The following is a 57,671-nucleotide window of genomic DNA, read 5'->3' on the forward strand; positions in this document are numbered from 1 at the left end:
TGAGATGGTGATGCCTGGCGATAACATCTCTATGGATGTTGAACTAATTACCCCAATCGCAATGGATAAAGAGCTTCGTTTCGCTATCCGCGAAGGTGGTCGTACGGTCGGCGCTGGCGTCGTAACTGACATTACTAAGTAAAACCTAAAAGATGTGCAGCGGCGGTAGACTTGTGCTACCGCCGCTTTGCCGTCACTGGAGATTAAGAAATGCGTGATTTATTGGCTTTGGCGTGTGAAGAGTGTAAACGCAAGAACTACACCACCGACAAGAACAAGCGTACCACGACAGATAAGCTGGTGCTGAACAAGTACTGCAATTCATGTCGTAAGCATACGCCACACAAGGAAACAAAGATTAAGTAACACCTAGGCGAGTAGCTCAATTGGTAGAGTACCGGTCTCCAAAACCGGGTGCTGTGGGTTCGAGTCCCTCCTCGCCTGCCAGTGTGATTTGTGTGGATAGTATAATAGGAGCTTAAGTATGAGTCGTGTCGTAGAGATGCAGAAATTCATGAATGAAGTGAAGGTCGAAGCCAAAAAGGTAACGTGGCCGGATCGTAAAGAGACAATGCAGTCTACGCTGCTGGTGTTTGTTATGGTCATCTTTATTGCTCTGTTTCTGTGGCTGGTCGACTGGGGCTTGAGCTCACTCGTTAAGCAGGTGATCTAATGGCGATGCGTTGGTATGTGGTTCAGGTCTACTCCAATTATGAAGATAAAGTGGAGGGGATGCTGAGGGAAAATGCGGAGCGAGCGGGCCTTTCCGAGAAGTTCGGTCAGATTCTTGTTCCCCGTGAGGAAGTGGTTGAGCTGAAAGAGGGTCAGAAGGTGACATCTCAGCGCAAATTCTTCCCGGGTTATATCCTCGTTGAGATGGAGTTGAACGACGATACCTGGCATGTGGTAAAAGATACCCGTCAGGTGAGTGGTTTCCTTGGTTCTGCAAACAAGCCGATGCCTATGCCACAGCGCGAAGTTGATGCACTGATTCAGCAGATTGAAGAGGGCATTGAACGTCCTAAGCCTAAGGTTATGTTTGATATTGGTGATGCGGTTCGCGTTATTGATGGTCCGTTTGCCTCCTTTAACGGTGTTGTTGAAGAGGTGATGGAGGATAAGGCGAAGCTGAAAGTGAGCGTCTCTATCTTCGGTCGTCCGACTCCGGTTGAGTTGGAGTACATTCAGGTTGAGAAAGGATAGGGCCGAAGGCTCTAATCTTTTTGTAACAAGCCCTTTCACAGGATGTGAGAGTTTACCGCAAAGCAGCGGGAGCATAAGTCACGGATAGTGACATGCGAATAAAGGCGGAAGGCAAGAGGCCCGAAACCGGTTGGAGATATAAATGGCAAAGAAACTTGATAAAATTGTGAAGCTGCAGGTTCCTGCAGGTTCCGCAAACCCATCCCCACCAGTTGGTCCGGCTCTCGGTCAGGCTGGTGTGAACATCATGGAGTTCTGTAAAGCGTTTAACGCCAGAACCCAGGAGATGGAGAAGGGCTTGACCCTTCCTGTTGTGATCAGCGTTTACGCGGATCGCTCATTCGATTTCGTTATCAAAACCCCACCTGCATCTGTACTGCTTCTCAAAGCAGCCAAGATTGCTAAAGGCAGTGGTGAGCCTAACAAGAAAAAAGTCGGCACTGTGACCAGCGCTCAGCTTCGTGAGATCGCTGAAGTCAAAATGCCAGACCTTAACTGCTACGATGTTGAAGCTGGCGCGAAGATCATAGAGGGCACTGCTGTCTCTATGGGTCTGGAAGTTAAGGGTTAAGGGGGCGTAAGATGGCAAAAGTAACCAAACGTATGAAAGCAAGCCTTGCGGCCGTTCCGGCACAGGCTGTTAATGTAAAAGATGCACTTGACGCAATCAAAGCGCAGCCAGCTACCAAGTTCGATGAGTCTGTTGATGTGGCGATCAAACTGGGTGTTGACCCGCGTCATGCCGACCAGATGGTTCGTGGTTCAATCGCACTGCCAAACGGTACCGGTAAAACTGTTCGTGTTGCCGTATTTGCTAAAGGGCCTAAGGCTGATGAAGCAACTGCAGCCGGTGCTGATATTGTTGGCGCTGATGATCTGGTTGAGAAGGTTCTCGGTGGTTTTATGGAGTTCGACCGCGTTGTCGCCACACCGGACATGATGGCACAGGTTGGTAAGCTGGGTCGTGTGCTCGGTCCCCGTGGCCTGATGCCCAATCCTAAGCTGGGCACCGTAACTATGGATGTCACCAAAGCTGTTGGCGCAATCAAATCCGGTCAGATTGAAGTGCGTGTCGATAAGGGTGGTGTGATTCATGCACCTGTTGGTCGTCGCTCTTTTGATGCAGCCAAACTCAATGAAAATGTTCAAGCGCTGCTGGCTGAGCTGAATCGCCTGCGTCCTTCATCTTCAAAAGGCCGCTACATGCTGAAGATGAGTATCTCTTCAACCATGGGCGCTGCAGTACGCGTGGATGAAACCACACTTTAAGAATTAAGCGCGCCGGCACATGGAGTGCCGGTGCATTAAGTTTGCCGACTCAGGTTGGCGTGCCGCAAGGCAGAAGAATCGACTCAACTGATGCAGATGTTTGCTGAGGTGACGTCGAAAATAACGATCCGTCCTAGACTGCTGGAGCCAGACTCAAGATGAGCGCGGCTTAATTGGGGAGACCCTTCCAACAATAGATGGGGTGCAAGCTCACTTGCGCGGGTCGAAAAGCAAGGGGGTAAATGTGATTAAACAAGACAAACAACGCATTGTCGAAGAACTTCACGCTGCCTGGTCCGAATCTACAGCTGGTGTAGTGACTCACTACCGCGGCCTGACTGTTTCCCAAATGGGAGATCTTCGCCGTGATCTGCATAATGCAGATGTGTCTCTACAGGTTGTAAAAAACACTCTGGCGCGTCGCGCGGCAGAGGGTACGGGCTTTAAAGCAGCTGAAGAATTGTTCACAGGCCCAGTAGCAATCGCTTTTGGTAAAGATCCGGTAGCCATGGCAAAAGCCATCTCCGACTTCGCCAAAAAGAACGATAAGCTTCTGGTTCAAGGTGGCGTACTCGACGGCAAGTTGATGGATGCTGCAGGTGTTAAAGCACTGGCAAGCCTTCCATCTCGCGAAGTTCTGCTCTCCAAAATGCTCGGCAGCATGCAGGCGCCAATCAGCGGATTCGTCCGTACATTGGCTGAAGTACCTGCATCGTTCGTACGCACTTTGGCAGCCATTCGCGATCAGAAAGAAGCAGCATAAACATTTATCACTTAATTTTTTTAACTATAGCACAAGGAGCTAACTAAAATGGCAATCACAAAAGATGAACTAATCTCAGCAATCGAAACTATGACCGTTCTGGAACTGTCTGAGCTGGTAACAGCACTGGAAGACAAATTCGGCGTATCTGCAGCTGCACCTGTTGCAGTAGCAGCTGGCCCGGCCGCTGGTGGCGAAGCCGCAGCAGCTGAAGAGCAGACCGAGTTCAACGTTGTACTGCAGTCTGCAGGCGAGAAGAAAATCCAGGTAATCAAGGCAGTTCGCGAAGCAACTGGTCTGGGCCTGAAAGAAGCTAAAGCACTGGTAGACAGCGCACCTGGCAACGTTAAAGAAGGCGTTTCTAAGGACGAAGCTACAGAGTTGAAAGCTAAGCTGGAAGAAGCGGGCGCAACTGTAGATCTTAAGTAAGCTACTGTTGTTTCACGTTTCAACGTAAACGTATCAGGTTAATCCCCGGTGGCGGAAGCTACCGGGGCTTGGCCTTTTTCGCATTTAAGAGTTTTGGAAAATCTGTACGTCGTTCGAGGTAACCATGGCTAAGCAAGCATCATTGAAACGCATTCGTAAAAATTTCGGTAGTATCAAGTCTCCTATCAGCATGCCAAACATGTTGAATCTGCAGACCGAGTCCTATCATGAATTTGTCGGTTATGGCGAAGCTGTGAATGACTCCAGACTGGCGACAGTTTTCCAGTCTGTATTCCCGGTTCGTGATTATGCCGGTAATGCTGAGCTGGGTTTTGAAGGGCTCGAGTATAGCCCTCCCCGCTACGATCTTGACGAGTGTCGTCGTCGTGATTTGACCTATGCCCTGCCGGTTAAGGTCAAGCTGCGCCTGAAGATCTTTGACAATGAGGGTGAGAAGCGCGGTAAGCGCAAGGTTCGCGAAGTACGCGACCAGTCCGTATACATGGGTGAAATCCCCCGCATGACCGAGCATGGCTCGTTCATCATCAATGGTACCGAGCGTGCCATCGTTTCCCAGATGCACCGTTCTCCGGGTGTATTCTTTGATCATGATCGCGGTAAAACACATGCTTCAGGTAAATTCCTGTTTAAAGCACGTGTGATTCCTTACCGTGGCTCATGGCTCGATTTTGAATTTGATGCAAAAGATAAGGTGAATTTCCGTATCGATCTGCGTCGCAAAATGCCTGTTGGCATCCTGCTTAAGGCGATCGGCCTCTCCACACAGGATATCCTGGATCGTTTTTATCAGCGTCGCACCTACCGCTTCAGTAAAGATGGTGTGCAGGTTAAATTTGTACCTGAACTGTTTGAAGGCACACGTGCGGTTACCGCCATCAAGGTTGGTAATAAGCGCATTGTTGCTGAAGGCAAGAAGTTCACCAAGGTGGCTATTAAGCGCCTGACCGAAGCTGAAATCGACTGGATTGATGTGCCGCTTGAGAGTGTGGTCGGTGAGGCTGCAGCTGAACCTATCCTGATCGCCGGTGGCGAGATTCTGATTGATCACAATCAGGAGCTGACTGAAGACTCTATCTCTGAGCTGCAGGCAGCAGGCATCAAAGAGTTCGACTGTCTGCTGATTGACACCTCGGTTCGTGGCCCCTGGTTGGCTGATACCCTGCGTCTGGATATGGTTCAGTCGCGTGAAGAGGCGCGTGTTGAGATCTACCGCATGATGCGCCCTGGTGAGCCGCCAACAGTTGAAACTGCAAAAGCGCTGTTTGAATCACTGTTTTATGATCCATCCCGTTATGACCTCTCCCGTGTTGGCCGTATGAAACTCAACAGCCGTCTGGGTATTGATAACGATGCTGTTCCTCTGGATCAGGGCACACTGCGTGATGAAGATATCCTGCTAGCCCTTGATACACTGCTCTCACTGCGTGATGGCATCGGTGAAGTGGATGATATCGATCATCTCGGTAACCGTCGTCTGCGCTCTGTAGGCGAGCTGCTGGAGAACCAGATTCGTGTTGGACTGGTACGCATGGAGCGTGCTGTTCGTGAGCGTCTGAGCTCTGGCGATCTGACTGAGATGATGCCTTCTGATGTTGTTAATGCCAAACCGTTGATCGCATCGGTGAAAGAGTTCTTCGGTTCATCCCAGCTTTCACAGTTTATGGATCAGACCAACCCTCTTTCAGAAGTGACGCATAAACGTCGCCTCTCGGCCCTCGGCCCTGGTGGTCTTTCTCGTGAACGTGCCGGATTTGAAGTTCGAGATGTACATCCAACCCATTACGGTCGTCTCTGTCCTATTGAGACGCCTGAAGGTCCAAACATCGGTCTGATCAACTCACTGGCTACCTATGCCAAGGTAAACGATTTCGGTTTCCTTGAATCGCCATACCGTAGGGTTGTTGATGGACAGGTAACCGACGTAGTTGATTACCTCTCTGCAATTGATGAGGCCACCCCGGTTATTGCCCAGGCCAATGCAAAAGTGGATGAGAATGGTCGCTTTGTGAATGATCTGATCCAGTGTCGTCAGGGTGGTGAGTTCATCATGGCTGACTCGGCTGGCATCAACTATATGGATGTCTCACCATCACAGGTGGTTTCTGTTTGTGCAGGCCTGATTCCATTCCTTGAGCACGATGATGCGAACCGCGCATTGATGGGTTCAAACATGCAGCGTCAGGCTGTGCCTCTGCTGCGTAGCGAGAAGCCGCTGGTAGGTACCGGCATGGAAGCGCCACTGGCACGTGACTCGGGTGTATCTCAGGTTGCCCGTCGTGGTGGTGTTGTTGAGCGCGTTGATGGCGAACGAATTGTAGTGAAGGTGTATGACGACGAGCAGGTTGAAGGTGAACCCGGCGTAGATATCTATCGCCTGTTCAAGTATCGCCGCTCCAATCAGAACACCTGCTTTAACCAGCGTCCGCTGGTTAAGAGTGGCGAACTTGTTGCCAAGGGCGACATCATCGCAGATGGTCCATCCACGGATCTGGGCGAGTTGGCACTGGGCCGCAATGCACTGGTAGCACTGATGCCATGGCGTGGATACAACTTCGAGGATGCGATTGTGATCTCCGAGAAGCTGGTAAAAGAGGATGTTTATACCTCGATCCACATTGAAGAGTTTGAAGCGGTTGCCCGTGATACCAAACTCGGTGCTGAAGAGATCACCCGCGATATTCCGAATGTCGGTGAAGAGGCACTGCGTCATCTTGATGATTGCGGTATCGCTTATATCGGCGCGGAAGTAAAACAGGGCGATATCCTTGTTGGTAAGATCACACCGAAGGGTGAAACCCAGCTCTCTCCTGAAGAGAAATTGCTGCGTGCGATCTTCGGTGAGAAAGCATCCGATGTTCGTGATACCTCCATGCGCGTTAAACCCGGTGATGAGGGCGTTGTTGTTGACGTTCAGGTCTTCACCCGTCGTGGCGACGAGAAAGATGATCGTGCCAAGGTAATTGAAGAGAGCTCTATTGAGCAGCTCTATGCTGATAAGGAAGATGAGCGCCGTATTCTTGAGGGCAATGCAGTAAGTCGTCTTGGCGACCTTCTGATTGGCCAGAGTGCTGCCAAGTTCAAGGGACTTAAAGCAGGCACAGAGATCAAGGCTGAACATATTGAAGCGCTGAATCTACGTGATCTCACCGGTGTCTCTGTTGCTGATGACACTGTCAATGAACGTGTTGCCGAGATTCTTGAGTCGATGGACAAAGAGCGCGGCAGACTTGAGTCACGCTTTGAAGAGAAAGTGGCCAAGGTTCGTGAAGGCTCTGAGCTGAAACCTGGTGTGATTAAGGTTGTGAAAGTGTTTGTGGCTGTGAAGCGCAAGCTGCAGCCGGGTGACAAGATGGCGGGTCGTCATGGTAACAAGGGTGTTATTTCGGTCATCGTTCCGGAAGAGGATATGCCATATACCGAAGATGGCACACCTGTTGATATCTGTCTGAACCCGCTGGGCGTACCTTCACGAATGAATATCGGTCAGATTTTCGAGATTCATATGGGCTGGGCTGGCAGTGAGCTTGGTAAGAAGATTGACGGCATGCTCAAAGACAAAATGCCAACTGAAGAGCTGCGCGCATTCCTGCTGGAGTGCTACCTCGAAGATGAGCAGGCATGCAGCGATATCAAGGGCATGGATGAAGAGTCACTGCTTGAGTTGGCACATAATCTGCGTGGCGGCATTCCTATCGCTACTCCGGTGTTCGATGGTGCGAAAGAGCATCATGTTCAGCGTATGCTGAAACTTGCCGACAAGCCTGAATCGGGTCAGACCATGCTCTATGATGGTCGTACCGGCGAGCCGTTTGATCGTCCGATTACTATCGGCATGATGTATATCCTTAAGCTGCATCATCTGGTGGATGAGAAGATTCATGCTCGTTCAACCGGTCCATACTCGCTTGTTACGCAGCAGCCGCTGGGTGGTAAGGCGCAGTTCGGTGGCCAGCGTTTCGGTGAGATGGAAGTTTGGGCACTGGAAGCATACGGCGCGGCTTACACGCTGCAGGAGATGCTGACTGTGAAGTCGGATGATGTGCAGGGCCGTACGAAGATGTACGAGTCGATTGTACGCGGTGATATGTCGTTTGACGCAGGTATTCCTGAGTCCTTTAACGTTATGACCAAAGAATTGAATGCTCTGGGTATTGACCTTGCCATGGTCAAACGTCCAGCCGTGAACGAAGGAGAATAAGTTATGCAAGAACTTCTCAAGATGTTCCAGAAACCTTCAAGCATCGAGGAATTCGATGGCCTGAAGGTTGGTCTGGCCAGTCCCGAAAAAATTCGTTCATGGTCTTATGGCGAAGTGAAGAAGCCGGAGACAATCAACTATCGTACCTTTAAACCTGAGCGCGATGGTCTTTTCTGTGCCAAAATTTTTGGCCCGATCAAGGATTACGAGTGCCTGTGCGGCAAATACAAGCGCCTCAAGCATCGTGGTGTTGTTTGTGAAAAGTGTTCGGTAGAAGTGATTCAGTCCAAGGTTCGTCGTGAGCGTATGGGTCATATTGATCTGGCTGCGCCTGTGGCACATATCTGGTTCCTCAAGAGCCTGCCATCACGTATCGGTCTGCTGCTGGATAAAACACTCAAAGAGCTGGAGCGCGTACTCTATTTCGAGTCTTATATCGTTCTCGATCCGGGTCTGACCTCTCTGGAGCAGTTCCAGATTCTCACCGAAGAGGAGTATATCGAAGCCTTTGAAGAGTACGGCGAAGAGTTCCGTGCTGCCATGGGTGCAGAAGCGTTGCGCGAGATGCTTAAGAACATCGATCTGGATGAGGAGCGCCAGTCCCTGCGTGCTCAGATTCTGGCAACCAAGGCTGTCACCAAGCTGACCAAGCTGACCAAGCGTCTCTCTACTGTTGAAGCGATGCTCGGTTCCGGTAACCGTCCTGAGTGGATGGTTCTGGAAGTGATCCCGGTTCTGCCACCTGAAATTCGTCCGCTGGTACCACTGGATGGTGGTCGTTTTGCGACCTCCGATCTGAATGATCTCTACCGTCGTGTGATCAACCGTAACAACCGTCTCAAACGTCTGCTGGAGCTCAATGCGCCTGAAATCATTACCCGTAATGAGAAGCGTATGCTGCAGGAGTCTGTTGATGCACTGTTTGATAATGATCGTCGCTCCAAGCCGATTACCGGTAACAACCGTCGTCCGCTTAAATCACTCTCTGATGTGATTAAGGGTAAGCAGGGTCGTTTCCGTCAGAACCTGCTCGGTAAACGTGTGGATTACTCCGGTCGTTCGGTGATCGTGGTGGGTCCTGAACTTAAACTGCATCAGTGTGGTCTACCTAAGAAGATGGCGCTTGAGCTGTTCAAGCCGTTTATCTACAACAAGCTTGAGCTGCGCGGTCTGGCCAATACCATTAAAGCTGCCAAGAAGCTGGTTGAGCAGGGCATCCCGGAAGTGTGGGATATTCTGGCTGAAGTCATTCATCAGCATCCGGTTATGCTTAACCGTGCACCAACCCTGCACCGTCTTGGCATCCAGGCATTTGAGCCGATTCTGATTGAAGGTAAAGCGATTCAGCTGCACCCGCTGGTTTGTACCGCATTCAACGCCGACTTCGATGGCGATCAGATGGCTGTACATGTGCCGCTCTCTATTGAGGCGCAGACAGAGTGTCGTGCTCTGATGATGTCGACCAACAATATCCTCTCACCAGCTACCGGTAGCCCGGTTGTTGTACCTACACAGGATATGGTTCTGGGCATCTACTACCTGACGCGTGAGCGTCCATTCGGTAAAGGCGAAGATATGGTCTTCTCCTCTTCCGATGAGGTAGAACGTGCAATGGATGCTGGTGCTGTTGATCTGCACAGCCGTATTGTCTGCCGTGTTCGCGGAAAACGTGAGCACACCACCGTGGGTCGTGCCATCCTCTCTACAATCCTGCCTGATGAGCTGCCATTCTCTGCAGTGAATCGTGAGCTGACCAAGAAAGATGTGGGCACCCTGATTGAGCAGTGCTACCGCTTCGCCGGTAACAAGGCGACCGTACTTCTGGCCGATCGCCTGAAGGTTCTCGGTTATGCTTACGCAACCAAGTCCGGTGCCTCCTTTGCCCTGTGTGATGTGGTGGTTCCTGAGAGTAAATATGTGACCGTGGCTGCAGCTGAAGCTGAAGTGGCCAAGGTGCAGAAGCAGTATGCTGATGGTCTGATTACCGCTGGTGAGCGCTACAATAAGGTGGTCGATCTCTGGACACATACCACTGAAAAAGTTGCCCGCGCCATGATGGACAACCTCTCTACTGATCTTCTGACCAGTGCTGATGGTACCAAGCAGGAAGAGGCGAAGAGCTTTAACCCTGTCTATATGATGGCCGACTCCGGCGCGCGTGGTTCTGCTCAGCAGATTCGTCAGCTGGCCGGTATGCGTGGTCTGATGGCCAAACCGGATGGTTCGATTATCGAAACACCGATTACTGCAAACTTCCGTGAAGGCCTGACCATTCTGCAGTACTTCATCTCTACCCATGGTGCACGTAAGGGTCTGGCCGATACCGCACTTAAAACTGCGAACTCCGGTTACCTTACCCGTCGTCTGGTTGATGTGGCCCAGGATGCGGTTGTTCGCATTCAGGACTGTGGCACCGATGGTGGCGTATCCCTGACCGCGCTTGTTGAGGGTGGTGAAGTAATTGAGCCGCTGTATGAGCGTATTCTCGGGCGTGTGCTGCTTGAGTCTGCACTTGATCCGATCTCCGGCGTTGAGATTGCACCTGCCGGTGCGATGGTCAATGAGGAGCTGGCTGACAAGATTGATGATGCCGGTGTTGAGAATGTTCGTATCCGTTCGGTACTGACCTGTGAAGCTGAAGATGGCGTATGTGCCAACTGTTACGGCCGCGATCTGGCCCACGGTACGCCGGTCTCAATCGGTGAAGCTGTTGGTGTGATTGCTGCACAGTCGATCGGTGAGCCGGGTACCCAGCTGACCATGCGTACCTTCCATGTTGGTGGTACTGCATCACGTTCTGCTGAGCAGGCGCACGTTGAAGCGAAATTCGGCGGCACTGTGAAACTTGAAGCTGCGATTACCGTAACCGATAGCGTGGGCTCCGAGATTGTTATTAACCGTCATACTGAAACTGTGATTGTTGATGGTAAGGGTAAAGAGATGGAGCGTCATCGTATCCCATACGGTGCACATCTGCTGATTAAAGATGGCGATGCAACCAAGGCTGGCGTTAAGCTGGCTGAGTGGGACCCATACACCATGCCTCTGATTGCCGAGACCGACGGTAAGATTCGTTTCGTCGATCTGGAAGAGGGTATCACCATGCGTGAGCAGTCTGATGAGGTAACAGGGCTCTCAAGCCGTGTTGTAACTCAGCAGGCTGATACCCGTAAAGATGCACTGCGTCCGCAGATTCATCTGGTGGATCCAAAAGATCCGGAAGGCGATCCGATTGTGCTGGAGCGTACCAATACACCGGCCCGTTACTTCCTCTCACCTGGCGCAATCCTCAACGTTGAAAACGAGACGGAGCTGAAAGCAGGTGAAGTTCTTGCACGTATTCCTCGTGAAGCAGGCAAGACCAAGGATATTACCGGTGGTCTGCCACGCGTTGTCGAGCTGTTCGAAGCACGTAAACCGAAGAACCTGGCATTCATTGCCGGCGCTGACGGTGTGATCTCCTTTGGTAAGGATATCCGCGGTAAACGTCGTGTGTATGTTGAGCCGACTGATGGTTCTGATCATCTGGAATACCAGATTCCTAAGGGTTCTCAGATCCTTGTTCAGGAAGGCGACCGCGTACGTCGTGGTGAACGTCTGATGGAAGGTTCTCCTGCACCACAGGACATCCTTAAGGTTCTCGGTGTTGAAGCACTCTCCGGTTACCTGACTGATGAGATTCAGGAGGTTTACCGTCTGCAGGGCGTGAAGATCAACGATAAGCATATCGAAGTGATTGCTCGTCAGATGATGCGTAAGGTTCAGATCAATGATCCGGGTCAGTCAACTTATGTGGCAGGCGAGCAGCCTGTACGTAAACATGTTCTGCAGACCAACCGTAAACTGGTTGCTGCGGGCAAGGCTCCGGCTACTTTTGAACCGATCCTGCTGGGTATCACCAAGTCCTCCCTGAATACCGATTCGTTTATCTCTGCGGCATCGTTCCAGGAGACCACGCGTGTGATCACTGAGGCTGCGCTTGCAGGTAAAGTGGATTGGCTGCTGGGTCTGAAAGAGAACGTGATTCTCGGTCGTCTGCTACCAGCGGGTACAGGTCTTGCAACACGCAATGCACCAAAACCTGCAGTGGATGAGATTGAGGTGGCTGAAGAGATCGTTGAGAAGGCTCCGGCAGCGGATATTCTCGAAGAGCTCGGTCAGGTTATTGATGATCGTCCTGCTGATGCAGCAGAGGGTGAGGCGGCATAAGCCTGTTACTCAGAAAATCGGAAAAGGGCGCCTCTGGCGCCCTTTTTTTTGCCATAATTCAAAACTATCAGACAGAACTAAACATATCGTTCAGGGCTAAAAAGGTTAACGCGGTGGGGCAGAGAGCGCTCTTAGCGATCACTAAATAAAGTGCAGGGCTGATTTAGCGATAGTTTCAAGTATGAACAACTGGAATAGAGATGAGAATCAAAGACAGTTCTGTTGAGTTATACAGCAGACATAAGTCGTCGCGCAGGATGGGAAGAGAGCAATCCTGGCCGTTAGCTGTGGATGAGCCCCATGAAGGTGACCATGATCAGCTCGATATCTCTGTAGAGGCACGACAGGTTCAGCATGAGACAGCAGAGCAACTGCCACTGTTTGCCAATGAGAGTGCTTTTCTGGCACTGGATCGCGGTAGCAATGGCCGTGTCAGCGGTCGAACTGCGCAGTGCAGCTCCACTGTCTATCTGAACAGTTCAGACCCGCACGGTTTAATTGAACAGATCGATCTGCTCAGCTGATCGGTATTGATTGCAGTCTTACCATTAAAAGAGCAACTGCTCTGTATCACCCGGATGCCACAGAGCGTGGCGAGTCATCACAGAACTGAACAGGTCACTATCCAACCAGTGCTTTAACCAGGCCTGCAGATGAGGATAGGGACGAGAGACAAACCGTTCTGGTTCTACGGAAGCAAACTGGCGGATGAAGGGGAATATAGCGATATCAGCCATCGAGGCCTGTTCGGCGCAGAGATTGCTCTGTCCCGCCAGAGACTGCTCCAACTCAGCGAGGAACAGTTTGGCCTGCTCTCTGTGAAAAGCAGCATCTGTTTGCGGTTGAAAGCGTTGCGGATATTTATAACGATCAAGATGGAATTTGAAGTAGCTGTCGTTGCGATCTATCAGCCTTTCAGCAGATTCATTATCCAACCGGTCATGATGCTGTGCATTGGCCCAGCGCATAATATCCAGGCTTTCATCGAGCACCTCGCCATCCGGCAACAATAGAACCGGCACAGTGCCCTTGGGCGAAATCTCGAGCATCTCGGCCGGTTTCTCTTTGAGCAGGATCTCTCTGACAACACACTGGATACCGGCATGGGTCAGTGCCATACGGGCGCGCATGGCGTAGGGGCAACGACGGAAGCTGTAGAGGATCGGTAGCCGTTCAGGCCTCAATTCAGGCTGCCGGGCACGGCCAGTGAAAAGAGCGCAACCGGAGCATCAAACTGTTCACCATTTTCACACTGCATCAGGTAGCTGCCCTGCATGCAGCCAACCGGTGTCTCCAGAATACAGAAGCTGTTATAGAAATGTTCACGGCCTGGTTCAATCACCGGCTGTTCACCGATAACCCCTTCGCCGCGCACCTCTTCGATCTGGCCGCTGGCATCCATGATTTTCCAGTAGCGGGAGATCAGCTGTACCGGTTCATCCCCATTGTTAACAATACTGATGTAATAGATAAAGACGTAGCGATCCTGGGCAGGGTCGGAATGCTCGGCCGCATACTCAGTGCGAACTTCTACTTTAATGGGATGGTCAGTTATATTCACAGGCAGACCATAGCAGGGCAGCAGTCAATTTTCACACCTGTGCGCGTAAGGGTTTTATCCGACAAACTGGCTATAAAACATCAGCCCGAAAAAAATCAGTGTGCCCGTACCCATGGAGTAGAGCACCATAGGTCGCAGTTTGGGCAGACTGATGCCGATGATCACGCCGCTGAACAGGGTCAGCATCATGGCAATCGCCATAGCGACCACGAAATAGTTGAATGAGTCTTTACCATTGCCTTTGTGCAGGCTCATAAAGCGGCTATAGATGCCGGGGTCGTAGAGTTTCAACACTGCCACATTGGCATTGCTGGAGGAGGGGCGAATCTTCAGCCAGTGGTTCTCACCGTCCCAGAAGAGATAATCGGATTGTAGATCGGAGTCCCATTTCAATTTGTATCTGCCCAGTGGTTCGGAGATGTTTCGTCTGGCCAGCTCTTTAGCCGCAACCGCCTTGAGCAGTTTGGCATCAGCCGGAAATGGCTGATCAAGCTCAATACGGAACTCTTCGCTGGCGACGTCGGGTTTAATCTCCAGGATATAGAGCGCTCCGGTGATGAAGAACATGACCGTGATCGGAAAAACCACCGAAGCAAAGATCATATGCAGCTTCATCAATGTATAACGTTTGATCATCTCTCCACTCCACTTATGGGCAGAGCGCTTAGAATATAACGGCGCTCACCCGCTGATTCTAAATGCAGAACCGGAATCTGCCACCCTTGCCTGCAGGTCAAAGTTTCTACAGCAAATTAGCATTGTGCTATCGGGAACTAAGAGCAGGCAGTTGTTTAAGCAATTGTCTCAGTGCCTGGGTTCGGCGAAGAGGAGATATTCAGAGCACTTCATAAACCAGTGTTGGCCCTCTGCTGATTCAAAACAAAGAGTGGGCGAGTATTTCTACACCTGATGTGATGGGGCGTAGCTATACAAGCCGTAAGCGCTGGTGGCTTGCCTGACTTAGGGGCCCTAGATGTGGAATTGGCAACGCACCTGATCTTTACCAATCAGCTTGGTGAATTTGCGATAGTTGCCCGATTCCTTGCGCTGTCGACCTGCCACAATGGCAGGTGCAATGTGGAGATTCCGAGCAAGATCGAAAATATCAGTCTCGACCAAAATCAATGCTCTTGTCCATTCCTCTGCCGGAATGAGTGCTTCGGAAGCCAAGGCATCTGCCTCGCTTTCAACCGAGTCCACTTCGTTGTTGCTATCCAGATCATCAATGAACACTTTCGTACCATCCAGATGCAGTGCCACATGTGCCAGTTCATGCATCAGGGTAAACCAGAAGTTATCAACCCGATCATGACGAAGCGTAAGCGCGATGATAGGACGTCCGCTCGCATCAAGCATCACTGCACCATCAAGATAAGTTTTCGGCAAGTGGGGCTCCACAATCAGATGAATGCCATGATGGTTGAGTAGTTCGCGGGCACGAATTGGGCCACTTTCAGCCCATGATTCACCCGCCAGACGGCGCATAAAATCAAGATTGATCACACCGGGCTGATAAGGATTGGCTAACGATTCGGCTGCCGCCTTTTGCTGCACACGGGTTTGCCATGCCCATAAGGCCAGCTCATCGACTTGCTTGTTGTTGCTTCTCTGATGTGCCGTTGTACGCAGCAGGACGGGTTCGGTTTGAGGGATCCCCGGAACTAAATCCGCGAAGCGTTTGGTCCATTCTACGGCGTATTCTTTCAACTCACTCAGTTGGCCACCAAACCCATCGAAATAATTGCGTTCCAGCATAGCTTTGAGAACGGTCTGATCCCATTTGTCCGTGGCAACAGGCAGTTCGGCACCCGCCTCGTGCAGCAGTACTTCCGCCGGGATGCCAAGCTTCTTGTTCAGTTGACGCATCATGTTCACGCTGAGCTGACGCTTGCCGTTCAATACTTCCGATACACGGGCGGCAGAGCCGAAATAGGGCACCATATCTTTCTGGGTTAGTCCCTGCTGCTCCATGCGATAGCGAATGGCCTCGATGGGGCCAGGCAGATCAACAGGAAAGTTTTTTTCCTCGTAACGCTCAATCAGCAGAGAGAGCACATCCAGTTGATCGGCCTCATCGCTATTCTCTGCAGGGTTGCCATCCATCAGGGTCAGCAAAGCCTCAAGGGCCTGCTGGTGCTCAGCTTCATTCTTAATAATTTTAAGATGCATCACCAACCTCCTCTAGAACTTCATCTTGTCATATTCCGCATGAGTTCCCACCCATTCGACAGCTACGATGCCGTTCTGGTAGCGCACTTTGACGACCAATCGGTAGTGATTCCCCTTGATGTTGAAGATCACCCGATTGTCAGCCAGAAAATCTGCGCTGCGATACCTTTTTTTAATGTCCTGTGTTGTTTTCCAATTGCTGATTTCCGCTTCGTGAAACCATGCATCCAAAGCCTTTTTGGCATCAGCATGCTTCTTCCCGCACTTCAGCAACATCTCCCTGCCGACTATCCTCATCGCCCTGTTTCTCCCTCACAGAACACCGGAAGCATAGTTACCAAAACGGTAACAGTCAAATATTTTACCTTATTGGGATGATTTGTCGTTTGAAATAAACTCAACTTTTAGATTGCTCCTGAAGTTCTGGGACACAATACATAATTAATCAGGAATAGAGTGATTCGAGGATTTCACCATACTGGTCATAGACTTTGCGGCGTTTGATTTTCATGGTGGGGGTCATCAGGCCGGATTCGATGGTGAAGGGTTTGTGCAGCAGATGAATGCGGCGAACCTGTTCGAAGGGGTTCAAAGGTTTGAGCATAGTGCTGATCTTGGTCTGCAGATGTTTTTTGAAAATATCTGAATCGCAGAGATGGGCCCAGTCGGTCTCCGGCAAGCCCTGTTGCACGGCCCAGGCTTTGCAGGCTTCGGGGTTGGGGATGACCAGCGCCACGAGATAGGGCTTCTGGTCGCCATAAACCACTACCTGCTCAATTTCCGCATCCCCAATAAGTAAACCTTCGATGCGTTGCGGGGCGATGTTCTCACCACCGGAGTTCACAATGATATCCTTTTTTCGGTCGGTGATTTTGAGATAACCATCGGCGTCAAACTCACCGATATCGCCGGTATGCAGCCAGCCATCGATAAGTGACTCTTTGGTCGCTTTTTTGTTTTTCCAGTAGCCGGGCATGATGTTGCCACCACGGGCAATGATCTCACCATCCTCGGCAATCTTGATCTCTACCCCTTTGCCCGGCAGGCCAACCGAGCCGATACGTCGGTCAGCCATCGGGTTGGCGGTAAGCAGGGGGGCAGATTCGGTAAGGCCGTAACCTTCAAGAATTGGCAGTTTGAGCGTTTCAAAAAATTCAAACACCTCGGGACTAAGCGGGGCACCACCTGAGACCATAACGCGCATCCGGCCGCCAAAGCGGGCACGGATTTTTTCTCCCACCAGCTTATCGAGCAACTTCAACACTAACCCTTCAACAGGGCCGGTAGTCGCTTTGCGGGCCAGATTGAAATAGCTGTTAAACAGCTTCTGTTTAAAGGCCGATTGCTTGGCCACCTGTGCCAGAACCCGGCTGCGTACAACCTCCAGCATTCTCGGTACAGAGACCATGATGGTTGGCCTGGCTTCAGTCATGTTTTTGGCCACCGTGTCCGGGCGCTCAGCAAAGGCGACTGAGATGCCGTAGGAGTAGGCGAGGAAATGGCTGGCGGTACGTTCCAGCGTATGGGCCAGCGGCAGAAATGAGAGCATGCGCTCCTCGCGCAATAGGGCGATAACGTTGGGTACGGTTTCAAGATTGGTGAGGATATTGCCGTGAGTGAGCATCACCCCTTTCGGGTTGGCCGTGGTGCCGGAGGTGTAGACAATCGTGGCCAACTGATCGCGCTCGATTTTGGCCAGTCGCCGCTGCAACCGCGCGTCATCGGGTTCGCCACCCTCAAGCTCGGCGAGATTACGAATAAGATCGCCATCGTCGGCATCATCTGTGGCATAGATATGTTTGACTGATTTGCACTCAGTCGCCGCTTTTTTCAGATCGCGCAGCAGATTGCCGCCGGAGGTGAAAACAAGAGAAGCACCGGAATCTTTCAGCACATAAGCAATATCCTGAGGCCTGTAGGAGCAATAGAGCGGTACGGTCACCGCACCAACAGAGAGAATGGCATAATCGATCACAGCCCATTCGGGGCGGTTCTCCATCAGCAGGCCGATACGGTCGCCCGGTTTTACGCCTGCACGCATGAGGCCGGAGGCAACATGGCGGATGCGCAGAGCCAACTGGGCGTAGGTGATGGGAAGGTATTCGCCGTTTTTCCGGTACCACTGGGCAGGGCGGGCTGCACAAGTTTTGCTGATGTTGAACATCGCTTCAGGAAGGTTGCGAACACTGTCGATATCGGGCATCTCGAGGATCATAAAAACCTTAAATTCCCTTTGCTGGTTTAGAAAAATGATATATCAAGAATACGTTACCTCCCTTCCCCTATTTCACAGCATAGACGAAAAATATTTATGTGAAAAGGGTTGCGATGCCAGTATGCGCATTGACCTTGCCGGTGTCTGGATCATACTTACCCTGCAAAACAGATCTTTGGGAGGTAGCATGGGACAGCGTCTTTGTATTATTGGCGGTAGCGGCTTTGTTGGTCGCGCTATTGCGCAGCAGGCAGTTCAGGCCGGGCATAGGGTGACGGTGGCCTGCCGGCATCCGGTCAGAGCACGTGGTCAGCTGGTGGATGGCGTCTCTCTTGTGCGTGCTGATGTTACTGATGGTTATGGAGTTGATGCTGCGGTTGCAGGCATGGATGTGGTGATCAACCTGGTCGGCCTGCTGTTTGAAAAGGGGTCTCAGAATTTTCAGGCTGCCCATGTCAAAGGTACAGCGCGTGTGATTGCCTCCTGCAAGGCGGCCGGCGTAAAACAGCTGTTGCATATGAGTGCGCTCGGAGCCGGTCAGATTGAGGGCAGCAGCTATGCCCGTACCAAAGGCGAGGCAGAACAGCTGGTCTCGGCTTCCGGTCTGAATTTCACCATCTTCCGCCCCTCTATTATCTACGGAGCGGGTGACTCCTTCTTTAATAAGTTCAAGGCCATGAGCCAGAGCATGCCGGTATTACCTGTGATCTCGGGCGAAACCCGCTTCCAGCCGGTATGGGTGCAGGATGTGGCACGCGCTTTTATCGACTCAATAGGCAACCGCCATGTGAATGGTGCCACCTTCGAACTGGGTGGCCCGAAAAGCTACAGTTTTAGAGAACTGCTGGAGCTGCTGCTTAAAGAGTTGGATATCAAGCGCACACTGATTCCGGTGCCGGGGCTGGCGGCCTCTCTGATGGCGGCTTTTACCCAGGTGCTGCCAACACCGCCGATCACCCGTGATCAACTGATTCTTCTTGGCCGTGACTCTGTGATTGAAGGGGAGCCGTTCCCTGCACTGTTCGGGCAGCCCGCTGCGCTTGAAGATGTGTTGCCAACCTATATCTGCGGCAACTGCGCAGATACCAAGCAGCAGGAGTGGGATCAGATGCGCTCGCGCTATCGTAAAGGTGGCGTTTGAGCATCTATTTTGTATTAACTGTTATTGGGGCCTATCTGATTGGCGCTATCCCGTTTGGATTGCTGCTGAGCAGAGCCATCACCCGGCGGGATCCGCGTGATCACGGTAGTGGCAATATCGGTGCCACCAATGCCATGCGTACCGGTGGAAAGCTGGTCGGCATTTTGACGCTGGTTGCAGATATCGCCAAAAGCATGATTCCCGTGGCAGTAGCAGTTGCCATGGAGCTCTCTGAGATATGGATTGGCGCTATTGCCGCCGCCAGCTTTATCGGCCATATCTTCCCGATCTACCTGAAGTTCAAGGGTGGCAAGGGTGTGGCCACCATGCTGGGGGCGATGCTACCGTGGCAACCGTTGGCAGCACTGCTTGGATTGCTGATCTGGGCCGTGCTTATGTGGGCCACGCGTTATGTCTCTCTGGCCTCGATTGCCGGTGCTCTGGTCCTGCCGCTGCTGGTCTGGATGACGGGCGGTTCAGTGCCGGCATTGCTGGTTAGCATGCTTTTTGCTTCACTGGTGACAGCCAAGCACGCCAGCAACATTCGCAGGCTGCTTGATGGCACCGAACTGGCGATGGGCAAAACGCGTAAAACCAGTTCAGATGCGTGAGATATGTTTAAAGGATTTGTGTCGTGCGTGCAGATCATTTTGTATCGGGCATTATCCCGATTAACAGGTTACACAGGCCGTGGAGGCAGGTATGAAAGGTAGTCCGATTGTTCTGATTTTGGCGATGCTCGCTCTGTTTGCGACAGCCCCGGCTGTAGTGGCTGACGAGCTTGATATGCAAGGGGTGATCGCGTCCGATGAGTTGAAAGCCGATGTGAATCAACCCTATATCGTCAAGAAGGGTGATACCCTCTGGGATATTGCCGATCACTTTTTCAAGGACCCCTGGAAGTGGGTGAAGATCTGGGAGCGTAATCTCTATATTACCAATCCGGATCTGATCTATCCCGGCAACAAGGTCTGGTTTGATGGCTCGCGTCCCGGTGGCCTGAGCAGTGTTAGTCCACAGCCCAAGGTGGTGATTAAACCGGTTGAGCGGCTGGAGGGAGAAATTGATTCATCGATTATAATGACTGCCCTGATGCGGCAGGACTTTATCAATCCTGCTGAGGTGCAGGGCGTGGGTCATCTGCTCGCCTCAGGTGATGATAGACTCAATTTTGCTGTGCATGATCGTGTCTATATGAAATTGAATCAGCCGGCCAAAGCCGGAGAACTTTTTGATGTCTTCCGTACCACCGATGCCGTGGTTGACCCTGCCACTGGTGCTGCCGTGGGTGTGCTGGTGATTCATCTTGGTCAGGTTCGTATTATTTCGCAGGAGGATGGCACCTACCGCGGTATGGTTGAGAAGTCGTTTGAGGAGATGTCTCGCGGCGACCGTCTGAAACCTGCTCGCGATCCTGATCTCAAAATCCGGCCACAGGCTGCAGAAAGGGCACTTAGCGGTTCGGTGATGTATATCCGTGATGACGGGCGCGAAGCAGGCCAGCATCAGGTGCTTGGCATCAGCCTCGGTATCAACGATGGCATCAAGGCGGGTACGGTTCTGTCGATCTACCAGAGTGGTCGCAGCGTCGAAGATGCAGTAGGTGGCGAGGCTGTAGTGCTGCCCAAAGAGAAGGTGGGTGATCTGATTGTGCTGGTGCCACAGGAGAGGGCTTCGCTTGCCCTGATTACCAACTCCACTGCACCGACTCACATTGGCGACGCCGTCCTGAGCAGCGGCCAGCAATAACACCTCTTCAACAGTGTATGTAACTCCCACTGAACAGGCAGAGCTATGGCTGCGCCTGTCGCTGGTGCGTGGTGCTGGCCCTATGTTGGGGCACCGGCTTGTCGAATCAGTCGGAGGTGTTGAGGCGCTGTGGCGCGGCGGGATTGAAAGCTGGTCAGAGATTGATGGTGTTGGCCCTGCGCTGCTAAAGAGCTTACAGGCCAGTTCTGCTGATTCAATAACCCCTGTTATGAACCAGTGTGAAGCTGATCAGATCAGAGTGATCTGCCCGGATGATGAGTTCTGGCCCAAAGCCTTGATCGGTATTGATGATGCACCGCTGATCCTGTTTGTGAAAGGCGACGTGAAGAGTCTCAATAGTGAAAAGATGCTGGCGGTGGTTGGCGCGCGCAGGGCAAGTCGTGAAGGCAGCCTGATTGCGCGGCGCTGGAGCAGTAACTTCTCTGATCATGGCATCACCACCATCAGTGGCATGGCTTATGGCATCGATGCTGCAGTGCATGGCGGCAGCCTTGATGGGCTCTCTCCTACGATTGCCGTACTGGGTTGCGGACTCTCCGCCGTGAATGAGACGCAGCAGGCTCAGGTGGAGGCGATCTGTAGAGAGGGCTGTGTCATCTCTGAATATCTGCCGGATCAGTCGGCAAGACCGGAACAGTTTCCGCGCCGCAATCGTATTATCGCCGCGCTTGCGCAGGCTACGCTGGTGATCGAGGCGGATCTGCGTTCGGGTTCGCTGATCACAGCCAGGTGCGCAGCCAACTATGGGCGTGAGGTATTGGCGGTGCCGGGGTCGGTGTTATCAAGCAGTCATGCAGGCTGCCATCAACTGATACAGGATGGGGCAGGGCTGGCCCATGATCCGCTATCGGTGATGCAGCAGCTGGGCTGGCAGGGTGGCCGATCCAAGGCGAACTCGAAGCTAAAACAGTTTCAGCCGGGCAGTGAAAATGAGGCGAAAATAGTGGAAATATTAAGGCGTGAAAGCCTGCATCTGGATGAACTCACAGAAACTTGCGGGTTGACCCTGCCCGAGCTTTCCCCCATCTTGCTCGGCCTTGAGCTGCAGGGCGTCATTGAACGCCTGCCTGGCAGCCGTTATCAGTTAAGCGCGGAGTAACAATAAACATGAGTGCAGTTGTCGTGGTGGAGTCTCCCGCCAAAGCGAAAACGATCGAAAAATATCTCGGTAAGGGATATAAAGTTCTGGCCTCCTATGGTCATGTTCGTGCGTTTCCGAAGAAAGATGGTTCTGTTGATCCCGATAACGATTTCGCTATCACGTATCAGATTATTGATGATAAAAAGAAGCGTTTGGATGATATTGGCAAAGCTCTGAAGAGAGCCGACACACTTATTCTCGCAAGCGATTTGGATAGAGAGGGTGAGGCTATTGCATGGCATGTGGCCGAGGTGATGCGTGATCGTGGCCTGCTCAAGGATAAAACCGTTCAACGGATTACCTTTAACGAGATTACCAAGAAAGCCATTACTGAAGCCGTCGAAAATCCGTCTGAAGTGGACATGAAAATGGTGGATGCGCAGCAGGCGCGTAGTGCACTGGATTATCTGGTGGGTTTCACCCTCTCCCCTTTACTGTGGCGCAAAATTCGCAGTGGGCTCTCGGCAGGACGCGTGCAGTCTGTAGCGCTGCGACTGATCTGTGAACGCGAACAGCTGATCAGAGATTTCAAACCCAAAGAGTTCTGGACGATTGATAATGAGTGCAGCATTGGCAACGATCCATTTCAGGCGCAACTGCATGCGGTCGATGGCAAGACGCTGAGTAAATTCGCCATTACCGATGGAGTTAACGCCAAAGTCATGGCACGGCGTGTGGCGAAAGCTTCATTTAAGGTCAGCGATGTACAGAAGAAACAGGCCAGACAACAGCCGTCGCCTCCATTTATTACAACCACGTTGCAGATGGATGCCTCTCGCAAGCTGGGATTTACAGCCAGAAAGACCATGCAGGTAGCCCAGAAGCTGTATGAAGGTATTGAAGTTGATGGTGAACCGGTCGGTCTGATCACCTATATGCGTACCGATTCGGTAACACTCTCTGAAGATGCCATTGCCGAAATGCGTTCCCATATCAGTAGCGATTACGGTTCCGAATATCTGCCTGAAAAAGCGCGCCGTTTTAAAACCAAGAGCAAAAATGCACAGGAAGCGCATGAGGCGATTCGTCCCTCTTCAATTTTACGAACGCCTGCAGCAATGAAAACAGTGCTTGATGCTGATGCACTGAAATTATACAGCCTGATCTGGAAACGTGCTCTGGCCTCCCAGATGGCTCCTGCCCTGCTGGATCAGGTGCGCGCTGATATTGATTCAGGGGATCTGTTGCTCAGAGCTACCGGTTCTACTCTGGCTTTCCCGGGTTTCCGTAAACTCTATATTGAAGGTACTGATGAGCCGGGCAAGGATGATAATGATCGTTTGCTGCCAGTGTTAGCAGTGGGCGATGCCATTGCCATCAAAGATGCCAATGCCAAGCAGCACTTCACCGAGCCTAAACCTCGTTTTTCCGAAGCGACACTGGTCAAAGAGCTGGAAGCCAACGGTATTGGTCGCCCCTCTACCTATGCCTCTATTTTGAATGTGCTGCGTGCACGAGAATACGTGGATATGGAGAAAAAGCGGTTTGTGCCAACCGATACCGGCGACTGGGTTAATAAATTCCTCGTCGCTTCATTTGGTGCAATTGTTGATCCGAAATTTACAGCTTCAGTTGAAGATAAGCTTGATGCTGTAGCGCGTGGTGAGACAGGCTGGAAGCCTGTATTGCGTGAGTTCTGGGGGCCGTTCAAGGAGGCTGTCGATCTGGCGGCTACTGCTGAGCGCCCATCAGAAGAGTCCGATGAAGTGTGCCCTGAATGCGGCAAGCCGATGGCCATTAAATTGGGTAAATATGGTAAATTCCTGGCCTGCACCGGTTATCCGGAGTGCAAAGTGGCCAAGCCGCTGAATGGTACAGCAGAACAGGCCGAACCTGAACTGTCCGACCAGAAATGTGACAAGTGCGGTGAGTTGATGGCGATCAAGGCAGGCCGCTACGGGAAATTCCTCGGCTGTTCAGCTTATCCTGCCTGTAAAAACATTCAGCCATTGGAGAAACCTGTTGATACGGGTATCCCATGCCCGACTTGTGGCAAGGGTACTTTCCTGGAAAAGAAATCCAGGCGCGGGAAAATATTCTACTCCTGCTCGTGCTACCCGAAATGTACAAATGCGTTGTGGAACGAGCCGATTGATAAGCCTTGCCCGCAATGCAATGCGCCCTATGTGACGGTAAAGAAAACCAAACGTCGCGGCACCGAACATGTCTGTGTGAGTGAAGGTTGTGGCTGGAAAGAGCAGGTGGATCTGCCTGAAGCTGCCTGATCGATTCTCGATTCGTAGCGGCGGCATGGAAGATCTTGCTGCCGTCTACAATCTTAACCGGCAGGCTTTTGACTCCTGCTGGTCGCTGCAATCGCTCTACTCAGCCCTTGAATCGGGTTATGAGCTGATCATCTGCGAAGCTGATGGTGAGCTGGCCGGTTATCTGCTGAGTATGACTATCCTCGATGAGACACAGATCATGCAGATTGCCGTAGCCAAATCGTTTCTTCGTCAGGGAGTGGCTGAAGCGATCTCCCGATTCCTCATCGACTCCAGTTCAGGCGTTGCTGTTGTCCTGCTGGAGGTGCGGCGCTCCAACCTCGCGGCGATAGCCCTCTATGCCAAGCTGGGCTTTCAAGAGCGTGGTTGCAGAAAAAATTATTATGCGGCTGATGCCAGCGGTTTCTCAGAGGATGCGCTGCTGATGGATCTGAAACTTCATTAGTTTTGTTCAATGCTGTGACTTCAGCCCTGTTGTTCTAAAAGCCTCCAATTCCCCTGTTTTTAACAAGGTTTATCCATTGTGATTCCTTGACCCTCAGGCAAGGCAGGTGCAGTTTTCCGGTTTCTATTTTTTCCTACTAAGAGCGGTGAAATAACCATGAAACTGAGCGGTGCTGAAATCTTTGTTGAATGCCTCAAACGTGAGGGTGTGGATACCATCTTTGGCTATCCCGGCGGTTCGGTGCTGCAGATTTATGATGCGATCTTCCAGCAGAGCCATTTCAAACACTATCTTGTGCGTCATGAGCAGGGTGCCCTGCATGCGGCCAACGGTTATGCGCGCGTATCGGGCAAATGTGGTGTGGCACTGGTGACCAGTGGCCCGGGCGCAACCAACGCGGTTACCGGCCTTGCTGACTCCCTTGCCGATTCCATTCCAACTGTCTGCTTCTCAGGACAGGTGCCCTCCGCACTGATCGGTAATGATGCCTTTCAGGAGGCCGATGTTGTCGGTATTACCCGCTCGGCCACCAAACATAATTTCCTGGTTAAACGTGTTGAGGATCTGGCGCTGATTATTCGTCAGGCTTTCCACATTGCCACAACCGGTCGTCCCGGCCCTGTACTGGTCGATATTCCTAAGGATATCAGTATTGATGTTTGCGAATTCGTATGGCCTGAAGAGGTCAATATGCGCTCCTACCAGCCGGTCACCACCGGCCATCCGGGTCAGATCAAAAAAGCGGTCAGATCGATGCTGACTGCCAAACGTCCTGTACTCTATAGCGGTGGCGGCATTATGAATTCGATCGGTAGCGCATCACTGCTGCGTGAACTTTCGCACGCTTTGAATGCACCGGTTACCAATACCCTGATGGGTTTGGGTGGCGTTCCGCACGATGACAAACATTTTGTCGGCATGCTGGGCATGCACGGTACCTATGAAGCGAACATGGCGGTTTCACATTGTGACCTGCTGGTTGCCATTGGCGCCCGCTTTGATGATCGCGTAACCGGACGTCTGGATGCCTTTGCACCGGATGCCAAGGTGATTCATATTGATGTCGACCCATCCTCAATCTCGAAGAATATTCATGCTCACCTGCCGATTGTGGGTGACGTGGGCGTAGTTCTTAAGCAGCTGCTGGAAGAGATCGCCCGCAAAGATGGCAAGCCTGACAGTGAAGCGCTGGATCTCTGGTGGCAGCAGATTGATGAGTGGCGGGCTAAGGATTCACTCGGTTTTGATCAGCCTGACGAGGGCGCGATCAAACCACAGACCGTGATTCGCCGGGTACATGAGAAGACTGATGGCAGTGCTATCGTAGCAACGGATGTGGGACAGCATCAGATGTGGGCTGCCCAGCACTACGGCTTTAATCGTCCGCACCGCTGGCTCACCTCCGGTGGTCTGGGCACGATGGGATATGGACTGCCCGCGGCCATTGGTGCGCAGGTCGCCATGCCGGATGAGAAGGTGGTGCTCTTTACCGGCGACTCATCGATTCAGATGTGTAGTCAGGAGTTCTCCATGGCTTTCCAGTACAACCTGCCGGTTGTCGTGATTATTCTCAATAACGGCTATATGGGCATGGTGCGTCAGTGGCAGGAGATGTTCTACGAGTCCCGCTACTCACAATCCTACTTCGATTCGCTGCCCAACTTTGTCAAACTGGCAGAGGCTTATGGCGGTACGGGTATTCGCGTCGACAGGATCGAAGAGCTTGATGCGGCACTGGACAGAGCATTGGCTGAGAATGATCAATTTGTCATTGTCGATGTTGCGGTATCCAAAGAGGAGAATGTATTCCCGATGGTTCCGGCCGGAGCAGCCTTGAACGAGATGGTGCTATCATGAGACATACAATTACGGTTCTGGTTGAAAACGAATTTGGTGTTCTGACCCGTGTGGCAGGGCTATTCTCGGCGCGCGGTTACAATATCGAGACGCTGAATGTGGCGCCGTTGAAAGATAGAACGGTCAGCCGCATGACACTGGTAACCATTGGTGATGAGCGTGTTATTGAACAGATTAAGAAACAGCTGAACAAGCTGGTTCCTGTAATCAAGGTTGAAGATATCTCACACGCGGTGCATCTGGAGCGTGGTATGCTGATGGTGAAGGTGAAGGTCGGGCCGGACACTTGCGATGCCGTACTGGAATTTGCTGAGAAATATGATGCCAAGGTGGTCGATGATCACATTGACAGTCATATGATTCTTGAGTTCACCAATACAGTTGATCTGCTGGACAAAATTCTCATGGAGTTGGAGCTCTTCGGTATTATTGAAACGACCCGTACCGGCCCATTGGGTATGCGCCGTGGCTCAAAAGGCTTTACTGTCGATTAAATTTTCCGAACTCAGGCGGGCTTGAAGGTTGCCACCAGTTCGATGATGCGTTCGGGATTGAACGGCTTCTGCATGAAATGAAGGCCACCGATCTCGCTGTCGATCGGACGTCCTGAAATCACAATCGTATGAACATCTGGTGCATGCGCAATGGTCAGCTGGTGCAGCTCATAACCGTTCATGCCGGGCATATTATAATCAGTAATCAGTATATGCGGTTTGAGCTCTTGCTCTCGCATATGTGAGAGAGCGTGTTCGGGGTGTTCGAAGGCGTGTACCTGATAGCCGATATCAGTGAGCAGAAAAGCGAGCAGTTCGTTGATGTGTGGGTTGTCATCCACGATGAATATATTCATGCCACCTCTCCCCAGCCGAGTATAATATCAGAAGCGGAGCCTTTGTAATAGATGAGAGGTAAGCAGGCCTCAATGCAGCAGGTTTTAGCCTCGGTGCAGATTGCGAAGAATCTCGGCAACGGTAATGAATGAGCCTAGCACCAGAAAGGTTCCCTGTGGATGGAGAGCCAGCTGCTCCTGCAGGGCCGATGTGGCATCTACGCGTTCTGATCGACTTACCACGGTGCTGGCAAAGGGAGCCAATAGCGGCAGGCAATCATCGAGTGAACGATCCTCGCGGGTGAAAACGAGAATGGCATCCAGAGGATCGGCAAGCTGTGGCAGTGATGGCAGGAGCGCTTCAATGGCATGGCGGTTGTGTGCCGCATCGAGCCAGATGCTGGCGCTGCCAATCTTCACCTTCTGCAATCTTCCCGGAATCAGACAGCGGTTGATCGCCTCTCTGGCAGCTGTCAGGTCACACGTTATCCGTTTCTCTTTAGTCAGTGTTGTGATGGCGTTGTAGGCCAGCGATGCATTGATTCTTTGATGCGCTCCCGGCGCAGCAAGCTGTGGCCAGTCGCAGGGCTCAATAAACTTAAGCACAGGGTTAAATGCTGTGAGCCCGCTTCTCACCTCGGCCAGTTGCGGTGCGGAGAGCGAGAAGTCGCAGCCAAGCATGGCATAGGCCTTCTCGCCGCTGATCTGTGGCAGCGTATCACCTAACCAGTTCTGATGATCCAGTCCGATCGGGGTGATCAGTGCCATATCAGCAGGCACGGCTGTCGTGGCATCCAGCCGTGCTCCAACACCGGCCTCAAGGATTTCAACATCGACAGCCGCCTGGGAGAAGAGATCGAGCGCCACAGCTGTAGCCGTTTCAAAGTAGGAGGTGCCGATGCTAAGCGCATGTGGCATCAGGTGGTTCAGGCTCTTCTCAATGAGGCTGTTGGCGACAGGCTTGCCGTTGATGCGGATGCGCTCGTTGAATTCAAGAATATGTGGCGAGCTGTAGAGACCAACCTTCAGCCCACACGTTTGCAGAGCTGCGGCCAGCATGCATGAGGTGGAGCCTTTACCGTTGGTGCCGGCAACGCGAATACGCAGCTTCGGACGATGCAGTTGCAGCTGTGAGAGCAGAGAGAGTAGTCGTTCATGGCCCGGTTTGTAGTCGCGATCCGCAGAGGGAGCGCCCAACTCCGCCAGCCACTGCTCAATGCTCTGTGGCTTAACGCTCACGCAAATAGATCAGGCGCTTTGGCGGAAGGAGCGGTCGGTCAAATGGTTGAAGGCAGTGCTCAGGTAGTCGCGCAGATCAGCTCTGTCGACAACCGCATCGATCAGGCCGTGCTCAAGCAGGAACTCTGAACGCTGGAACCCTTCAGGCAGCTTCTGACCTACAGTCTCCTGAATCACGCGTGGACCGGCAAAACCGATCAGTGCACCCGGTTCAGCAATAATGATATCACCCAGCCAGGCGTGGGATGCTGATACACCACCCATGGTCGGATCGGTGAGCAGGCAGACAAATGGCAGTTTGGCTTCGTTCAGTCGATTAACGGTGGATGAGGTTTTGGCCATCTGCATGAGTGAGAGCACCCCCTCCTGCATACGTGCGCCACCGGATGCGGCGATCAGAATATAGGGGCAGCCACGCTCCAGCGCATGTTCCATGCCGCGCACAATCTTCTCACCGGCCACCGAGCCCATGCTGCCGCCCATATAGGAGAATTCGAAAATGGAGGCGGAAACAGTACGTCCCTGAATATCACCGATATAGTTGCGAATCGCATCTTCCGGGCCAGCCTTTTTGTTGGCATCGCGGGTGCGGTCTTTGTACTTCTTTTTATCCTTGAAGTTGAGCGGATCCTCAGAGCGCAGCTCGGTGTCCAACTGCTCAACGGTATCGGCATCAAAGAGAAGATCAGCGCGCTGCTGGGCAGACATGCGCAGATGATGGTTGCATTTGGAGCAGACCATGCCGTTGCGCGCCAGCTCTTTATTATAGATCGCCTCAGAACAGCTCGGGCATTTTACCCACAGCCCTTCGGGCGAACCCGCGTCACTGGCGCTCGACTTGAGAATGTTTTTTGGTGTTTCAATCAGGCGTGTAAACCAACTCATAGTGGTGACCTCAACCTTCCTTAGAAGAGAAATTCATCAACTTGCGTCAACATGCGCAGATGGGGGATGTTTAACTCCTCCACCTCTGCAGCGATCACATTCAGCGTTTCCGGCTTCATATGATACAGATAGATCGGAACCCTACCAACTGCATCGAACTTTTGCAGTTCAAGTTTAATGCCCTGGGGTGTCTGGTGACCACTGATATCTGCAAGTTTCTGGTAAGCATTGGGAAATGAACAGTCCAAAATCACAGCTTTGAGGTTTGGCTGGGCATTAGCAATCTCCCAGATGCGGTCAGTGCTACCGGTGTCGGCACTATAGATCAGCTGTTTTCCCTCAAAATCGATCAGAAAGCCGGTGCAGGGTACAGGATGATTCACTGCGATGGGGGTGATACGAACACCATCAATTTCAAAGGGGACTTCAGGCTCGATGTTGTGGAGTTTGATGATTGCATCCTCTCTGGATGGAATCGCGGTGAAATCGGGCCAGATATGATCGTTTAAAAAATCAGAGCATAGCGTTTCGTGATTCGGGGCAAGACTGTGCACATTGATCGTGCGGTTTGCCTTATTGCCACCAAGGCGCTTGAGCGAACGGTTGTCGGCGAGAAAGGCGATATCCTTGATATGATCAAGATGCGTATGAGAGAGGCAGATATGGCGAATACCATGCTGCTCTTCCAGCGACAGTGTTTCGGTTGGCGAGCCTGCATCCAGCAGAATCGAATCGTTTACCAGAAACGATGTCAGACGGAAGCCAACCAGCTGGCCACCGTAACAGCCAAGAATCTTAATTCTCAATATGTCACCTTATCCTTTACAAATAGCCTTTTGCATGGCCAAAGCGGACTTGTCCAGCGCATTAACGATAGCGTCGGGATTAGAATGGGATGTGATTTGGGATACGAAATGGCTGCCAACCACCACGCCATCGGCAAATGCGCCAACCTGCGCCACCTGCTCAGGCGTTTTAACACCGAAACCTACGCATACCGGTTTATCGGTCATCGATTGAATATGCCGGGTCTTTTCACGGATACCATCCATCGCACCCATCTCTGCACCTGTAATACCAGTCAGTGAAACGTAATAGATAAAACCTCTGCCTTTGTCGTTGGCAAGCCGGATGCGTTCATCGGTTGAGGTGGGTGAGAGTAGCAGTATGCGATCCAGCCCGTGGCTGGCGAAGATCGTATCGCAGATCTCCCCCTCTTCAGGTGGAATGTCGACAAGCAGGACACCGTCGGCACCCGCATTTTTTGCTCGCTCGGCAAATATTTCAAAACCCATGGCGTAGGCGATATTGGCATAACCCATCAGCACAATACCCAGCTCGGGGTTGGCACGGCGCAACTCAGCCGTGATGGCGAAAACATCGGCAATTTTTGTGCCGGACTCCAGGGCGCGCTCACTGGCCGCCTGAATCACCGGTCCGTCGGCCATCGGGTCGGAGAAGGGCATACCGACCTCAATAATGTCAACGTGGCTGGCCAGTGTGGCTAAAAGTTTGTGGCTGGTTTCCACATCCGGGTCACCGGCGGTCAGATAGCCGATAAGGGCAGCGCGGCCCTCAGTTTTGCAGCGCTTGAAAACCTCGCTTAGTCGGGAGCCGCTCATTTCCATCCCCCTTCAATCTCATCACCAAGCAGCTCAAAGACGGTGCCCATATCCTTATCGCCGCGACCGGAGAGGTTGATCAATACAGTCTGATCAGGATTCATCTCAGCTGCAATACGCATGCCCGATGCCAGCGCATGGCTGGACTCCAGGGCAGGGATAATGCCTTCGCAGCGGGTCAGCAATTTGAAGGCATCCAGTGCCTGTGTGTCGGTAGCTGTATCAAGATCGAGACGACCCGCCTCCAGCATGTTGGCAAGTTCAGGGCCAACACCGGGATAATCAAGCCCTGCAGAGATGCTGTGGGTGCCTTTGACCTGTCCCTCCTCATCTTCAAGCAGATAACTGAGGCTGCCGTGGATAATGCCCGGTTTGCCTGCAGCCAGTGAGGCCGCATGCTCATCACCATCCAGACCGTGGCCACCTGCTTCAACAGCAACCAGCTTTACATCTGCATCATCGTAAAAGGGGTGCAGGAGACCAATAGCATTGGAGCCGCCGCCAACACAGGCCACGGCAACATCGGGCAGACGTCCGGTCTGATCGATGCACTGGGCACGCGCCTCCTGACCAATCACAACATGGAACTGGCGCACCATCAGCGGGAAGGGGTGCGGGCCAGCGGCTGTGCCGAAGATGTAATAGGTATCTTCACAGCTGGCGACCCATACGCGTAGCGCCTCATTCACAGCATCTTTGAGTGTGGCTGTACCGGAATCAACCGGCACCACATTGGCACCGAGCAGCTTCATGCGGAATACGTTGGGGGCCTGACGACGGATATCTTCACGGCCCATGTAGATGTGGCACTCCATATTGAACATCGCCGCTACTGTGGCGGTTGCCACACCGTGCTGACCGGCACCTGTTTCAGCAATCACCTTCTTTTTGCCCATGCGGCGAGCCAGTAGTGCCTGTCCGATGGTGTTGTTCACTTTATGAGCACCGGTGTGGTTGAGATCTTCACGTTTAAGGTAGATCTGGGCGCCGCCGACCTCTTTGGAGAGGTGTTTGGCGTGATACAGCGGTGTGCTGCGACCCACATAGTTTTTCAGCAGATCAAGGCGCTCTTCATGAAAAGCGGGATCGGCCCACGCCTCAAAAAAGGCATCTTCAATCTCCTGCAGCGGCTGCATCAGGGTTTCAGCGGCAAAACGACCACCAAAACGGCCAAAGTGGCCGCCGGCATCGGGTGCATGTTTGATTTCCAGATTATAGATCGAGGTTAGATCCGGTTTCTGATCTGACAGGCTCACAGGCTCTCCTTGGCTTAGTGGTTGTTAATGGCTGCGACGAAGGCGCGCATTTTTTCGGCATCTTTCATGCCGGGCGAGATCTCGACGCCGGAGGATACATCCAGTGCAAACCATTGGCGAACAGCAAGTGCATCAGCGACATTGTCCACATTCAGGCCGCCGGCAAGGGTTAACGGGAACGGGTGCTCAAAACCATCCAGCAGTGACCAGTCAAACGATTGGCCGGTACCGCCGTAGACACCGGCAGGGGCTTTGGCATCAAGCAGCAGCGGGCAGTTGTAAGCCGCCGCACGTTTCAGATCCTCAGGGCAGGAGACAGGGAGTGCTTTGAGAACCCTTCTCCGCTGGGCCTGGCAGAACTCTGGCGTCTCATCACCGTGTAGCTGAATCACACCAAGTGGCACACTCTGCAGCACCTCGGCAATGAACTCCTGCGTCGGATTGACGAACAGGCCAACAGCAGAAACAAAAGGCGGCAGCTGGCGGATAATGGCGGCGGCTTTGGCCGGTTCAATATAACGGGGTGATTTCTGATAAAAGACAAACCCGATCGCATCAACGCCGAGGGCTGATGCAGCCAGTGCATCCTCAAGGCGGGTGATGCCGCATACTTTGATACGGGTGCGAGGTGATGGGTTGCTGCTGTTCATGGCGCCATCCTAACCGGAAAGCAGGTTGATTCCATCATTGCCGTGTGGAAGGACTTGAAGAAAAAGCCTGAAAGAGCCGTTGTTATGTGCTTTTTTGACAGAAAAAGATGCGAATAGAGTGCTTCTGCCCTAAACTGCTGCCCATGAATGCACTGATGAACACCTATGCCCGTTTTCCACTGACTCTGGTTCGTGGCCAGGGCTCACGCGTCTGGGACGATGCTGACAACTGTTATCTCGATTTTATCTCCGGTATTGCTGTGGATACGCTGGGCCATGCCCATCCGAAAATGACGCAGGCGCTGAGCACGCAGGCAGCAACGCTGCTGCACTGCTCCAATCTGTTTAACATTCCCAAACAGCAGCAGTTGGCAGAAAAGTTGTGCGCTGATTCAGGATTGGATGCAGCCTTTTTCTGTAACTCCGGTGCTGAGGCGAATGAGGCGGCGATCAAGCTGGCCCGTAAATATTTCTATGATCAGGGTTCTGCCCGGCGCACGGTGATTACTGCAACCCAATCATTTCACGGGCGGCTGCTCTCCACCCTGACGGCAACGGGTCAGGATAAGGTGAAGGTCGGATTTGATCCGCTGCCACCGGGTTTTATTCATGTGCCGTTGAATGACCTGGATGCACTCAAAGCCGTGATCAGTCGGCAGAGTGCGGCGATTCTGCTCGAACCGCTGCAGGGCGAGGGTGGTGTGAACATTGCCAACGCCGCTTATCTGCAGGGTGTACGTAAACTGTGTGATGAGCACGGTATGCTGCTGATGCTCGATGAGGTGCAGACCGGTATTGGTCGTTGCGGCACGATGTTCGCTTTTGAACAGGCTGGCGTTAAACCCGATATTCTTACCCTGGCCAAAGGGCTTGGCGGCGGTGTTCCGATTGGTGCCATGCTGGCGACTGATGCGGTGGCTGCTTCATTTGGGCCGGGCACCCACGGCTCTACCTTTGGTGGTAACCCGCTCTCCTGCACGGCAGCACTGACGGTTCTGGAGGTGATCGAAAATGAATCGCTGCTGGAGAATGTAAAAGCGCGTGGTGCGCAGCTGATGCAGGGATTAAAAGCCATGCAGGCCCGTTTCCCTGTGATCAAAGAGGTGCGGGGACAGGGGTTGTTGATCGGTGCGGAGCTGAGTATTGAGGCCGGGCCATTGATTGCAGAAGCACGGGAGTCCGGGCTGCTGGTTCTCTCTGCAGGCCCCAACGTGTTACGGTTGCTGCCACCGCTGAATGTGAGTGAAGCGGAAGTGGATGAGGCTCTGGTTACGCTGGCCTCCGTTATGGAGAGGACGCAATGAGACATTTTCTGACACTGCTGGACGTTTCATCTGAAGAGGCCCGTTATATTCTCAAGCGAGCGGCCAAGATCAAGCGCAAACTCAAAGAGGGCAAAGCAACCCGCTCTCTGGAGGGCAAAACACTGGGCATGATTTTCGATAAGGCGAGTACCCGCACACGGGTCTCCTTTGAGACCGGCATGTTCCAGCTGGGTGGTCATGCGCTGTTCCTGCACTCCGGCACCACGCAGTTAGGTCGTGGCGAACCCATTGAAGATTCTGCACGTGTGCTCTCCAGCATGGTGGATTGCGTCATGATTCGTACCTTTGGCCATGATATTGTGCAGAACTTTTCCGAATACTCCGCAGTGCCGGTGATCAATGGCCTGACTGATCTCACCCATCCATGCCAGATTCTTGCCGATGTTTTCACCTATGAGGAGCATCGTGGTTCGATCGAGGGCAAAACGGTGACCTGGGTTGGCGATGGCAACAATATGGCCCACTCATGGATCAATGGTGCGGTCTCTTTCGGTTACAGCTTGAGAATTGCCAGCCCTGAGGGTTATCGGCCCGATGCCAAGCTGCTTGCTGCAGCCTGCGCACTCGGTGCAGATGTATCTCTGATCGATGATCCGGTTGCGGCAGTCGATGGTGCTGATCTGGTGACTACCGATGTCTGGGCATCAATGGGGCAGGAGCAGGAGCAGGCTGAGCGTGAAGTGGATTTTGCCGGTTATCAGGTCAATGATCGCGTTATGGCGCATGCCAATCCTGATGCACTGTTTATGCACTGTCTGCCGGCTCATCGTGGCGAAGAGGTGACAGCTTCGGTGATTGATGGACCACAGTCGGTGGTTTGGGCTGAAGCTGAGAATCGCCTGCATGCGCAGAAGGGGCTGCTCGATTTTCTACTACGAGGTCAGCAGTGATTTCACGCACCTGATGGCGTGTTACTGGCGGCGCGTGTAGTCTGCGCAGCCGCATTAAAGAAAGAAATTTATTCCAACTATGTTGAGGGCTCAATCATGGCGCATTCCGATGTAAAGAAGGCTGTACTTGCCTACTCTGGAGGTCTGGATACCTCTATTATCCTGAAATGGCTGGAGGACACCTACGACTGTGAGGTGGTCACCTTTACGGCCGATCTCGGTCAGGGTGATGAGGTTGAAGACGCACGCGCCAAGGCTGTTGCCGGTGGTGTGAAATCGATCTATATCGAGGACATGCGTGAAGAGTTTGTGCGCGATTTTGTCTATCCGATGTTTCGTGCCAATGCCATCTATGAGGGTGAGTATCTACTCGGAACCTCCATTGCACGTCCGCTGATCTCCAAGCGTATGATTGAGATTGCCAATGCTGAAGGTGCTGATGCGGTATCGCATGGCGCAACAGGTAAAGGTAACGATCAGGTGCGTTTCGAGTTCGGCTTTTATGCTCTGAAACCCGATGTGAAGGTGATTGCACCGTGGCGTGAATGGGATCTGGTATCCCGCGAAGATATGCTCAACTATGCCGAGAAACACGGTATTCCGGTTGAGCGCAAGCGTGAAGGTTCCAAGTCGCCATACTCCATGGATGCCAACCTGCTGCACATCTCCTATGAGGGTTATGATCTTGAAGATCCATGGGCTGAGCCATCAGAAGAGATGTGGCGCTGGAGTGTCTCTCCCGAGGCGGCACCGGATGTTCCTGAATATATTGAGCTGAAATATCAGAGTGGCGATATCGTGGCGATCAATGGTGTGGCCATGACCCCTGCACAGGTATTGACCGAGCTTAACCGCCTGGGTGGCAAACACGGTATTGGCCGTATTGATATTGTTGAAAATCGTTACGTTGGCATGAAATCACGTGGCTGCTACGAGACACCGGGTGGCACCATTATGCTCAAGGCGCATCGTGCTATTGAGTCGCTGACCCTGGATCGTGAAGCGGCACATCTGAAAGATGAGCTGATGCCGCGTTATGCCAAGATGGTTTATAATGGCTACTGGTTCGCAGCTGAACGTGAGATGCTGCAGCAGGCGATCGATTATACGCAGATCTATGTCAACGGTGATGTGCAGCTGAAACTCTACAAGGGTAATGTCATTGTTGTCGGCCGTCGTTCCGAGCAGTCGATGTTTGATGAGCGCCTCTGCACCTTTGAAGATGATCAGGGCGCTTATGATCAGAAAGATGCGGGCGGCTTTATCAAACTCAATGCGCTGCGTCTGCGCATGAGCGCACTGGTAGGCAAATAGAGCAGACCCAAGCATCGGAAACCGGCTGGCAAAGCCGGTTTTTCCCTGCTAGTTTGAGTCCATTGTTGGCTTGTTCTACTTCTACAGGCTGCCGATCTACAGGGGAGAGAAGATGATCACGCATAACAAGATTCTGGTTCCATTCGATTTTTCAGAACAGGCCACTGAGTCAATCAGGCGTGCCGGCGTGATGGCCAAGAAATTTGATGCCGAGGTTCACCTGTTGCATGTGCTGGAGTCCTCCCTCTTCTTTGAGACAGATATGGTCTCTGTGCCGCCTGTTCATAAGGTGGATGATGCCGCGCATGAGGGGGCTGAACATCGTCTGAATGAGGTGATGAAGCAGTTTGATTTTGATGTGATAACGCATATCAAAGAGGCGGGTGGAGACCCCTCCCGATATATCTGCAGCTTCGCCAAAGCACTGCCTGCTGATCTGATTGTTATCGGTCGCCACCATGAAAAAGGGTTGATCGAACATATGATCAAGGGCTCCACCTCAGAACGGGTTGTGGCGCATGCTCCCTGTTCAGTACTGGTCGTTGTTGCGCATGATCTGCTTGAAGATAGCCAAAGCTAACCCTCTATTATCATTAACATATCAATGCTGGCGCTCTGAATGTTGAATCTGGCCGAGATCTTTAAAGCACTGGGTGAACCTGTTCGCTTGCGTCTGTTTGCGTTGCTTTCGGCTTCCGGAGAGCAGTGTGTTTGCCATCTTACCGATGCACTTGATCTGCCTCAGAGTACGATATCCCGTCATCTGGGCGTCTTGCGTCATGCCGGGCTGGTGAGCAGACGTCGAGATGGTAAGTGGATGTATTACCAGCTTGCAGAACAGACACCTGTTGAACTCACAGCTCTGCTGCAGCATCTTGAGCAGACGGATGTACAACAGGATGTGCAGCGACTGCAGCGATCCAGAGGCTGTTGAGTGTTAAGGATAATCTGAATACCGCCTCCTTTTACTCCTCTCTGTTTTACATATCCGCATAAGCGGATATAATGCTCCTGTTCAGGAGTGATGATGTCTGATTCAAAACCGATAGGTCTGTTTGCGCGTTATCTAACGCTCTGGGTATTTCTCGCTATTGTTGCCGGAGTTGTTCTGGGAGCCTTTTTCCCGGGTGCCTTCCAGGCGCTGGGTGGTTTGGAAATTGCCCATATCAATCTGCCGGTAGCGATTCTGATCTGGGCGATGATCCTGCCGATGTTGCTCAAGATCGATTACGCATCCCTGCATGAGGTTTGGCATCACCGGCGCGGTATTGCTGTCACCCTTGGTGTTAACTGGTTGTTCAAACCGTTTTTCATGGCCCTGCTGGGTTATATCACGATTTATCACCTGTTTGTCTCTTTTCTTGATGCAGAGATGTTGGACGGTTACTTCGCGGGGTTAGTGATTTTAGCCGCAGCGCCATGCACGGCGATGGTCTTTGTCTGGTCAAAACTGACCCATGGCGATGCCCAGTTCACACTTTCGCAAGTGGCACTTAATGATCTGGTGATGGTCTTTGCCTTTGCCCCCATTGTTGCCCTGCTGCTTGGTTTTGCCTCTGTAACCGTTCCCTGGGACACCCTGCTGCTCTCGGTTTTTCTCTACATTGTCGTGCCGGTGACGGTGGCATATTTTTGGAGAGAGCAGCTGCTAAAGCGGGATGCGTTGGATGTTGTGTTGCAGCGCCTGGACCCACTCTCTATGGCCGCGCTGCTGCTTACCGTGGTCCTGCTCTTCGCGTTTCAGGGCGAAGAGATTTTAAAACAACCGCTGGTGATCGCCATTCTGGCAGTGCCGATTGTGATACAAGTCTATGCAACGTTTAGTTTTGCCTACCTGTTAAACCGCAAACTCGGTGTGCAGCACAGTGTCGCCGCACCATCTGCCTTGATTGGTGCGTCAAACTTTTTCGAACTGGCGGTGGCAACGGCTATTGCACTGTTTGGCTTTGAGTCGGGAGCGGCACTGGCGACAGTGGTCGGGGTGCTGGTGGAGGTGCCGGTGATGTTAACACTGGTATCTATCGTGAACCGTAGTAAGGGCTGGTATGAACAGCCGCAGCATTAGTGTTCATTCGCGGTTCGATTTTGTCTGTTTTTGCACAACTGCTGAATAGTTGCGTATGTTTTATAACGAGAAAGGGGAGATAAGATGGTCGTAAAGGTTGGTATTAACGGATTTGGACGCATGGGGCGCCTGGGCCTGAGAGCCGGTTGGGATATGGACGGCTTTCAAATCGTGCAGGTGAATGAAATCGCCTGTGGGGCTGAGTGTTCTGCGCATCTGCTAAAATTTGATTCGGTGCACGGTACCTGGCCCTTTGATTGTGATGCAGATGGCGAGATCATGCTGGTTGACGGGCAGAGGATTTCTCACACCCGTAACCGGGCTATTGGTGAAACCGACTGGTCAGGCTGTGATATTGTGATTGAAGCAACGGGCGAGTTCCGTAAACCAGAGCAGCTGCAGGCCTATTTCGATCAGGGTGTGAAGAAGGTGATTGTGGCTGCACCGGTGGATGGCGCACTGAATATCGTCTACGGCATTAACGACCATCTCTATGATCCTGCGCAGCATGATCTGCTCACTGCCGCATCCTGCACCACCAACTGTCTGGCGCCGGTGATCAAGGTGCTGCATGAGAAGGTCGGCATCAAACATGGCTGTATGACCACCATTCATGATATCACCAATACCCAGACCATTGTTGACAGAGGTCATAAAGATCTGCGTCGGGCCCGCTCCTGTGGTCAGTCATTGATTCCGACCAGTACCGGTTCTGCCAAAGCGATCACCAAAATTTTCCCTGAACTGGAAGGCAAACTCAATGGCATGGCTGTGCGTGTACCGCTGCTCAATGCATCACTGACCGATCTGGTGATTGAAACAGAGCGGCAAGTGACTGCTGAAGAGGTCAACGCGCTGTTTCGTGAGGCATCGGAAAATGAGCTGAAAGGTATTCTCGGTTATGAGGAGCGGCCGCTGGTCTCTGTCGATTATACCAATGATGCCCGCTCATCGATCATTGATGCACCGAGCACCATGGTAATCGATGGCACGCAGCTGAAGCTCTATGTCTGGTATGATAATGAGTGGGGTTATGTGAATCGCATGATGGAACTGGCACAAAAGGTTTCGCTAGCGCTCTGATGGATCAGGGGTTTAAACACTATCTGACCGTCACCGGCGGTTACTGGGCTTTCACGATTACCGATGGTGCCATCCGCATGTTGGTGGTGCTCTACTTTCATGGCCTCGGTTATTCGCCACTTGAGATTGCCATGCTGTTTCTCTTCTATGAGTTCTTCGGCATTGTCACCAATCTCGTTGGCGGTTGGCTGGGTGCACGCGTTGGCCTGAATCGCTGCATGAATATCGGCATGATAATGCAGATCGGAGCACTGTTGATGTTAACCGTGCCCGATGCATGGTTGTCGGTGGCCTATGTGATGGTGGCACAGGCGATCTCCGGCATCGCCAAAGATCTGAATAAGATGAGTGCCAAGGCGGGTGTGAAGCTGTTTCTGCCTGATAAATCGGAGAAGAAACTGTTCCGCTGGGTGGCGATTCTGACGGGATCTAAGAATGCACTGAAAGGTGCAGGGTTCTTTATTGGTGCGCTGCTGCTGGCATGGCTGGAGTTTCGTGGTGCGCTCATTGCCCTCTCCGCGCTGCTGCTTGTAGCACTGATCATCACCTGGACCCTACTGCCGGGTGGCCTGGGAAAGAGCGCCTCCAAACCAAAATTCTCGCAGATCTTCTCCAAGTCACCGCAGGTGAACAGACTCTCTGCCGCCCGCTTCTTCCTGTTCGGGGCACGGGATATCTGGTTTGTGGTGGGGCTGCCTGTTTTTCTCTATGCAGAGTTGGGCTGGAGCTTTACCGAGGTGGGCGCCTTCTTTGCGCTATGGGTGATCGGGTACGGTTTTGTGCAGGGATCTGCGCCGGCAATGTTACGCAGTTTTAGCCGTAGAGATCCCGATGGATCTATGGTGGCCGGTGCAGCCTTTGCTCTGCTTGCGGTTCCAGTCGCCATTGCCCTGGCAATGAGTCAGGGGTGGGATCTGCAGCTTGTTATTATTGCAGGCTTATCCCTGTTCGGCATCGCTTTTGCCATCAACTCGGCTGTGCACTCCTACCTGATTGTCTCATGGTCGGAGCGTGAACATGTTTCGATGAATGTCGGTTTCTACTACATGGCCAATGCCGGTGGCCGACTGGCCGGCACACTGCTCTCCGGCTGGGTCTATCAAAGTCACGGTTTAACCGGTTGCCTCTGGTGGTCAGCCGGATTTGTGCTGGCCGCAGCACTGATTTCACTACTGTTACCGAAGCAGGCTGCGCCTATCGCTCCCGGATAACTGCTTAATAAGATTGCTCACCTGAACAGGATAACAGCCTCACCCTCACTGTTTTGCACAGGCGTAGTGGTTGCAGTCTAATGGTTGTTTGCTTTATCATCAGTAGCAGGCAATGTATGCAGCACTATTTTCGCTGGTATGCGGACGGTGGAGGAAGAGATGATCGCTTCGAATGTTATGACAACCGATCTCATTACGCTTGGTGAAGATGCGAGGGTAAAGGATGCAATCGTACTGTTTCAGGAGTCGGCTCTGCACGATTTTCCTGTCATTGATGGTAGTGGCAGACCTCTCGGCATTGTGACTGCCCGCGCTGTACTTCACCACGCTGTACCTGAATATGCGACCGATGATCTGCTGGCTGTGATGCGCGGCGGCCCTGATATCGGTTCGGTGTATGAAATGCTGGCGGCTTCTTCTCAGCATCGGGTAATTGATGTGATAGATCGCCAGTTTCCTGTGGTCAGGCAGAGCATGCCAACCAGTGCGGTGGCGGCGATGCTGATTAATCTCAAGGGTGACAGTCACAATGTGCTGGTGGTGGATGATGATGGCAAACTGGTCGGTATTATCTCAGCTCGCGATATCATCTGCCGACTGCCGGAATAGGCCGTTTTAAGATTGAGCAAACCTTGATAAGGGTTGCACCAGCCATGATAGTGAGCGCCTCTTTTCTCAAATCGATCGATGATTGTTTTGATTACCTGCTCGAGACCGAGGTTTTTAACATCTAAATGTTCAGCTTTTATCGCCACTTCCTTGATGGCAAACCCACCTATCTGGTGCGCTACTACTGGTGGGCCTATCTCTGGCCGAAGTCGGTCTGGTTCTTTGATCACCAGCCGATCATCAATGCGATCCTCTTTGGTCAGTACAAAAAACTGATGAACGCCACCCTTCATCGGCTGAAACAGGCACCGCTTGATCGGGTGTTGCAGCTCACCTGTGTCTACGGCTCTCTTACCCCTCACCTGATCCGGCAGGTGCATCCGCAACCACTGCATATCACCGATGTCGCAGAGGTGCAGCTTGAGTTGGCAGCAAGCAAGGTGGAGGCGGGGCAAGAGCTTTGTGCCACACGCATGAATGCCGAATCTCTCGGCTATAAAAGCAACAGCTTCTCCACCGTGGTGCTCTTCTTCCTGCTGCATGAGATGCCGGCTGAGGCCAGGCGTAATACGCTGGCAGAGTGCATGCGTGTGATCCGTGATGGCGGGGTTTTGCTGGTAACTGAATATGGCACACTTCCCAAACATCACTGGCTCTATCGCTTTGTGCCGATGCGCTGGATTACCACAAAGCTGGAGCCGTTTCTGGAGAGTTTCTGGCATGAGGATGTTGAGGCGCTGCTCAATGAGATGGGGGCAGCCTATGAAAAAGAGGTGAGCATCACATCACACAAGGATATCTTCTCGGCATTCTACCGCGTGACTGAATTCACGATCTCTAAAAAGGAACATTAGGACACGAGACTCATGGAAGCTTTGATAGCACAGATCAGCGATTTTTTTGATGCCTGGGGTTGGTGGGTCGCGGTCGGTTCCGTATTGATGTTTGTCATCAGTCTGGCTGCGATGCCCTATATCGTTGCCCGCATTCCGGTGGACTACTTCACCCATGATGGCCGTCACCGCATGAGCCAGAGCTCACGTCATCCGATCATTGAGCTGGTGCTGGTGATCCTGAAAAACCTGCTCGGTGCCGTACTACTGATTGCCGGAGTGATTATGCTCTTCACTCCGGGACAGGGGCTGTTAAGCATTCTCTTCGGTCTGATGATTATGAACTATCCCGGCAAATACAGGTTGGAGTGCTGGATCATCCGCAAACCGCTGATATTTGGCGCAGTCAATGCCATGCGTGAAAAGCAGGGTGAACCGCCACTTCTCTCTCCAGAACCGGAGTAACGCCTGCCTACGCCTTGCTCCAGGCATCAAACTGTTCAAGTTCACTTGTAATGAAAACAGCAGAGGGAGCCTCTAAACAGATAACATTATCAAGCAGCGTGATGTATACTGTTGCCGCCAAAAAACTTGGCTAGGGAGAGAAAACAATGAAGATTCTACTGAATCATCGACTAACTATAATTGCCGGTTTTGCGTTGGCAGCCATACTTGTCGTGCTTTGCCCGACAGGCGGTGCCAAATTTGCTGAGCACTGGTATGCTGCCACCACACGCTGGGGCCATTTCCTGGCAGGCATCACCTGGATCGGTATTCTTTACTACTTCAACTTTATTCAGGCGCCATTTCTGAAAAATGCCTCGGCAGAGACCAAGGCGGAGATGTTCAGTGAAGGTGGCCTGGTGCGTAATGCACTGTGGTGGTTCCGCTGGAGCGCACTGGTGACGCTGATTCTCGGTCTCAGTCTGTATGGTCAGATCGGTGGCGCGGCTGCCGGATGGGATCTTCGACTTGGTGCAGGTCTGGGCATTGTAATGTGCTTCAACGTCTGGTTTATCATCTGGCCAGCACAGAAGAAGGTTGTCGGTATTATACAAGCAAGTGCTGAAGAGAAGCTTGCTGCGGCCAAGAATGCGATGATTGCTTCGCGTATCAATACGCTGTTATCGATTCCGATGCTTTTCTTTATGGCATCTTCTGCCCACTTCCCAATTTTTTAAGCGGCGACAGGCAGTTATCTTATGGGGCGCTTCGGCGCCCCATTCTTTTTTAGACACAATCAACGCTGAACTTCAGTGCAGTAAACACCATGCGAGAAAAGCAGGGTGAATGTGCTATATAGATAGATGCTCTGAGAGAAAATCGATCAAAACTTTTACTTTACGGGAGAGATTCCTGTTCGAAGGAAAAAGGGCAGAGATTGAAACTGGTGGCAGGCTATATTCAGAAAGTAGCAAACACAGCTTGTCTTCATCAATATAATGCTGGAACAGAATGCTCGGAGCAAAAGCAATTCCAATCCCATCCAGTGCCGCTTTAAGAATCAGGTGCCCATCATTGCAGGCCAGGTTGCCTCGAGTGTTTACCGTGATCGCTTTTCCATTAGGAAGCCTGAAAGGCCAATGCTGGCTTAGTTTTGAGCTGGCATAAATCAAACAGTTGTGTTGCGTAAGTTCAGCGGGGCTCTCTGGCTCTCCATGCTGAGCGATATATTGTGGAGAAGCGACCACCTGAAATACGCATTCAGACAGCTTTCTACAGACCAGGGATGAATCCTCCAGCTGGCCAATTCGCAGTGCCAGATCGAGACCCTCGTCGATCATGTCTGCTGCTGCCCCGCTAGCCATCACCTCAAGTTGAATATCCGGGAATTGCTTTTGAAATTGCAGAAGAACATCACCAGCACGGGATATAATCAGACTCTGAGGCACGGCGATGCGTATGCGTCCGCGAGGGTTCTGCTGGCTCTCCAGAAGTTCAGCCTTGGCTTTTTCGGCTTCACTAACGATGAGACGACAGTGTTTGTAAAAGCTGGAGCCTTCATCAGTCAGGCTAAGTTTGCGGGTCGAACGGTGTAGCAAACGCACACCCAAACTCTGTTCCAATTGAGATACCTGCTTACTAACAAATGATTTGGATATGCCCAAGTGTTCAGAAGCCTGGGTAAAGCTTTCAGCCTCAACTACCGCAGCAAAGGTCTCCATCCAGGTCAAGATTGCCATATTAGCCCCTCACAGGAAACAGTGATTCCACCATTAGGTGGTTTATCCATCTTATTGTCAACAATAGAGTTGCCCCTATACGAAACAGATACCGGAGAAGTTGCCATGGAAACATTCACATTATACCACCATCCCTTATCAGTCTGCTCAATGAAGGTTCGCCTGGCCCTGGAAGAGAAGGGTCTGACATGGAGTGATCATCAGATAGACATTGTTGAAGCTCAGGAACAGCTGGAGCCATGGTACATCAAGCTCAACCCGAAAGGCGTTGTACCGACCCTTTCGCATCATGACGGGGATACGAAAGTCATTACCAATTCGGCTGATATTATCCGTCATATCGCATCTCTGGATGAAGGAAGCTCGCTACTACCGCCAACAGATGAAAAAAGAGCTCTCATGGAAAAGCTTATCTCTTTAGCAGATAACATTGATCTGCAGATCCTGAGTTATGCACGTCACCCATCGATGGAGAAATCTGAAAAGGTTCTTAATGCGCGAATCGAAAAATCACTGGAACTGGCAAAGCAGCATCCTGATCTTGAAGCGTCATACAAGATTTCTGCACAACGCTCACAGAAGAACAAAACTTTCCGAGTTGACCCAGAACATGTTGGTGACATTGAGAAGGGAGCTCGTGAGTCCCTTTCGTTTGCTGAACAGCAGCTTGCTCAAAGCAGCTTTCTGGCAGGTGAGCAATATACGCTGGCTGATGTGATCTGGACGGTCATTTTGGCAAGGCTGGAACTACTTGGCTATGGGGCGTGGATTTCGGAGGAGACGAGCCCTCTCCTCTCAAGTTATTACCAGAAGATGCAGTCACGAAAAAGTTTCACCACTGCACAAATTCAGAATCAGTGGTGGAAGAAATAAGTCAAAAGCTATTGCAGACAAAGAAAATCCAGGATTCGAACGGGGATCCAGTAGAGAGGGTATTATGATAAGAAATTCAGAATCACAATATGGTATTATTGCCAAAGGGTTTCACTGGCTACTGTTTTTGATGCTCACCTTTTCAGTCATTGCAGGTAATTTTCTTGCCTCAATGCCAAAAGGCGTGGAGAAATTACAAGCCGCAGGGATGCACAAATCATTCGGTTTAATCATTCTTTCCCTGATATTAATGCGTTTAGCTTGGCGCTTAATCAATACAACACCAAAGCATCCAGATGGCACAACCCCAGCCAAAGCAGCTTTAGCCAACGCGATGCATTGGGGTCTTTATGCCTTGATGCTTGCGCAACCTATAGCGGGCATATTGATGTCACAGGCATTTGGCTATCCGGCCAGCCTGTTTGGCATCGTTGATTTTCCTACGCTGATTGAAAAAAACATCGAACTTGCAAAGCTCTTTAAAGCGGCTCACGGCTATATATGGATTGTCTTGGTTATTGCAGTGGCTGGGCATGTTGGGGCTGCGTTATATCATCATTTTATCGAAAAAAATGATGTTCTAAATCGTATGGGATTCAAAACAAAAGAGTAGTGAGAAAGGTCAGGTTGTGTCTTATTCCGGCACCACCTGACCTGCCACTAGCACGGGGAAGTATCAACATTACAAAGGAGATTAATCATGAAATTTAAAACATGTATATTGGGTCTGGCAGGCTTTTTCCTTAGCGCCTCATTGACGTTTGCTGCGGCACCTGTCCCTGAGGTTGCCAAGGGTGTGCCAATCGATCCAACAAAGGGTTATGTCGTTGAAGAAATAAAAGATGGCCTCTATTGGGTGACCGAAGGTGCTTATACTGCAATGTTTCTTACAACGGGTAAGGGCGTTATTGTCGTTGACGCTCCACCGTCATTTGGTGACAAGATGTTGAAAGCGATAGCTGAGGTGACCAAAGAGCCGATTACACATGTGATATACAGCCATGCACATGCCGACCATATCGGTGGTGCAGGCATGTATCCAAAAAATGCAAAATATATCGCCCATGTTGAAACCAAAGAACGATTGCAGCGGGCGAACGATTCTAAGAGCCCTTTCCCATATGGCATGTTTGTGGGCGGAAAACCTGTGCCACTACCGACCAATACGTTTAAAGAAAGTTATACGTTGAAGGTCGGTAACCAAGTGTTGCAACTTGACTACAAAGGTGATGACCATGAACCGGGAAATATCTATGTGTATGCACCAAAGCAAAAAGTATTAATGAAAATAGATATTGTGTTTCCAGGCTGGTCACCATTTAAAGGGCTTGCGGTAGCAGAAGATGTTGTTGGATACCTGGATGCTCACGATGTTATTTTATCGTATGACTTTGATAAATTGGTCTCTGGTCATTGGGGCCGCCTTGCCACTCGTAACGATGTAGAAGTACAAAAACAATACATGCAAGATATTCATGCCAATGCTGGTAAAGCATTACAAACGGTAGATTTTTATGCCATAGCCGGAAAAGTAGGTTATGCGAATACCAGTCTTTTGTTTGAAACTTATTTAGATGCAGTATCGCAAGAGTGTGCCAATCTCACTGAGCCAAAATGGATTGATAAACTTGGCGGCGTAGATGTCTGGACCAAAGATCACTGCTATAAAGTTATTATGGCTATTCGTATAGATTGAGGTTGATATGATGATGTATCGTATTGGAGCTGTTCTCTATTGTATTTGGGGAGTACTGCATGTTAACGCCGCGATTGCAACATACGAACTTGGAGCAACATTAGAACCCGGTCTTGTACAAGGCCGGGTTTACCAAGATGCTTGGAATCTACTTTTTGTTGCAATTTCTGTTTCGGTTATCGCAATTTTACTGAATTGGAAAAATAGTCGCCTCGGTTTCTGGCTTAATCTAGGCATTGCATCGGTTACGGATATGGGTTTCATTATCCATGTATTAGTTCCCGAATATGTTCCCTTAATACCAGCAGGTGCGGGTCCTGTTTTATGGGTGTTTGCTGTCATATTTACCGCGATAGCTGTTGGGAAACCAAACAAGGAATTGAGCGTATGAAGGAAAGGGAGAAGATAAATGAGTGATAAAATGACTTATGACGGCAAGGATATTTCAATTTCTTTTGATGGTAGCAAGTGTATTCATTCGCGAAATTGTGTGCTGGGTCTACCCAATGTGTTTCAAGCTAATGTTGAGGGCCCATGGATCAATCCAGATAACGCAACCTCAGAAGAGATTTTCGCGATTGCTCACGCCTGCCCATCTGGAGCTATTACGTTTGAGCGACATAATGGAGGGAGAGAGGAAACAGTACCTTTGGTCAACACACTGCATGTTCGCGAGAATGGCGCGTTGGCCATCCATGCTGACCTGACCATTGATGGAAAGAAGGATGGCTTTAGAGCCACGCTCTGTCGCTGCGGTGCATCAAAAAACAAACCTTATTGTGATGGTTCTCATCATGAGGTGCAATTCACTGCCTCAGGTGAAATGCCTGTTAAAGAATCCGAACCGCTTAAAGATCGGGATGGCGAGGTTGGTGTAACATCTCTCCCGGATGGGCCATTACAGGTAGAAGGCAATCTTGAGGTTTGTTGTGGTACTGGCCGCACGATTGAACGAACGCAAAAGGCTTTCTTCTGTCGTTGTGGAGCATCAGGGAACAAGCCGTATTGCGATGGTAGTCATGTGAAAATTGGCTTTAAGGGCTAGTGGTATCAAGTTGAGGTCTGAATGACCGTTTTGGCCGAAAGCAGAGAGGCTCAGGAATTAGGAAATTCTCTGAAGTGAGGCTATAATGATATACTTAATGCTCTGAGAGGAGACAGACTTATTAAGTGGAGGGGCAATATGTCAGTTGATATAGCATGGTTGGGAAATCAAATATTGGGCAGGAATTTAAATGAAAAGGAGAGCACTCTTCTTGCAACAATAATCAGTGAAAAAACCTACGCCTCCGGAGAGACAATTATCTCTACAGGTCAGGAGGGTGGCGTGCTTCACATGATGCGCTCAGGCAGTGCAAACATAGAAGTTCTCAAGGATGGCGAGAAACCACTTAAGGTGGCTGAGGTTGAGGCAGGGGAGCTGTTTGGGGAATTAACCTTTCTCAATAACAATCCAGCCACAGCTGATGTTGTAGCGACTCAGGATTGTGTGGTTTATAAGCTTCCCCGCGAACAGTTGGTCAGTGTAATCGATGAAGGGGAGGAGCAGCTTGCCTACCTGTTTTTCAGTTCCATTGTGGAGCGCCAAACTAGTGTCATTCATGAGCAGCGAGTCACTCTGGCTCCAGAATTACGCAAACTGAACAATAAGGCAGTGCCGACGTTTGCCAAAGTTGGGATCGTGGCGGCTCTTATCGTCATAGTTTTGATTATCGCTTCTTCCTAAGAATATGCGCCAAATTATCTCCATACATATAACACTCTGAAAGATAACGCTTGATGTTTAGAGCCGTGTTCGATTAATGTTCGAATATTATTCGTTTTTATGGTGAGGTGAATATGCAACGGCGAGAGAAGCGTGAACTGCGCGAAAAAGAGATTATTGAGAAAACGATCAGGCTGCTATCACAGCGTGGTTTTCTTGATCTGCGTATGGCCGATATTGCCAAAGAGACCAGTTATTCGATGGGTACGATCTACTCTCACTTTGAGAGTAAAGAGGATCTGCTGGTGGCCTGTGCCTATGCACTGATTGTCGAGCACAAGGTGCTGTTTAACGCCATCGGCAGTCAGCCGATCTCTGCCATTGAGAAGATTATCACCACCGCCCAGTGCAGCTGGCAGATCTCCATGCGCCACCCCGATCTTATCGAGATCGACAACCTCTCACTGATGCCTTCGGTCTGGCGCAGGGCGACAAAACAGCGGGCGAATGAGTTGAACCAGCTGCATGTCGAGCTGGCGCAGCTCTTTCTCGGTCTCGTGCTTGAGGCGATTGAGACGAGTCTGGATGGTTATGATCAGCTGGATAAAGAGCAGACCGAGCAGCTGGCCAATTACCTTACCCACGGCATGTGGGGCTTATGCGTGGGGCTCTCCAGTACCGCCCAATCCGGTTATGCCAGCACACTCTGCCCGGATAGCGGTGATGAGAGTGACAGATATTTCGCCACCAACTACAGCAATTTCCTTAAGGGTTATGGCTGGCAGGAGGAGAATCCGGAAGCGGTCTTTGCGCAGTGCAAGGGTATCGCACAGGCGTGCATGGATCAGACCACCTGGTTCTCAAGCAGCAGGGAGCAGTAGTCGTGAAAATAATGCCGAAAGCCATAACAGCAGCCGTTCTATCATTGTTCATCAGCGGTTGTGCGGTAGGGCCTGATTTTTCATCGCCTGCATCACCATCGGCGACTAAATATTCCAATGAGTATCCTGAAGAGAGATCCGATGGCGCATCATCTCAAACAAAGCTGAAAGAGGCTGCTTCAATTCCGGCACTCTGGTGGCAGCTGTTTGAATCAGAAGCGCTGGAGCAGCTGGTAGCGCTCGGTCTGCAGCAGAGCCCGACCCTTGCCGCAGCCAAAGCCAGACTGAAAGCAGCAGAGGAGACATTCAGTGCCGATCACTCCTCGATTCTGTTTCCGGCCGTAGATGCCAGCCTGAACAGCTCACGTCAGAAGATATCAGGTGCAGCTTTTGGCAATGCCGGCAACGGCAGCCTGTTTACGGTGCACAATGCATCGGTTAATCTCAGTTACAGTATCGACCTGTTTGGTGGCGGCCAACGCTATCTGGAGTATGGATTGGCGCAGGTGGAGTTCGAGTCTTTCCAGTTGCAGGCGGCACGCATCACACTGGCCTCCAATATTGTCACAACTGCAATCAGTGAGGCATCCCTACGTCAGCAGATAATAGCCCTGCAGGAGATTATCAACGCAGAGGCAGAGCAGCTGAAAGTAGCCGAACTGCAGTTTGAGATAGGGGTGATGGCCAAGGCAGATCTGTTAAGTCAGCGCACTGCTCTGGCTCAGACACGTACGCAACTACCTGCCCTGCAGAAGGCGCTGGCGCAGACCCGACATCAACTGGCAACACTGACCGGGCGACTACCCGGAGAGGCGACTCTTCCCCAATTCACGCTTGGCGCATTGACCATGCCAAAAGAGATTCCGCTGACACTGCCCTCCAAATTGACGCGTCAGCGTCCGGATGTGCGCGCTGCAGAGGCGGCACTGCATCAGGCCAGCGCACAGGTGGGTGTAGCTACGGCCAACCTCTATCCCAATATCGGCCTCTCAGGCAGTTATGGCACAGAAGCGGTGAAGTTTGGTGATCTGTTCAGTGCCGGCACCGCAATCTGGGGGTTGGGTGCGGGTGTTCTGCAGCCACTATTCAGAGGCGGAGAACTTCATGCCAGGAAACGGGCTGCAGTGGCAAAATATGAGCAGGCTGCAGCCGAATACCGCGCCAGTGTGCTCAGCGCATTTCAGGATGTGGCCGATGCGCTGTTGGCCCTTGAGATGGATGGCAGACAGCTGGAGCTGCAGAAGCAGTCGGAGCAGATGGCATCAGAGTCACTGGATCTGGTGACACTGCAACATAAACACGGGGCGGTAAGTTCGCTCACCCTGCTTAATGCTCAGCAGCAGTATCAACAGTCACGCATCAGCCTGATTCAGGCACGCGCAACCCTTTATGCCGACACTGCCGCGCTGATGTATGCACTCGGAGGTGGCTGGTGGGACCCGCAGGGTGATCAGCCCACCCAAACAGACAGGAACAATTCGGAGAAACAGTTATGAAAAAACGCATGATTTGGATGGTAGCTATCGTCGGTTTCGTATTTGCAGCGATTATCGGCTATCAGATGTTTGTGGCCAGTATGATGAAACAGTTTCTGGCCTCCAATGCCCAGCCACCAGCCACGGTGACCGCTACACAGGTGAAAGCTGAAGCGTGGCAGCCACAGTTGGCGTCGGTGGGAACACTGCGGGCTATTCAGGGGGTAGAGATCAGTGCCGAGATTGCTGGTCTGGTCAAAAAGGTGCATTTCAGATCGGGTGATGAGGTGAAAAAGGGTGATCTTCTGCTCGAGATGAACAGTGATGAAGAGGCTGCACAGCTGCTGGCGCTGAAGGCCAACCGCAAACTGGCTGAGATCAATCTCAAACGTGATGAGCAGCAGTTCAAGGTACATGCCATCAGCAATTCAAAACTGGATGCATCCAAAGCAGAGTTAAGTAGCAGGCGCGCAGCAGAGCAGCAGCAGCAGGCGATCATCGATAAAAAACGGATTCGTGCCCCCTTTGCCGGGCGACTCGGAATCACTCAGATCAATCCGGGCCAGTATCTGAACCCTGCAGAGCGCATTGTTACGTTGCAGAACGGGCGGGCACTGTATATCGATTTCAGTATGCCACAAAAATATGTAACGCAGTTGCAGAAGGGGCAGACCATAAGTGTTGATACAGGCAACGGTGCGCAGGCGATCAGCGGAACGATTAGCACCATCAACAGTGTTGTTGATAACAGTACGCGTAATGTGCAGGTCGAGGGGTTGATTGATAACAGTAGTGGCGCGCTGCTGCCCGGCATGTTTGTCAATGTGACTATTGATATCGGAGCACCGCAAAATCTGCTGACCCTGCCGCAGACCGCAATCAGCTTTAACGCCTACGGCTCCACCCTGTTTGTGGCCAGAGAGGAGCAGGGCGCTGAAGAGGGTGAAACGCAACTGGTGGCACAGCAGCTGTTTGTTAAAACCGGTGACAAACGTGGTGATCAGGTGGCCATTATTGAGGGGTTGAAGGAAGGTGAGACTGTTGTCACCTCCGGTCAGTTGAAGCTGAAGAACGGTACGCCGCTGATTATCAATAATGAGGTGCTGCCAGCCAATGAGTCGGCGCCAAAACCGCAGGAGAAGTAGGGTGCGCTACACCGATATCTTTATCCGCAAGCCTGTGCTGGCGACCACTATCAGTCTGCTGCTGCTGGTGCTGGGCATGCAGGCGATCATGAACATGTCGATCCGCCAGTATCCGGAGACGCAGAATGCTGTGGTGACCGTGAGTACGGTCTATTACGGTGCTGATGCAGAGACCATTTCAGGTTTTATTACCCAGCCGCTGGAGACCGCCATTGCCCAGGCTGAAGGGATCGATTATCTCTCATCAGTCAGTGTCAGTGGTGCCTCAACCATCAGTGCCACCCTGCGCCTGAACCATGACTCCAATCGGGCGCTGACTGATATCAATGCCAAGGTGAATGCGGTGCTTAATCAGCTGCCTGCTGAAGCGCAGCAGCCGGTACTCACCGTGCAGGTGGGTGAAACCATTGATTCGATGTACATGGGTTTCTTCAGTGATGTGTTGCCCAATAACAATGTCACCGACTATCTGTTGCGGGTGGTTAAACCACAGCTTGATGGTATTGAGGGTGTACAGCGTGCTGAGATTATCGGCGCACGCCAGTTTGCCCTGCGTGCATGGCTGGATCCGGCGCGTATGGCGGCCTACGGCATCTCAGCGACTGAGGTCTACGGGGCACTGGCAGCCAATAACTATCTGGCAGCCCTTGGCAGCAGTAAGGGGCAGATGGTCAGTGTCGATCTCAATGCTGCGACCAGCCTGCACTCGGTGGAGGAGTTCAAGCGACTGGCGATACGTGAGAAGGATGGTGCGATTGTACGGCTGGAGGATATCGCCAATGTCGTGCTGGGAGCCGAAGACTATAATCTGGCGACAGCCTTTGATGGCGACAAATCGGTATTTGTCGGTATCAAGGTGGCACCGGATGCCAATGTGCTGGAGGTGGTCCAGCGTGTACGTGATGCATTCCCGGCGATTCAGGGGCAGATGCCCAACGGCCTGAGCGGCAAGATTGTTTATGACGGCACCAAATTTATCCAAAGCTCGATTGATGAGGTGGTCAAAACCCTGTTTGAGGCACTGCTGATTGTGGCGCTGGTGGTGTTCATCTTTCTGGGCAACTGGCGGGCAGTGGTGGTGCCGCTGGTGGCCATTCCACTCTCTCTGATTGGTGCATTTTTCATGATGCAGATGCTGGGTTACACCATCAATCTGCTTACCCTGCTCTCACTGGTACTGGCTATCGGACTGGTGGTGGATGATGCCATTATTATTGTCGAGAACGTGGATCGACACATGCATGATGAGGGTAAAAGTCCGTTTGAAGCGGCGATTATGGCGGCGCGCGAGCTTGGTGGACCGATTATCGCCATGACGGTTGTTTTGATTGCAGCCTATGTGCCGATCGGTTTTCAGGGTGGTCTGACCGGCGCACTGTTTACCGAGTTCGCCTTCACCCTTGCCGGTGCTGTGACCATCTCCGGTATCGTGGCACTGACACTCTCGCCAATGATGACCTCCAAACTGTTCAAACCCAAACAGCAAGAGTCCGGACTGGTTGAGTTTATTAATCGTCAGTTCTCTCGCCTGCATGGCAGTTATCAGCGTCGCCTGACCGGCACACTGGAGACCTGGCCGGTGATGGTGGTGATGGGCGGGCTGCTGCTGGTCGGTGTCGTTTACCTCTTTGCCACCTCCAAGGCTGAATTGGCACCGGAAGAGGATCAGGGCATTGTCATGGCGCATCTGGTGGGTGCACCCAATGCCACCGCACAGCAGATGGCTGTTTATGCCGATCAGGCTTATAAACTGGCACGTGATCTGCCTGAATATGATCAGATGTTCCAGCTCACCGGCATTCCAACCACCAATCAGGGCATGGGCGGTGTACTGTTTAAACCGTGGGATGAGCGGAATCGTAGCGCAGCTGAACTACAGCAGGTTCTGGAGCACGATTGCCGGTGCGCGAGTGGCCGCCTTCCAGTTTCCCGCACTACCCGGTTCAGGTGGCCTGCCACTGCAGTTTGTGATCAAAACGACCGAATCCTTTGAGAACCTCAATGAGATTGTCGGTAAGGTGCTGGCCAAGGCGCAGGCCAGTGGCATGTTCTTCTTTATCGATTCCGATCTGAAGATCGATAAACCACAGAGCACGCTGGTGGTGGATCGTGATATGGCCACCGATCTGGGGCTGACTCAGCAGGATATCGGTGCCGCACTCGGTGCTGCCCTTGGTGGTGGTTATGTGAACTACTTCGCCATCGGTGGCCGCTCATACCGGGTGATGCCGCAGGTGGCACAGGAGTTCAGGCTCAATCCCGAGCAGGTGCTCGATTATCAGATTCGCATTCCATCCGGTGAGATGATCGCTGCATCTACATTTGCCTCGATCACGCATGAGGTAGTGCCGGAGTCGATCAACCGTTTCCAGCAGCTCAATTCAGCCACCATCTCCGGTGTCTATGCGCCGGGTGTATCCCAGCAGCAGGTGCTCTCGTTTATGCAGCAGGCGCTTAATGAAGCTGCACCGGCCGGTTATAACCCCGATTATGCAGGCCCATCGCGCCAGTATATGCAGGAGTCCGGCGGTTTTGTCTTTACCATGCTGTTTGCCATCGTGATTGTCTTTCTGGCACTGGCGATCCAGTTCAACAGTTTCCGTGATCCGCTGGTGATTCTGGTCTCTGTGCCGCTGGCACTGCTCGGCGCACTGCTGTTTATCAATGTCGGCCTTGCTTCAATCAATATCTATACGCAGGTGGGGCTGGTGACGTTGATGGGTTTGATCAGTAAACACGGCATTCTGATGGTGCAGTTTGCCAATGAGCTGCAGCTGCAGGGTCGATCAAAACTTGATGCGATTATTGAGGCTTCATCTGTACGTCTGCGTCCGATCCTGATGACCACTGCTGCGATGGTGCTGGGTGTGTTGCCACTGGTGCTGGCCAGTGGTGCCGGTGCAGCGGGTCGCTACTCGATGGGACTGGTGATCTTTACCGGCCTCTCCATCGGCACGCTGTTTACCCTGTTTGTGGTGCCTGCTGTCTACGTGCTGCTGGCTAAAGACCGAACGGCTGAGGTGGTGAGCAGTGAAGAGGAGTTAAATCTTGCGGAGAAGCTGGCATGAGCCATATCTATTCGGAGAGTGATCAAAAGCGTATTGAGGTGGCAGATCGGGATACGATTTTAGCCTCATCGCTAAAGGCAGGCATCAACCATACTCACGCTTGCGGTGGCAATGCCCGCTGCTCCACCTGCCGGGTGCATGTGGTTGAAGGGCTACAGCATTGCCAGCCGAGAAATGGTGCGGAAGAGAAGATGAAGCAGTCGCTCAACTTTCCTGATGATATCCGTCTTGCCTGTCAGACCAGGATCACGGGTGATATCAAAATCCGTCGCTTGGTTGTCGATGATCTGGACAGACAGATCATCAGCGATCAATTGGCCAGCCATGATGAGAACTCACTGGGTCGGGAGAAGGATATTGCGGTGCTGTTTACCGATCTGGCCAACTACACCGCATTTGCCGAATCACTGCCTGCCTATGATGTGGTGCATGTGCTGAATCGTTATTACATGACGATGAATGACATCGTGACCAAATATGGTGGTGTGATCAGTGATGTGGCCGGCGATGGTATGTTGATCCTCTTTGGTGCCTGCAAGAAAGAGGATGGCTTGGTGCTTGATGCGATCCGCACGGTGCAGGCGATGCGCAAAGAGCTGAGCGTTTTTAACACCTATCTTGAGAGTATGTATGGCCGCTCATTCGGATTAAGGGCGGGCATCCACTATGGATCGGCCATTATCGGCCATTTCAGTACCGGCCCGATGAGTAAGGTGGCAGCCATTGGTGATACCGTGAATCTGGCGGCCCGGATTGAACAGGCGAACAAACAGTTCGGTTCCCAACTGCTGATCTCGGAAGCGGCCTACCAACAGGTGGCTGGTGAGATAGAGCAGATCGGCTGCCATGAGGCGCAGCTGAAAGGCAAAACCGGTAGCTACGCGCTCTATGAGATTGAGCTGATCTAGTTGATCTTTTAACTTTTGGTGTTGGCGGCTATCTCACGCGTAGCCTGCCAGCCCTGTTTAGCCTTCTCGCCACTCCACTGGGCAGCATCTTCAGCTGCTTCGCTGGTCACGTGCCAAGCTGAGCGCGATTTCTCTACAGTCCAGTCGACCACATCAGAGGCAAAGGATTTGGTGCTCTGCCATGCCGAGTCTGCGGTCACTTTCGTCTTCGCCCACATATCCTCTTCGGCAGCCGCGATCTGCGGTGCATTCATCAATCCAAAAATCATCAGGGAAACAATCACTAATTTTTTCATGCCTAGACCTCCAATCAATCGGTTCAACCCGATTGCTAAGGAGGAGTCTATTTCGTATCAGTGTTGGCGATCACATTGGTGATTCAGCCAGAGCCCAAGGAGATTGAGGGGGGGGGATGGCTGAAGTCGGCCAAAACGGACGTTCGAGGCTAATGCCCATAGGTATTTTAAACTCGAATGAGCTGCATTAATGGTTCAAATGCGTACAAAGCAGGGCGACGTCCTGATGCTTCTTCCACAGGCGTGATTAATCCATGCTCTAATAGAACTCTAGTAAATCTAGCGGCGGTTGGTGTTGGAATACCACTATTCTTCGTGAATTTATTGTTCCGGAAAAGTGGATTGGTGAAGATAAAGTCAAGTGCATTCATGCTATACTTAGAAGCAAGAGTATCTGAAAATACAGTTTTCATCTCTTCATATAGCCCTTTGATATTTTCTGCGACAACTAAATTTCTAATTGCTTGCTGTTCAGTAGCCTCTAGAAAGAAAGCACACCAAGATTCCCAATCATTATCCTCTGATACTTTTCTCATAGTATCTATATATGCATCTTTGTTATCTTCTAAATAGCTACTGATATAAAAATGAGGAGCAGAGAGTGTGCCCGATGACCATAACATAAGGGTGATCAACATACGGCCAATACGACCATTTCCATCTTTAAATGGATGCAATGCTTCAAACTCAATATGGGTCAATGCCGTTTTGATTAGTATTGGGTCTGGGCTCTCTTCTACATACCTAAAAAGGACGTCCAATCCTTCCTGGAGCCTTTCAGGGCTAATAGGTACGAACAAGACATTCTTCTTCGACTTATCAGCCAAATAGTTTTGCTCATCCTTAAATTTACCCGGAGATTTCATCGCGCCACGCCCAAATGAGAGAAGCTGTTGATGAATGGTTTTAATTAAGGACTGTGACAAGGGGTATCCCTCTTCCATTGCTTTCTGAGCATTCCGCAGGGCCCTTTGATATAAAATTGTTTCAATAACTTCAGACCTAACATTTGCA

At 51.7% G+C, this 57,671-nt stretch carries 57 protein-coding genes, 1 tRNA gene and 1 pseudogene (2 of these 59 only partly in view); 43 read left to right on the forward strand and 16 right to left on the reverse strand.

The features are described 5' to 3' along the window. The 12 genes from tuf to F3F96_RS07495 all read left to right on the forward strand — a co-directional run. Positions 1-142, forward strand: partial view of an elongation factor Tu gene (gene tuf / locus F3F96_RS07440; protein WP_176962620.1) — the final stretch only. It extends 1,049 nt beyond the left edge of the window; only the last 142 of its 1,191 coding nucleotides appear in the window; its start codon lies off the left edge, out of view; the stop codon is at positions 140-142. 68 nt (positions 143-210) lie between these two features. After that, complete coding sequence (gene rpmG, locus F3F96_RS07445; RefSeq protein WP_176962621.1) at positions 211-366, forward strand: 50S ribosomal protein L33; 156 nt, start codon at positions 211-213, stop codon at positions 364-366. Between the two features lie 5 nt (positions 367-371). Beyond that, a tRNA-Trp gene (locus F3F96_RS07450) sits at positions 372-447 on the forward strand. A gap of 37 nt (positions 448-484) precedes the next feature. Continuing rightward, on the forward strand, positions 485-673 hold the full coding sequence (gene secE / locus F3F96_RS07455; protein WP_176962622.1) for a preprotein translocase subunit SecE: 189 nt from the start codon (positions 485-487) through the stop codon (positions 671-673). Then, positions 673-1,203, forward strand: coding sequence for a transcription termination/antitermination protein NusG (gene nusG / locus F3F96_RS07460; RefSeq protein WP_176962623.1), 531 nt, complete (start codon positions 673-675; stop codon positions 1,201-1,203). Before secE ends, nusG begins: the two co-directional genes overlap by 1 nt. Positions 1,204-1,345: 142 nt before the next feature. Beyond that, entirely contained in the window at positions 1,346-1,774 is a 429-nt protein-coding gene (gene rplK, locus F3F96_RS07465; protein WP_176962624.1) for a 50S ribosomal protein L11, read from the forward strand. Between the two features lie 11 nt (positions 1,775-1,785). Further along, positions 1,786-2,472, forward strand: a complete 687-nt coding sequence (gene rplA / locus F3F96_RS07470; protein WP_176962625.1) for a 50S ribosomal protein L1 — start codon at positions 1,786-1,788, stop codon at positions 2,470-2,472. Positions 2,473-2,716: 244 nt separating this feature from the next. Further along, positions 2,717-3,235, forward strand: coding sequence for a 50S ribosomal protein L10 (gene rplJ, locus F3F96_RS07475; RefSeq protein WP_176962626.1), 519 nt, complete (start codon positions 2,717-2,719; stop codon positions 3,233-3,235). Positions 3,236-3,289: 54 nt separating this feature from the next. Further along, positions 3,290-3,664, forward strand: a complete 375-nt coding sequence (gene rplL, locus F3F96_RS07480; protein WP_176962749.1) for a 50S ribosomal protein L7/L12 — start codon at positions 3,290-3,292, stop codon at positions 3,662-3,664. A 124-nt stretch (positions 3,665-3,788) separates the two neighbouring features. After that, the gene (gene rpoB / locus F3F96_RS07485) at positions 3,789-7,883 is read left to right on the forward strand and encodes a DNA-directed RNA polymerase subunit beta (protein WP_176962627.1); all 4,095 of its coding nucleotides are present in this window, start codon (positions 3,789-3,791) and stop codon (positions 7,881-7,883) included. Between the two features lie 3 nt (positions 7,884-7,886). Continuing rightward, complete coding sequence (rpoC, locus tag F3F96_RS07490; protein ID WP_176962628.1) at positions 7,887-12,092, forward strand: DNA-directed RNA polymerase subunit beta'; 4,206 nt, start codon at positions 7,887-7,889, stop codon at positions 12,090-12,092. Positions 12,093-12,292: 200 nt separating this feature from the next. After that, a complete protein-coding gene (locus tag F3F96_RS07495) occupies positions 12,293-12,616 on the forward strand; it encodes a hypothetical protein (RefSeq protein ID WP_176962629.1) in 324 nt (107 codons plus the stop codon). Between the two features lie 24 nt (positions 12,617-12,640). Here F3F96_RS07495 and F3F96_RS07500 read toward each other — a convergent pair whose 3' ends face one another. The 6 genes from F3F96_RS07500 to F3F96_RS07525 all read right to left on the reverse strand — a co-directional run bounded on the left by F3F96_RS07500 (position 12,641) and on the right by F3F96_RS07525 (position 18,025). After that, positions 12,641-13,276: a glutathione S-transferase gene (locus tag F3F96_RS07500; protein WP_176962630.1), complete on the reverse strand. Its 636-nt coding sequence runs from the start codon at positions 13,274-13,276 to the stop codon at positions 12,641-12,643. Next, entirely contained in the window at positions 13,273-13,653 is a 381-nt protein-coding gene (gene apaG / locus F3F96_RS07505; protein ID WP_176962631.1) for a Co2+/Mg2+ efflux protein ApaG, read from the reverse strand. The genes F3F96_RS07500 and apaG overlap by 4 nt, the downstream gene beginning before the upstream one ends. 54 nt (positions 13,654-13,707) lie before the next feature. After that, positions 13,708-14,289: a hypothetical protein gene (locus F3F96_RS07510; RefSeq protein WP_176962632.1), complete on the reverse strand. Its 582-nt coding sequence runs from the start codon at positions 14,287-14,289 to the stop codon at positions 13,708-13,710. Between the two features lie 333 nt (positions 14,290-14,622). Beyond that, positions 14,623-15,822: an ImmA/IrrE family metallo-endopeptidase gene (locus F3F96_RS07515; protein ID WP_186338929.1), complete on the reverse strand. Its 1,200-nt coding sequence runs from the start codon at positions 15,820-15,822 to the stop codon at positions 14,623-14,625. A 12-nt stretch (positions 15,823-15,834) separates the two neighbouring features. Beyond that, a complete protein-coding gene (locus F3F96_RS07520) occupies positions 15,835-16,119 on the reverse strand; it encodes a type II toxin-antitoxin system HigB family toxin (RefSeq protein ID WP_176962634.1) in 285 nt (94 codons plus the stop codon). 148 nt (positions 16,120-16,267) lie between these two features. Continuing rightward, entirely contained in the window at positions 16,268-18,025 is a 1,758-nt protein-coding gene (locus F3F96_RS07525) for a long-chain fatty acid--CoA ligase (protein WP_241697721.1), read from the reverse strand. A gap of 199 nt (positions 18,026-18,224) precedes the next feature. On the opposite strand from F3F96_RS07525, the gene F3F96_RS07530 reads away from it, so the two are divergent. The 8 genes from F3F96_RS07530 (at position 18,225) to ilvN (ending at position 27,110) form a co-directional block, all read left to right on the forward strand. Further along, positions 18,225-19,178, forward strand: a complete 954-nt coding sequence (locus F3F96_RS07530; RefSeq protein ID WP_176962636.1) for a complex I NDUFA9 subunit family protein — start codon at positions 18,225-18,227, stop codon at positions 19,176-19,178. After that, on the forward strand, positions 19,175-19,789 hold the full coding sequence (plsY, locus tag F3F96_RS07535; protein WP_176962637.1) for a glycerol-3-phosphate 1-O-acyltransferase PlsY: 615 nt from the start codon (positions 19,175-19,177) through the stop codon (positions 19,787-19,789). Before F3F96_RS07530 ends, plsY begins: the two co-directional genes overlap by 4 nt. A 91-nt stretch (positions 19,790-19,880) precedes the next feature. Further along, positions 19,881-20,927 carry a LysM peptidoglycan-binding domain-containing protein gene (locus F3F96_RS07540; protein WP_176962638.1) on the forward strand — a complete coding sequence of 349 codons (1,047 nt, stop codon included), beginning with the start codon at positions 19,881-19,883 and terminating at the stop codon, positions 20,925-20,927. A gap of 13 nt (positions 20,928-20,940) precedes the next feature. After that, positions 20,941-22,047: a DNA-processing protein DprA gene (gene dprA, locus F3F96_RS07545; RefSeq protein WP_370465517.1), complete on the forward strand. Its 1,107-nt coding sequence runs from the start codon at positions 20,941-20,943 to the stop codon at positions 22,045-22,047. An 8-nt stretch (positions 22,048-22,055) separates the two neighbouring features. Further along, a complete protein-coding gene (gene topA, locus F3F96_RS07550) occupies positions 22,056-24,314 on the forward strand; it encodes a type I DNA topoisomerase (RefSeq protein WP_176962639.1) in 2,259 nt (752 codons plus the stop codon). Beyond that, positions 24,274-24,759: a ribosomal protein S18-alanine N-acetyltransferase gene (gene rimI, locus F3F96_RS07555; protein ID WP_370465518.1), complete on the forward strand. Its 486-nt coding sequence runs from the start codon at positions 24,274-24,276 to the stop codon at positions 24,757-24,759. The genes topA and rimI overlap by 41 nt, the downstream gene beginning before the upstream one ends. A 156-nt stretch (positions 24,760-24,915) precedes the next feature. Next, positions 24,916-26,616, forward strand: coding sequence for a biosynthetic-type acetolactate synthase large subunit (gene ilvB / locus F3F96_RS07560; RefSeq protein WP_176962640.1), 1,701 nt, complete (start codon positions 24,916-24,918; stop codon positions 26,614-26,616). Then, positions 26,613-27,110 carry an acetolactate synthase small subunit gene (ilvN, locus tag F3F96_RS07565; RefSeq protein ID WP_176962641.1) on the forward strand — a complete coding sequence of 166 codons (498 nt, stop codon included), beginning with the start codon at positions 26,613-26,615 and terminating at the stop codon, positions 27,108-27,110. Before ilvB ends, ilvN begins: the two co-directional genes overlap by 4 nt. Positions 27,111-27,121: 11 nt before the next feature. Here the strand turns inward: ilvN and F3F96_RS07570 are convergent, their stop codons facing one another. From F3F96_RS07570 to F3F96_RS07600, 7 genes are all read right to left on the reverse strand, one after another. Next, entirely contained in the window at positions 27,122-27,466 is a 345-nt protein-coding gene (locus F3F96_RS07570) for a response regulator (protein ID WP_176962642.1), read from the reverse strand. 84 nt (positions 27,467-27,550) lie between these two features. Further along, positions 27,551-28,684: a folylpolyglutamate synthase/dihydrofolate synthase family protein gene (locus tag F3F96_RS07575; protein ID WP_370465519.1), complete on the reverse strand. Its 1,134-nt coding sequence runs from the start codon at positions 28,682-28,684 to the stop codon at positions 27,551-27,553. Positions 28,685-28,693: 9 nt separating this feature from the next. Further along, entirely contained in the window at positions 28,694-29,569 is an 876-nt protein-coding gene (gene accD, locus F3F96_RS07580; RefSeq protein WP_176962643.1) for an acetyl-CoA carboxylase, carboxyltransferase subunit beta, read from the reverse strand. 20 nt (positions 29,570-29,589) lie between these two features. After that, positions 29,590-30,375, reverse strand: a complete 786-nt coding sequence (locus tag F3F96_RS07585) for a 3',5'-cyclic-nucleotide phosphodiesterase (protein ID WP_176962644.1) — start codon at positions 30,373-30,375, stop codon at positions 29,590-29,592. 9 nt (positions 30,376-30,384) lie between these two features. Beyond that, positions 30,385-31,191, reverse strand: coding sequence for a tryptophan synthase subunit alpha (gene trpA / locus F3F96_RS07590; RefSeq protein WP_176962645.1), 807 nt, complete (start codon positions 31,189-31,191; stop codon positions 30,385-30,387). Then, positions 31,188-32,441, reverse strand: coding sequence for a tryptophan synthase subunit beta (trpB, locus tag F3F96_RS07595; RefSeq protein WP_186338937.1), 1,254 nt, complete (start codon positions 32,439-32,441; stop codon positions 31,188-31,190). Before trpB ends, trpA begins: the two co-directional genes overlap by 4 nt. A gap of 20 nt (positions 32,442-32,461) precedes the next feature. Continuing rightward, positions 32,462-33,097, reverse strand: coding sequence for a phosphoribosylanthranilate isomerase (locus F3F96_RS07600; protein ID WP_176962646.1), 636 nt, complete (start codon positions 33,095-33,097; stop codon positions 32,462-32,464). A 143-nt stretch (positions 33,098-33,240) separates the two neighbouring features. On the opposite strand from F3F96_RS07600, the gene F3F96_RS07605 reads away from it, so the two are divergent. The 12 genes from F3F96_RS07605 (at position 33,241) to F3F96_RS07660 (ending at position 43,608) form a co-directional block, all read left to right on the forward strand. Then, complete coding sequence (locus tag F3F96_RS07605) at positions 33,241-34,401, forward strand: acetylornithine transaminase (protein WP_206675291.1); 1,161 nt, start codon at positions 33,241-33,243, stop codon at positions 34,399-34,401. Continuing rightward, entirely contained in the window at positions 34,398-35,312 is a 915-nt protein-coding gene (gene argF, locus F3F96_RS07610; RefSeq protein WP_176962647.1) for an ornithine carbamoyltransferase, read from the forward strand. Before F3F96_RS07605 ends, argF begins: the two co-directional genes overlap by 4 nt. A gap of 96 nt (positions 35,313-35,408) precedes the next feature. Beyond that, a complete protein-coding gene (locus F3F96_RS07615) occupies positions 35,409-36,626 on the forward strand; it encodes an argininosuccinate synthase (RefSeq protein ID WP_176962648.1) in 1,218 nt (405 codons plus the stop codon). Between the two features lie 112 nt (positions 36,627-36,738). Beyond that, positions 36,739-37,206, forward strand: coding sequence for a universal stress protein (locus F3F96_RS07620; protein WP_176962649.1), 468 nt, complete (start codon positions 36,739-36,741; stop codon positions 37,204-37,206). A 39-nt stretch (positions 37,207-37,245) separates the two neighbouring features. Further along, complete coding sequence (locus F3F96_RS07625) at positions 37,246-37,560, forward strand: helix-turn-helix transcriptional regulator (protein WP_176962650.1); 315 nt, start codon at positions 37,246-37,248, stop codon at positions 37,558-37,560. A gap of 90 nt (positions 37,561-37,650) precedes the next feature. Beyond that, positions 37,651-38,691, forward strand: a complete 1,041-nt coding sequence (gene arsB / locus F3F96_RS07630; protein ID WP_176962651.1) for an ACR3 family arsenite efflux transporter — start codon at positions 37,651-37,653, stop codon at positions 38,689-38,691. 84 nt (positions 38,692-38,775) lie between these two features. Next, positions 38,776-39,774, forward strand: a complete 999-nt coding sequence (locus tag F3F96_RS07635) for an ArsJ-associated glyceraldehyde-3-phosphate dehydrogenase (RefSeq protein WP_176962652.1) — start codon at positions 38,776-38,778, stop codon at positions 39,772-39,774. Next, positions 39,774-40,985 carry an organoarsenical effux MFS transporter ArsJ gene (gene arsJ / locus F3F96_RS07640; RefSeq protein ID WP_176962653.1) on the forward strand — a complete coding sequence of 404 codons (1,212 nt, stop codon included), beginning with the start codon at positions 39,774-39,776 and terminating at the stop codon, positions 40,983-40,985. The genes F3F96_RS07635 and arsJ overlap by 1 nt, the downstream gene beginning before the upstream one ends. A gap of 159 nt (positions 40,986-41,144) precedes the next feature. Beyond that, entirely contained in the window at positions 41,145-41,594 is a 450-nt protein-coding gene (locus F3F96_RS07645) for an HPP family protein (RefSeq protein WP_176962654.1), read from the forward strand. Between the two features lie 125 nt (positions 41,595-41,719). Next, positions 41,720-42,448: a rhodoquinone biosynthesis methyltransferase RquA gene (rquA, locus tag F3F96_RS07650; RefSeq protein ID WP_176962655.1), complete on the forward strand. Its 729-nt coding sequence runs from the start codon at positions 41,720-41,722 to the stop codon at positions 42,446-42,448. A 12-nt stretch (positions 42,449-42,460) separates the two neighbouring features. Further along, the gene (locus F3F96_RS07655; protein WP_176962656.1) at positions 42,461-42,892 is read left to right on the forward strand and encodes a PGPGW domain-containing protein; all 432 of its coding nucleotides are present in this window, start codon (positions 42,461-42,463) and stop codon (positions 42,890-42,892) included. Between the two features lie 146 nt (positions 42,893-43,038). Next, entirely contained in the window at positions 43,039-43,608 is a 570-nt protein-coding gene (locus F3F96_RS07660) for a urate hydroxylase PuuD (RefSeq protein WP_176962657.1), read from the forward strand. A 114-nt stretch (positions 43,609-43,722) separates the two neighbouring features. On the opposite strand, the gene F3F96_RS07665 is transcribed toward F3F96_RS07660, so the two are convergent. After that, positions 43,723-44,610: a LysR family transcriptional regulator gene (locus tag F3F96_RS07665; RefSeq protein ID WP_176962658.1), complete on the reverse strand. Its 888-nt coding sequence runs from the start codon at positions 44,608-44,610 to the stop codon at positions 43,723-43,725. 21 nt (positions 44,611-44,631) lie between these two features. On the opposite strand from F3F96_RS07665, the gene F3F96_RS07670 reads away from it, so the two are divergent. The 11 genes and pseudogenes from F3F96_RS07670 to F3F96_RS07720 all read left to right on the forward strand — a co-directional run bounded on the left by F3F96_RS07670 (position 44,632) and on the right by F3F96_RS07720 (position 56,361). Further along, the gene (locus F3F96_RS07670; RefSeq protein ID WP_206675293.1) at positions 44,632-45,483 is read left to right on the forward strand and encodes a glutathione S-transferase family protein; all 852 of its coding nucleotides are present in this window, start codon (positions 44,632-44,634) and stop codon (positions 45,481-45,483) included. A 64-nt stretch (positions 45,484-45,547) separates the two neighbouring features. Next, positions 45,548-46,096, forward strand: a complete 549-nt coding sequence (locus tag F3F96_RS07675) for a cytochrome b (protein ID WP_176962659.1) — start codon at positions 45,548-45,550, stop codon at positions 46,094-46,096. An 87-nt stretch (positions 46,097-46,183) separates the two neighbouring features. After that, on the forward strand, positions 46,184-47,179 hold the full coding sequence (locus tag F3F96_RS07680; protein WP_206675294.1) for an MBL fold metallo-hydrolase: 996 nt from the start codon (positions 46,184-46,186) through the stop codon (positions 47,177-47,179). Positions 47,180-47,186: 7 nt separating this feature from the next. Continuing rightward, a complete protein-coding gene (locus F3F96_RS07685) occupies positions 47,187-47,570 on the forward strand; it encodes a hypothetical protein (protein WP_176962660.1) in 384 nt (127 codons plus the stop codon). Between the two features lie 18 nt (positions 47,571-47,588). Continuing rightward, positions 47,589-48,224: a CDGSH iron-sulfur domain-containing protein gene (locus tag F3F96_RS07690; RefSeq protein ID WP_206675295.1), complete on the forward strand. Its 636-nt coding sequence runs from the start codon at positions 47,589-47,591 to the stop codon at positions 48,222-48,224. Positions 48,225-48,362: 138 nt separating this feature from the next. Beyond that, a complete protein-coding gene (locus F3F96_RS07695) occupies positions 48,363-48,905 on the forward strand; it encodes a cyclic nucleotide-binding domain-containing protein (protein ID WP_176962661.1) in 543 nt (180 codons plus the stop codon). A gap of 113 nt (positions 48,906-49,018) precedes the next feature. Then, on the forward strand, positions 49,019-49,765 hold the full coding sequence (locus F3F96_RS07700) for a TetR/AcrR family transcriptional regulator (RefSeq protein WP_176962662.1): 747 nt from the start codon (positions 49,019-49,021) through the stop codon (positions 49,763-49,765). Positions 49,766-49,776: 11 nt separating this feature from the next. Beyond that, positions 49,777-51,261 (forward strand): efflux transporter outer membrane subunit, encoded by a 1,485-nt coding sequence (locus F3F96_RS07705; protein ID WP_176962758.1) that lies wholly within the window; start codon positions 49,777-49,779, stop codon positions 51,259-51,261. Beyond that, positions 51,258-52,385: an efflux RND transporter periplasmic adaptor subunit gene (locus F3F96_RS07710; protein ID WP_206675296.1), complete on the forward strand. Its 1,128-nt coding sequence runs from the start codon at positions 51,258-51,260 to the stop codon at positions 52,383-52,385. The genes F3F96_RS07705 and F3F96_RS07710 overlap by 4 nt, the downstream gene beginning before the upstream one ends. A 1-nt stretch (position 52,386) precedes the next feature. After that, a pseudogene (locus tag F3F96_RS12710) lies at positions 52,387-55,453 on the forward strand (efflux RND transporter permease subunit). Further along, positions 55,450-56,361, forward strand: coding sequence for an adenylate/guanylate cyclase domain-containing protein (locus F3F96_RS07720; protein WP_176962663.1), 912 nt, complete (start codon positions 55,450-55,452; stop codon positions 56,359-56,361). Before F3F96_RS12710 ends, F3F96_RS07720 begins: the two are co-directional and overlap by 4 nt. Positions 56,362-56,369: 8 nt before the next feature. Here F3F96_RS07720 and F3F96_RS07725 read toward each other — a convergent pair whose 3' ends face one another. Both F3F96_RS07725 and F3F96_RS07730 read right to left on the reverse strand, forming a co-directional pair. Further along, positions 56,370-56,657 (reverse strand): hypothetical protein, encoded by a 288-nt coding sequence (locus F3F96_RS07725; protein WP_176962664.1) that lies wholly within the window; start codon positions 56,655-56,657, stop codon positions 56,370-56,372. Between the two features lie 167 nt (positions 56,658-56,824). Then, positions 56,825-57,671, reverse strand: the 3' portion of a protein-coding gene (locus F3F96_RS07730) for a Fic family protein (protein WP_176962665.1). It continues 275 nt past the right edge of the window; 847 of the gene's 1,122 nt are visible here — the last part of the coding sequence; its start codon lies beyond the right edge, outside the window; it ends in the stop codon at positions 56,825-56,827.

This window comes from Mariprofundus sp. NF (genome assembly GCF_013387455.1).
GTDB lineage: Bacteria > Pseudomonadota > Zetaproteobacteria > Mariprofundales > Mariprofundaceae > Mariprofundus.

Bases quoted from the DNA above. Each gene is read 5' to 3' on its own strand.
- arsJ (WP_176962653.1), top strand. From the start codon at position 39,774: ATGGATCAGGGGTTTAAACACTATCTGACCGTCACCGGCGGTTACTGG.
- F3F96_RS07520 (WP_176962634.1), bottom strand. From the start codon at position 16,119: ATGAGGATAGTCGGCAGGGAGATGTTGCTGAAGTGCGGGAAGAAGCAT.
- secE (WP_176962622.1), top strand. From the start codon at position 485: ATGAGTCGTGTCGTAGAGATGCAGAAATTCATGAATGAAGTGAAGGTC.
- F3F96_RS07725 (WP_176962664.1), bottom strand. From the start codon at position 56,657: ATGAAAAAATTAGTGATTGTTTCCCTGATGATTTTTGGATTGATGAAT.
- F3F96_RS07685 (WP_176962660.1), top strand. From the start codon at position 47,187: ATGATGATGTATCGTATTGGAGCTGTTCTCTATTGTATTTGGGGAGTA.
- F3F96_RS07600 (WP_176962646.1), bottom strand. From the start codon at position 33,097: ATGAACAGCAGCAACCCATCACCTCGCACCCGTATCAAAGTATGCGGC.
- rpoC (WP_176962628.1), top strand. From the start codon at position 7,887: ATGCAAGAACTTCTCAAGATGTTCCAGAAACCTTCAAGCATCGAGGAA.
- F3F96_RS07695 (WP_176962661.1), top strand. From the start codon at position 48,363: ATGTCAGTTGATATAGCATGGTTGGGAAATCAAATATTGGGCAGGAAT.
- F3F96_RS07605 (WP_206675291.1), top strand. From the start codon at position 33,241: ATGAATGCACTGATGAACACCTATGCCCGTTTTCCACTGACTCTGGTT.
- rquA (WP_176962655.1), top strand. From the start codon at position 41,720: ATGTTCAGCTTTTATCGCCACTTCCTTGATGGCAAACCCACCTATCTG.
- F3F96_RS07700 (WP_176962662.1), top strand. From the start codon at position 49,019: ATGCAACGGCGAGAGAAGCGTGAACTGCGCGAAAAAGAGATTATTGAG.
- rpoB (WP_176962627.1), top strand. From the start codon at position 3,789: ATGGCTAAGCAAGCATCATTGAAACGCATTCGTAAAAATTTCGGTAGT.
- F3F96_RS07515 (WP_186338929.1), bottom strand. From the start codon at position 15,822: ATGCATCTTAAAATTATTAAGAATGAAGCTGAGCACCAGCAGGCCCTT.
- F3F96_RS07680 (WP_206675294.1), top strand. From the start codon at position 46,184: ATGAAATTTAAAACATGTATATTGGGTCTGGCAGGCTTTTTCCTTAGC.
- F3F96_RS07540 (WP_176962638.1), top strand. From the start codon at position 19,881: ATGAAAGGTAGTCCGATTGTTCTGATTTTGGCGATGCTCGCTCTGTTT.
- F3F96_RS07495 (WP_176962629.1), top strand. From the start codon at position 12,293: ATGAGAATCAAAGACAGTTCTGTTGAGTTATACAGCAGACATAAGTCG.
- F3F96_RS07705 (WP_176962758.1), top strand. From the start codon at position 49,777: ATGCCGAAAGCCATAACAGCAGCCGTTCTATCATTGTTCATCAGCGGT.
- rplA (WP_176962625.1), top strand. From the start codon at position 1,786: ATGGCAAAAGTAACCAAACGTATGAAAGCAAGCCTTGCGGCCGTTCCG.
- accD (WP_176962643.1), bottom strand. From the start codon at position 29,569: ATGAGTTGGTTTACACGCCTGATTGAAACACCAAAAAACATTCTCAAG.
- argF (WP_176962647.1), top strand. From the start codon at position 34,398: ATGAGACATTTTCTGACACTGCTGGACGTTTCATCTGAAGAGGCCCGT.
- ilvB (WP_176962640.1), top strand. From the start codon at position 24,916: ATGAAACTGAGCGGTGCTGAAATCTTTGTTGAATGCCTCAAACGTGAG.
- F3F96_RS07645 (WP_176962654.1), top strand. From the start codon at position 41,145: ATGATCGCTTCGAATGTTATGACAACCGATCTCATTACGCTTGGTGAA.
- F3F96_RS07690 (WP_206675295.1), top strand. From the start codon at position 47,589: ATGAGTGATAAAATGACTTATGACGGCAAGGATATTTCAATTTCTTTT.
- F3F96_RS07660 (WP_176962657.1), top strand. From the start codon at position 43,039: ATGAAGATTCTACTGAATCATCGACTAACTATAATTGCCGGTTTTGCG.
- F3F96_RS07655 (WP_176962656.1), top strand. From the start codon at position 42,461: ATGGAAGCTTTGATAGCACAGATCAGCGATTTTTTTGATGCCTGGGGT.
- F3F96_RS07510 (WP_176962632.1), bottom strand. From the start codon at position 14,289: ATGATCAAACGTTATACATTGATGAAGCTGCATATGATCTTTGCTTCG.
- nusG (WP_176962623.1), top strand. From the start codon at position 673: ATGGCGATGCGTTGGTATGTGGTTCAGGTCTACTCCAATTATGAAGAT.
- F3F96_RS07620 (WP_176962649.1), top strand. From the start codon at position 36,739: ATGATCACGCATAACAAGATTCTGGTTCCATTCGATTTTTCAGAACAG.
- arsB (WP_176962651.1), top strand. From the start codon at position 37,651: ATGATGTCTGATTCAAAACCGATAGGTCTGTTTGCGCGTTATCTAACG.
- F3F96_RS07530 (WP_176962636.1), top strand. From the start codon at position 18,225: ATGGGACAGCGTCTTTGTATTATTGGCGGTAGCGGCTTTGTTGGTCGC.
- F3F96_RS07635 (WP_176962652.1), top strand. From the start codon at position 38,776: ATGGTCGTAAAGGTTGGTATTAACGGATTTGGACGCATGGGGCGCCTG.
- topA (WP_176962639.1), top strand. From the start codon at position 22,056: ATGAGTGCAGTTGTCGTGGTGGAGTCTCCCGCCAAAGCGAAAACGATC.
- F3F96_RS07570 (WP_176962642.1), bottom strand. From the start codon at position 27,466: ATGAATATATTCATCGTGGATGACAACCCACACATCAACGAACTGCTC.
- F3F96_RS07625 (WP_176962650.1), top strand. From the start codon at position 37,246: ATGTTGAATCTGGCCGAGATCTTTAAAGCACTGGGTGAACCTGTTCGC.
- F3F96_RS07615 (WP_176962648.1), top strand. From the start codon at position 35,409: ATGGCGCATTCCGATGTAAAGAAGGCTGTACTTGCCTACTCTGGAGGT.
- trpA (WP_176962645.1), bottom strand. From the start codon at position 31,191: ATGAGCGGCTCCCGACTAAGCGAGGTTTTCAAGCGCTGCAAAACTGAG.
- F3F96_RS07710 (WP_206675296.1), top strand. From the start codon at position 51,258: ATGAAAAAACGCATGATTTGGATGGTAGCTATCGTCGGTTTCGTATTT.
- F3F96_RS07720 (WP_176962663.1), top strand. From the start codon at position 55,450: ATGAGCCATATCTATTCGGAGAGTGATCAAAAGCGTATTGAGGTGGCA.
- F3F96_RS07675 (WP_176962659.1), top strand. From the start codon at position 45,548: ATGATAAGAAATTCAGAATCACAATATGGTATTATTGCCAAAGGGTTT.
- F3F96_RS07525 (WP_241697721.1), bottom strand. From the start codon at position 18,025: ATGCCCGATATCGACAGTGTTCGCAACCTTCCTGAAGCGATGTTCAAC.
- rpmG (WP_176962621.1), top strand. From the start codon at position 211: ATGCGTGATTTATTGGCTTTGGCGTGTGAAGAGTGTAAACGCAAGAAC.
- rplK (WP_176962624.1), top strand. From the start codon at position 1,346: ATGGCAAAGAAACTTGATAAAATTGTGAAGCTGCAGGTTCCTGCAGGT.
- ilvN (WP_176962641.1), top strand. From the start codon at position 26,613: ATGAGACATACAATTACGGTTCTGGTTGAAAACGAATTTGGTGTTCTG.
- F3F96_RS07665 (WP_176962658.1), bottom strand. From the start codon at position 44,610: ATGGCAATCTTGACCTGGATGGAGACCTTTGCTGCGGTAGTTGAGGCT.